The following is a 57,671-nucleotide window of genomic DNA, read 5'->3' as shown; positions in this document are numbered from 1 at the left end:
CAGTTCACCTACAAGCTTGATGTTCCTCTTCAACAACCTACTTTGCCCGAGCAAATCAGCTAAAGGCTTAAGATGCTGCGAGGAACTGTTGAACAATTCCTTGGTATTGACACCTGTAATTTTGCACTGCAGTGTGCCGTCCAGCTCTTCATAATAAAATTTCAATGCTTTCAGAGCATTAACATGATTTTTGTGGATCGCAGTATTGGTTGTCCAGATGAAATATTTGGCAGTTTCTGCATACCCACCTTTCAAGTTGGAAAAATCGGGTGCAATCATCGGTAATTTGAAAACTTTACCAGCTGCAATACCCGCATAATTCAGAGCATCCTGCTTAGTGAATTCCGTTGTCACCAAAATTTTAGAAGCTGACCTCGCGGCATCCAAATATGGTTGATCCGCACCGAACGGAAGTATCGGTACATATCGCTGGAGATAATCATAGATCATAAGTACCGACGGTCGCATTGGTAGTAATGGCGCCTCCAGACGATCGGATACCACGAGCCAAACATCGCAGTCTTGAAGATGATTTATGCCGTCATCGACAACCATATATCGGTTGCTTTTAGGTTCCCAGCCTTCGTGTCCGGAATAACGCATAGCCCTACGAGCCGTTGCTGCATCCAGTGACTTCCAGTTAAATGGGCGTATTTTGATCTCATCTAAAAGATCTGTAAATTCTTCGGCAGGATAGCTCTCGGGCTTATCCAGATGGAGAAAGACGATATCGGTGGGCTCTCCCGCCTGACGACTTCCTCGATATAAAGCATTCGCTAATAGTTTTGCGCCTCGAAGGCTCCCGCCTCTATACTCAACCGGAACAATGACTGCAATTTGCTTACGTCGAACAGGACGATTGATATTATCCTTTTTTACCGATTCAAGCTCTTCAAGTACTTTTTTAAATCCGTTCTGCCAGGCCTCCTCACAGTTTTTTGCTTTCATAGGCTCAAGCAAAATCATTTGTGATTCGCGAATATTTTTTATAAGCCTTTGGTCGCCACTCATAAGTTGCTCTGCCTTAGCTCTCGCCTCCGCAACTGTTTTGCAACGACCAGGTAAACCTATCCCTCCCATTTTATCAAGCATCCCCCCTGCCATAAATAACAAGGGCATGCCCGCGCGAATTGCCTCGAATGGATGATAATGAATATGATTAGGTTCAGTAGAATGATAAAACATCACTCTATGCTGTCTCATATTATATTCATGTTCTTCACCGGACACGAAACCGAGAACATTCTCATCAGAAACAGCAACAGGCTGCGCTCCACCTATCGTATAGCCGATACCCGAAAAATCACGCACGAAGTTTTTATAGATAGTTTCGAAATAGGGGGATGTACCGATTCGAGGACAAACGAAAAGAATCTTCCTAAGTCCGCCCTCCCAGAGTTCAGGAGTAGCATCCCCCTTCAAACCTACGGGAAGAAAACAATCTCGGCTGGCTAAAAAGTTCTGCTCGGAGTCTTTCAGATGCGCATAGCCAGCTCCAAACCAAAAACGCGAGCCGATAGATTTTATATTACGAACCAGTCCCTCACCGGCCTCCTCATAAATCAATTGCGAATAAGAATAGCCTTTCGACAGGCCAAAAACCCGAAGTATAATGGCACCTTTAAAATGTCGCACAGAACTATGAATCTGAAGTGGAAAGAACCCAATGATTGCAACATCAAAGTGGAGGTTAGCGATTTGCCAGGCCTCCTCACTTGGACTGGAATACCAATCCTGCGCATTAAGAATATCCAATTCCGACTTCGGTATCGTTAAACCGGCATCAAAACTAGAGTCAACATTCGCTGAAAGATTCCCTTCATCATAAGGAAAGCTTTTGGGCATGAATATTTCATTCACCCCCAACGCTTTCAGCTGGTCAACTTCGAATTTTCGTAATGTTGTATGGTTTAGCAACCAAAGGACTCTTAGCGTCTTCAAAGTTATTCCAGTCCATTTATAGCTTTATATTCAGCAACTGCCTCATCACACGGCCCATCAAAAACCATGTCACCATGATGAAAAACCAGTCCTCGATTGCATATCGAACGTAATGCGCCGAAATCGTGTGTTGCCAAAACCAGAATTTCCGCTTGTTCAATAAGGCTTGTAATACGCTCCTTGGCCTTGGCCATGAAATTCGCATCACCTGCACCGATCACCTCATCAAGGAGCAGAATATCTCCACCCACCGTGGTAGAGATCGCGAAAGCCAACCTGACCTGCATGCCCGCAGAATAGGTTTTTATCGGGTAGTCTATGAATTCACCCAGTCCTGCGAAATCAACGATTTCGTCTGCCTTTTCACGCATAAATCGGGGGGAAAGGCCCAACAACAATCCGCGGTACAGGATATTTTCTCTGCCCGTCGCGTCAGGCTCAAAGCCGAGACTCAAATCAAATAATGAACGAACCTGGCCCTCGACCTTCAGAAGACCACTCGAAACCGGATAAAGCCCGGCGACGGTCTTCAGAAAGGTACTTTTGCCTGCTCCGTTGTGCCCGAGCAACCCGACGCGCTCACCGCTTTTAATTTCAACACTGATATTTTTCAGTGCATGGATATCTGCAACACTTGAGTTGTTTTTCTCTCTGCTAAACACGTTAGCAATAAGAGACTTTAATGAACGCTCTTTATAGGCAACCGACGCATAATGAAGGTTAACGTTCTCAAGCAAGATTCGGTTATTTTTCATAGGTAAAAAATCACTTTCCGTTCAGCCTTGCTGCCGATAATGATAGCTAATGCGCCAAAGAAAATCGCAGTACCAATACTGAACGCGTAGTTTTGCCACGTTGGCCACTCGCCTTGCAGTAACGGAGCGCGTATCAACTGCAACAGGTGATATATCGGATTGTAATCGACCAAAGCATGAAGCCCGCCATTCTTGAACATCTTGGCTTCGAAATATACCGGAGAGATGAACCATAACGACTGCATCACCAACCCAAGCGCATGCGGGATGTCACGAAACCGAGTACTAACATAAGACAATAATGTAGACACAGGCCAAGCGATGAGCGCGAGAATGGGAAATATGGTAAAAGAGGCCAACCAACTCCAACCAATATTTTGCGGGAGAACTATGGCGACCCAGCCATACAACGAGATACTGGCGAGCATCAGAACAATGGCACTGCCGACAACGGTTCTGAGCGTGTATATTGCCAACGGATGGTTACACTGCTTGATATACGCATCCGCCTGAACAAATGACAATGACCCTGCAACTGTATTGGCGGAAATATATTCCCAAACTATGATCCCGGAGAGAATATATGGTGCGTAGGTAACAATATCTGTATTAAAAAGCTTACTGAACACTAACGTCAGCAGCAAGGTCAAGCCAAGCGGTTGAATAATAGACCAGGTCATCCCAAAAAAAGATCGCCTCCACCTTGATCTAAGATCAGCGAGAGAAAGGTGAATCCAGAAGTACCGGGCAGCCCATACACGCGAAAAATAGGAAAACATCACTTCACCTGAGTAAATATATTAAATTCAAAAATTCAGTTTGAACTTGATTTCTGAATTTCACTTGGCAATCGGGGCTGGATTCCCAACCCCGATTTCCCGCATTTTAGTCGGCGAAATAGCTTCGAATTTCATCCGCTACCTGCTGCACCTGATCGCGGCTCAGGGTCGGATAACTCGGAAGGTTCATTCCTCGCGAGCTAAGGTTCTGCGCTACCGCAAAGGTTTCCTCAGTTTTGCAGTGCGGCATGTTATGAGCAGGAGCGAAAAGAGGGCGTGTCTCAATGCCCTTGTTCTTCAAATGATCCCGCAGTGCTTGACGCTGACTCGGATCATCCAACAGTACTGAACACATCCAGTAGGAGTGACGGGTACCTGGCTGCTCTGCATGCATCTGCAGCGGAAGCCCTTCGAGCGCTTCGCGATACCAATCCGCAACCTGCCGCTTAAGAGTGATGATTTCGTCTGCACGCTCTAGTTGGGCAAGGCCAATGGCTGCGCAGATGTTGGTCATCCGATAGTTGAAGGCCAACTCGTCATGCCAGTACTCGCGAGTTTTGGACACACCTTGACTTTTAAGATGGCAAGCTCTCTCGTGAATATCCTTGTTCTTGGACACTACCATTCCACCTTCGCCGGTGGTAATAGTCTTGTTTCCGAAGAAGCTGAACGTAGCGACATCACCAAAAGTCCCTACATGCTGATCTTTATACAGAGAGCCGAAAGCTTCTGCACAGTCTTCGATCAGCAGCAGATTATGCTCTTTGCACAGAGCAACGACCTCATCCATGTCACATGCCAGACCGTACAAATGCACGACCATGACGGCTTTGGTTTTAGAAGTAATGCGGCTTCGGATGTCAGGGACGCTGACGTTCCATGTATCCGCCAGAGATTCAGCGTAAACGACGCTGGCCCCGGTTTGCATGATGGTGTTGACCGACGCCACATAAGTGAGCGTTGGAACAATCACCTCGTCACCAGGACCAAGCCCCAAAGCCGCCATTGCCAAGTGCAGGGCAACAGTGCCATTGCTCACCGTGGTCGCATGTTCGGCACCAATGTATCGGGCAAATTCGTTTTCAAAGCGGGAGATAAATTCTCCGCGGGAGGAAATCCAGGTCGAATCAAGACACTGGTTTACATATTCCTTTTCGCGTCCGCCCAGAAAGGGCTGATATACCGGTATCATCCCAGCCCCCTTATTCCTGACCCTTGAAATATTTAAAGCCGTGTTCAGCGACCAGCTTGTCGCGTTTGGCTTCACTTAGATCTTCACGCATCATTTCCTCTACCAGCTCAGCGAAGGTAGTACGTGGAACCCAGCCCAATTTTTCTTTGGCTTTGCTTGGGTCACCCAAGAGTGTCTCAACTTCGGCCGGACGGAAATAACGTGGGTCGACGGCAACGATGCACTTGTTGGTTGCGACGTCGTAACCTTTCTCGTCTACGCCCTGGCCTTCCCAGCGAATCTTGATATCGATTTCATTCGCTGCAACTTCAACAAATTCCCGAACGGAATGCTGTTCACCGGTCGCGATCACAAAGTCGTCGGGCGTTTCTTGCTGGAGCATAAGCCATTGCATTTCCACGTAATCACGGGCATGACCCCAGTCACGCAGGGCATCCATGTTACCGAGATACAGGCAGTCTTGCAGGCCGACCTTGATACGTGCCAAGGCGCGTGTGATCTTACGAGTTACGAAGGTTTCGCCGCGGATCGGAGATTCGTGATTAAAGAGAATACCGTTGCAAGCATACATGCCATAAGACTCACGATAGTTCACGGTGATCCAATAGGCGTACATCTTGGCGACGGCATATGGAGAGCGGGGATAGAAAGGCGTGGTTTCTTTCTGGGGAATTTCCTGCACCAGACCATAAAGTTCAGAGGTGGATGCCTGATAGAACTTGGTCTTCTTTTCAAGACCGGCGATTCGGATGGCTTCAAGGATGCGCAGTGTACCCATGGCATCAGTATCAGCAGTATATTCAGGTGATTCGAACGAAACAGCTACGTGGCTTTGCGCCCCGAGATTGTAAACTTCATCTGGCTGTACTTCTTGCACGATGCGAATCAAGCTGCTCGAATCGGTCAGGTCGCCGTAATGCAAATTCAGATCATAGCCTTTCTTATGCGGGTCATGGTAAAGATGATCAATACGGTGAGTATTGAACAACGAAGCACGGCGCTTGATACCGTGTACCGAATAACCTTTCTTAAGCAGGAACTCAGCAAGGTAAGCACCATCTTGACCAGTAATACCCGTAATCAACGCTACTTTCTTGTCGCTCATTTTTTCACCAATTTAAATTAATCAATCGAACAGTATTTCTCTATCAGAGAGCCAACTTATTGCTGACCCTCACCTTCCTTGTGGAAGTGAGAATCGTTTTATCATTCCATATATCTACTGTTCAGCAGCTCCTCGATTTCTTTGACTTTCAACGCCACAAGCGCTGGATCGCCTCTGCTTTCCACATTCAACCTCAACAGAGGTTCTGTGTTCGAACCTCGGAGATTAAATCGCCAGTCGGGAAACTCCAGACCGACGCCATCGGTTTGATCAAGATGAGGCCCTTGAGGCAAATAATGTGCGAGAACCTCCTCTAGCGCCGCAGATACATCATCGACTCGATAATTGATTTCACCGCTGCACGGATAGGCGGCAACGCGCTCATCAACAAGCTGGGCTAGGTTTTTTCCCGACGCAGACATCAATGCGGTTACCAACAGCCAAGGGATCATGCCGCTGTCACAATAGAAGAAATCCCGGAAGTAATGGTGCGCGCTCATCTCACCGCCGTAGATTGCATCCTCCATCCGCATGCGCTCTTTTATGAAGGCATGGCCGGTCTTGCATTGTACTGAAACGCCGCCCGCCAATCGAACCTGATCGATCGTGTTCCAGGTCAACCTCGGGTCATGGATAATCTTCGAGCCGGGGTGTTTCTTGAGCAGCATTTCTGCCAGCAGACCAACCAGGTAATAGCCCTCGATGAAGCGCCCTTCCTGGTCGAAAAAAAAGCATCGATCGAAGTCACCATCCCACGCAACCCCCAAATCACAGCCGTTTTCCAACAACGCTTGGCGTGTCAGCGTACGGTTTTCCGGAAGAAGGGGATTGGGTACACCGTTGGGGAAATGACCGTTTGGCTCGGCGTTGATGATCACCCATTCGAATGGCAATTTTTTGACCAATTCCTGAAGCACGGGGCCGGCAGCGCCATTGCCGGGATCAGCAAGTATTTTCAACGGGCTGAAATCCGCCACATTTACATAACTTAAAAGATGTTCGACGTAGGCTGTCTTATCCAGTTCGAAACGCACTTCGCCCGGAGTTGCAGCCAGGGGGCCCAAATCGCCACTTTCCACACGGGAACGTATGGCATTGAGTCCTGTATCGCCGCTGATCGGTCGAGATTCAGACTTTACAAGCTTCATCCCGTTATAACCCTTGGGATTGTGGCTGGCAGTGATCATCACTCCGCCATCCGCCTTGAACGCGCTGGTTGCAAAGTAGACTTCTTCAGTTCCGCACAACCCGATATCGATGACGTTCGCGCCCGCCTCCAACAGTCCACGCGTCATCGCCTCTGCCAGCATTGGGCTTTCGAGCCGCATATCACGCCCCAGCACGATGCTTTGGCCTTGCAGCTCGATAACCATCGCCCGGCCTATTCGGTAAGCCACATCGGCATTGAGGTCAGATGGCACCTGGCCACGAATGTCATAGGCTTTAAAACACTGGGTATTGATGGGGATATTCATACCGCTCTCTTGCTGAGGTATGTGGAGGCGAGGCCCATTTAACGGCTACGCATGCTCGCCACGATGAAAATGAATCAGAACCAGGCCGAATGCAGAAAAGCCCGGCCGATGGAAACCTCACCGACCTGAATTCCCTATACCGAAATACTGTTAATTATCGACGCGGCCGTAATTATCTTCGAAACGAACGATATCGTCCTCGCCAAGATAGTCACCACTTTGCACCTCAATCATCACCAGGTCTATGACGCCCGGGTTCATCAAACGGTGCTGATGACCAGCACGAATGAACGTGGACTCGTTGGTATTCAACATCAACTCCTGCTGGTCATTGATGACCTTGGCCATCCCGCTGACAACGATCCAGTGTTCACTTCTGTGATGGTGCATCTGCAAGGACAACGACGCCTTGGGTTTCACCACAATGCGTTTGATTTTAAAGCGCTCGCCGTTTTCCAGGGTTGTGTAGGTCCCCCATGGGCGATGAACGGTACGATGGAGCAAATGAACCGTGTGGCTGGCCGCCTTGAGCTGATTGACGATATGTTTTACATCTTGGGCATGATCTTTATGGGCGATCATCACCGCGTCCGGGGTATCGATGACCAGCAAATCTTCAACTCCCACCAGCGCAGTCAGTCGATCTTCACTGTTCACGTAGTTATTGCGGGAATTGTGGGACAACACCTCGCCTTCAAAACGGTTGCCATTTTCATCAGGCTCGGTCAGCTCACTGACAGCGTTCCAGGAACCGATGTCACTCCAACCGATATCACAAGGAATGGTCGCTACTTTGGAGGAGCGCTCCATCAATGCGTAATCGATGGAGATGTCCGGAACCTCTGCGAATGCATCAGCGTCGAGTGCCAGGCAACGATATTTCTCGGAGGTAGTGAGACGCGAACTTTCAATGGTTTTGCTGACAGCTGCCAATACGTCAGGGGCATGCTGAAGAAGCTCTTCCAGCACAGAGCCAACCCGGAAGCAGAACATCCCGGAGTTCCAATAGTAGTTGCCTGCGCTGACGTAGCCTTCAGCAGTTTCAAGGTTGGGCTTTTCGACGAAGCGCGCAACCTTCAGGCCACCTTTCAAAGGTGCATTTTTCTGCGCTTCAATGTACCCAAATCCTGTTTCAGGATAAGTCGGCTGAATACCGAAGGTTACCAGCCAGCCTTCGGCGGCAAGCACTACCGCATTGGCTACTGCCGCAGCGAATGCTGTTTCGTCTTTTATCAGGTGGTCTGCCGCCAGCACCAGCATTTGGGCATCGGGGCCATGAGTGGCTTCCAGTTGAAGCGCTGCGGCAGCAACGGCGGCAGCCGTGTTGCGTCCGAAAGGCTCAAGAATGAAACCCTGCGACTGTTTGAGCGTGCTGACCGCACCATACTCATCTTCAGTCTTGAACAGGAGTTCGCGGTTGGTCACCGTCAGAACTTCCACTACGCCTTCCAGACGCGAAGCACGAAGGAAAGTTTTCTGGATTAGATTCTGACCACCTGGCAGCTCCATGAACGGCTTTGGATGGGCTTCACGAGAGACGGGCCACAACCGGCTGCCCACTCCGCCAGACAAAATTACGGGAATCAGTTCCATGCTCTCAATCCTTAGCCCCCTATCCAGTGGATAATTCCAGAAACGGGTTCAGTTATATTTCCGGTCATTTATGCGTCCTGACTGACGCAAATACTTGCCCTAAGCCGCAAGAAAAAAACAGCCGCTCGGCCTAAATCCAAATCCATACGCAACACCCGGATCCTTGCCGATCAACGATTGGGGCAGGGCTTCTTTTATGAGGCGTACCCAATGAGGCGAAGCTGCCCGCCCACAACCGCGAGCCGCAAGAACCGGTAAGATTGCTGGTCATTCTACAGCTTGTGTCTGGACATTAATAACTCCCTCCCGGCGGAAGGCACAAAAAACGTCTTTAAAATTGAAAGCATTCGAACAAGATCGATATCAAACCAACATCAACCCGGCTCAGCGCAACCACATTCCAATCTCTAAGAGTAATGGCTACTGCGCCAACAATCTCAGCCCTCGCGCACTGCGGAATCCAGAAGCTTCTCCAGGTACTGCCCATAGCCGGTTTTTTTCAAGCGCTCGGCTTGAGCACGCAGTTTCGCCATGTCAATCCAGCCATTACTGTATGCAATCTCCTCAAGGCAGGCGACCTTCAAGCCTTGGCGCTTTTCGATGGTATGCACGAAGTGACTGGCCTCTAGCAGCGAATCATGCGTACCGGTATCAAGCCATGCGAAGCCGCGGCCGAGCATTTCGACCTTAAGGGATTTTTGCTCGAGATAGGCCAGATTGACATCGGTAATTTCGAGCTCGCCGCGCGCGGACGGCTTGATCTTCTTGGCAATTTCGACAACCTGATTATCGTAGAAATAGAGACCTGTCACAGCGTAGCTGGACTTGGGCACTATCGGCTTTTCCTCGATACTCAATGCAGATCCATTAGCGTCAAACTCAACCACACCAAAGCGCTCGGGATCAGAAACGTGATACCCGAAGATCGTGGCACCATGCTCTCGCAGACAGGCGGAACGCAAATTGTCCGAGAAGTGCTGACCGTAGAAAATATTGTCTCCCAGGATCAGACAGCAAGGATCATCACCAATAAACTCCTCACCGATAATGAAAGCCTGAGCCAGCCCGTCCGGGCTCGGCTGCTCGGCATAACACAGCTTGATGCCATATTGGCTACCGTCACCCAACAGCTTTTGGAAGCACGGCAAATCTTCAGGCGTGGAAATAATCAGAATTTCGCGCATCCCCGCCAACATCAGCACAGACAAGGGATAGAAGATCATCGGCTTGTCGTAGATCGGCAGCATCTGCTTGGACACGCCGAGGGTCAGCGGGTGCAAACGAGTACCCGAACCGCCAGCGAGAATGATGCCTTTACGATTTATCGTGGTCATTTATTGAGAATTTCCGTAAGCATTCGGGTTACACCACTGCGCCAATCCGGCAGGTGCAAAGAAAAATTGTCGCGCAGCTTTTCTGTATTCAACCGGGAGTTCAGTGGGCGACAGGCTGGCGTTGGATAGGCAGACGTCTCGATCGCATTGATACTCTTCACACAGAGGTCTTCCCCAAGGGCTTTGGCGAAGTCGATCACGTGAGTTGCATATCCATGCCAAGAGACCTCGCCTGCGGCCGCCAGGTGATAAAGACCTGACAACTCAGGACGCAGGAAAACCTGTCGTAGGGTCAAGGCACTGATGTCCGCAATCAGGTCTGCACCGGTTGGCGCACCCATCTGATCAGCGATGACACTCAGACTTTCGCGCTCTTTTGCCAGACGCAACATGGTTTTGGCGAAATTATTGCCACGAGCGCCATACACCCAGCTTGTGCGAAAGATAAGATGCTTGCAGCCGGATTCGATGATCAATCGCTCTCCCGCAAGCTTGCTGGCACCGTAGTGATTCACCGGAGCCACGGCGTCACTCTCCCGCCATGGTGCAGATCCATGCCCATCGAAAACATAGTCTGTCGAGTAATGAACCAGCCACCCGCCAAGCGCTTTCACCTCTTGCGCCAATACTCCAACAGCATGGGCGTTTACAAGATCCGCCAGCTCAGTCTCGGCCTCGGCCTTGTCGACTGCGGTGCAAGCAGCCCCATTGACAACGATATCTGGCCTGATTGCGCGGAGAGTTGCCCGTAACCCATCAATATTGCTCAGGTCACCGCACAGGCCATCGGTTACTTGACGATCCAGTGCCACCAACTCACCGAGGGGCGCAAGAGATCGCTGCAACTCCCAACCGACCTGGCCGTTTCTTCCCAGAAGAAGGATTTTCATGCCTTGCCCGTACGATCTGCGTAGTTTTGATCAATCCACTGCTGATAGCTGCCGCTCTTCACATGCGCGACCCATTCAGTATTGTTCAGGTACCACTCCACGGTTTTGCGGATACCGCTATCAAACGTCTCTTCCGGCGACCAACCGAGCTCTTGCTGTATCTTGCTTGCATCAATCGCGTAGCGCTGATCATGACCGGGGCGGTCCTGCACGTAAGTGATCAGACTCGCATGGGGGCGATGAGGCGAAGCCGGGCGCAACTCATCAAGCAGCGCGCAGAGAGCATGCACTACTTCGATATTTTGTTTCTCGTTGTGGCCACCAATGTTGTAAGTCTCGCCAATGACGCCATCGCTAACGACTTTGTAGAGCGCGCGGGCGTGATCCTCGACGTAAAGCCAGTCACGGACCTGATCACCTTTGCCATACACAGGCAGAGGCTTGCCCTCCAGTGCATTGAGGATGATCAGCGGAATCAGCTTTTCGGGGAAATGGCACGGACCATAGTTGTTCGAACAATTGGTAACCAGGGTCGGCAGACCATAGGTGCGAGACCACGCGCGAACCAGGTGATCGGAGCTAGCCTTGCTGGCAGAGTAAGGCGAACTTGGCTGGTAGGGGGTGGTTTCGGTAAACAGATCTTCAGGCCCTTCCAGATCGCCGTACACTTCATCAGTAGAGATATGATGAAAGCGAAAAACGGCTTTACGACCTTGCTCCAGGCCGCTCCAGTAATGACGCGCTGATTCCAGAAGCGTGTAGGTGCCAATGATGTTGGTCTGGATGAATTCCGACGGACCCGAAATGGAGCGGTCAACGTGCGACTCTGCCGCCAAATGCATGATCGCGTCAGGCTGGTGCTCACGCAGAACTCGATCCATCTGACCGCGATCACAAATGTCTACGCGCTCAAATGCATAGCGCGAGCTCTGACTCACACCAGCCAGAGACTCCAGATTGCCGGCATAGGTCAGCTTATCGACGTTAACGACAGAATCGCCGGTATTGGAAATGATGTGACGGATAACTGCTGAGCCGATAAACCCGGCGCCGCCGGTTACTAGAATTTTCACGCGGTACCATGCCTTTGAGCTGCTGACAGCGATTCGGGAGCGCTGTCCAATCCACGAATGCAAAAGCTACCAATCGTAGCTTTTATCAAATTCAGTCTGAATGGATGTGAAAACCTCACAACCAAAAGAGGATCGCATTTTACAGCTTCATAGGCGTTTTACTATTGGATATAGCTAAGCCTGGAAGCAAGCATATGAGGCTTTCACTCTGTCAAATGCTTGCGCGCAGCTCTGTTTCTACTCGCGACTCTCGATGAGCGCCCCAAAAACCAGCCTAACACCGGCCCGATCAGCATCCCGACAAGCAAAGCCAAAACCACGATCAACGAAATCGGCAACTGAGGGCCAGACAAACCCAGAAACAATAACGAAACCGACTGCTGATTCTCGAGAACAAACGCCAGAATCACCAAAATCAGTAAAAGAATAAAAACGCCAAGAAGTATGCGCTTGAGGTTACGCATCAGCACCCCCTTGAAAAATAGCGAAGATCAAACCCCCTCCTCCTCTTCCTCATTCACCCGATCACGCAGCTCTTTACCTGGCTTGAAATGCGGAACGAATTTGCCGTCAAGGCTGACCGACTGGCCGGTTTTTGGATTGCGGCCTACGCGCGGGGCACGATAGTGCAATGAGAAGCTGCCAAACCCACGGATCTCTATACGATCACCGGTCGCCAGACATTGGGACATTTGTTCAAGCATGGTCTTGATGGCCAGCTCCACATCCTTGGATGAGAGTAGCCCTTGATGGGTGACAATTCGTTCGATCAACTCCGACTTCGTCATATTTTTCCCTTCTTTTTCAAGCAGCTAGATCAGCGCTTGAAAGGTTTTAGCACGCCCGGAAGATTTTGAACAGCCCAGGGATTGACATATCTTCCTCGGCGCCGAAACGCCCGTTTTCAGGGCATCAAACCCGCAAACACGCTCTACCGGCATATCACCAGCATCGTCCGGGTGACGTAGCCTGCCGGGTTGAAGCCAAAAGGAAACTCCTCCTCATCCCTGGCATCGTCAGATCGCGTGATCACCTTGTATCCAGCCCCCTTGCACTCCTTCGCCGCACGCCGCTGACACTTGTCCCAGCCAGAGCCCAATCCGGAGCAGTCTATCTCTATGCCACTGACACCGCGCACCGCATGGGTCTTGGCGCTGGTGGTACAGCCCGCTAGAACCACAGCAGCCAAGAGGACGATAAACTTGTTCATTCACTTCCTTATGTCAGGCGAAGCCCGACGACTACACGCTTAAGACCTAGCTTAGTCGTGAATAGGCGATTGATCCGATTAAAGAAACAGACCATCAGGGAAATGATTTGGTTTCACCCACAAGCACACTCATAAAACAGGACGGCAAAAATCGGTAAATCGCAGGCACAAAAAAGGGCGACCGAAGTCGCCCTTTTTCATGATCAAGCAGAACTTAGTTCTGTTTGGCCATTGCTTGCTTCAGCAGAGCAGCCATAGTGGTATCGGCTGGAGCTTCCTGAACGGAGTTCAGGCTCTGGATAGCTTCTTTCTCTTCAGCATCGTCTTTCGATTTGATCGACAGCTGAATTACACGGCTCTTACGATCAACGCTGATGATCTTGGCTTCTACTTGCTGGCCTTCTTTCAGAACGTTGCGCGCGTCTTCAACGCGGTCACGGCTGATTTCGGAGGCTTTCAGAGTCGCTTCGATATCGTCGGCCAGAACGATGATGGCGCCTTTGGCGTCAACTTCTTTCACGGTGCCAGTAACGATTGCGCCTTTGTCGTTAACCGAGACGTACTCGGAGAACGGATCGCTTTCCAGTTGCTTGATGCCCAGGGAGATGCGCTCGCGCTCTGGGTCAACCGACAGGATAACGGTGTCCAGCTCGTCGCCCTTCTTGAAACGACGTACGGCTTCTTCGCCCACTTCGTTCCAGGAGATGTCGGACAGGTGAACCAGACCGTCGATGCCGCCGTCCAGACCAATGAAGATACCGAAATCGGTGATCGACTTGATGGTGCCGGAGATCTTGTCGCCCTTGTTGAACTGGCCAGAGAAGTCTTCCCACGGGTTCGACTTGCACTGCTTGATGCCCAGGGAGATACGACGACGCTCTTCGTCGATGTCCAGAACCATGACTTCCACTTCGTCGCCGACTTGTACGACTTTCGAAGGGTGGATGTTCTTGTTGGTCCAGTCCATTTCCGAAACGTGTACCAGACCTTCAACGCCTTCTTCCAGCTCAGCGAAGCAGCCGTAGTCAGTCAGGTTGGTTACACGAGCGGTAACGCGAGTGCTTTCTGGGTAACGGGCTTTGATAGCAACCCATGGATCTTCGCCCAGTTGCTTCAGGCCCAGGGAAACACGGTTGCGTTCGCGATCGTATTTCAGAACCTTAACGTCGATTTCGTCACCAACGTTGACGATCTCGGAAGGATGCTTGATGCGCTTCCAGGCCATGTCGGTGATGTGCAGCAGGCCGTCCACGCCACCCAGATCGACGAATGCGCCGTAATCGGTGAGGTTTTTGACGATACCTTTGACTTGCTGGCCTTCCTGCAGGGATTCCAGCAGAGCTTCACGCTCGGCGGAGTTCTCGGCTTCCAGGACGCTGCGACGGGAAACGACAACGTTGTTGCGCTTCTGGTCCAGCTTGATGACCTTGAATTCCAGCTCTTTGCCTTCCAGGTGCGTGGTGTCGCGCACTGGACGGACGTCAACCAGGGAACCTGGCAGGAACGCACGGATGCCGTTAACGTCGACAGTGAAGCCGCCTTTAACCTTACCGTTGATAACGCCCTTGACCACTTCCTCAGCTGCGAAGGCTGCTTCCAGAACGATCCAGCATTCAGCGCGCTTGGCTTTTTCACGGGACAGCTTGGTTTCACCGAAACCGTCTTCAACCGAGTCCAGCGCAACGTGAACTTCGTCACCGACATTGATAGTCAGATCGCCAGCGTCGTTGTAGAACTGCTCAAGCGGGATGAGTGCTTCAGACTTCAGGCCAGCGTGAACGGTTACCCAGCGAGCTTGGTAATCGATATCAACGATAACACCGGTGATGATGGAGCCTGCCTGAAGGTTCAGGGTTTTTAGGCTTTCTTCAAAGAGTTCCGCAAAGCTTTCGCTCATTTTAATTCCTGTAAATGAGGGCGAAGGATACGCCCATCTCCACACCCCAGACGGTGTGGGTTAGTTTCATATAGAAGAAGCGCCGCAGGACTATGACTGGTCCCCTGCAACCTTCTTGGTCACCCGGCGATATCGCGAATGGCGATCTCGCTCATGATGCGTTCAAGCACCTGATCGATGGACAACTCCGTGGAATCCAGCTGTATCGCGTCGGCCGCCGGTTTGAGCGGGGCCACTGCGCGCTGGGTATCACGCTCGTCGCGTGCACGGATCTCATCTAGCAGACTCGACAGACTAACACCCTCGACTTTGCCCTTCAACTGCAAATATCGACGGCGCGCCCTCTCCTCGGCACTGGCGGTCAGGAAAATCTTCAGCGGTGCATCGGGAAACACCACCGTCCCCATGTCGCGACCATCGGCCACCAGGCCCGGCGCTTCCTGGAAAGCACGCTGGCGCTGCAGCAGCGCCTCGCGTACGGCGGGCAATGCAGCCACTTGCGAAGCGCCGGAACCGACGCTTTCGGTGCGAATGACATCGCTGACTTCATCACCTTCCAGAATGATTCGCTGCAACTGACCTTCGGTCGCCGCAATGAACTGCACATCCAGATGAGCGGCGAGTTTCTTCAGCAGCTCTTCATTGGTCAGATCAACGCCATGGTTATGCGCGGCAAAGGCGAGCAAACGGTAAAGCGCACCGGAATCCAGCAGGTTCCAGCCCAGACGCTTGGCCAGAATCCCGGCTACGGTGCCTTTGCCCGAGCCGCTTGGCCCATCAATGGTGATGACCGGTGCAATGTTTTTCACGACTGAGCCTCTTGTGCCACACGAATGCCGACCTGCCCGCACAATGCGAGGAAGTTGGGGAACGACGTCGCGACGTTGGCGCAATCATGGATGCGGATCGGTGCGGTGGCACGCAGGGAGGCCACACTGAAAGCCATTGCGATACGGTGATCGCCGTGACCATGCACTTCGCCGCCGCCGATCTGGCCGCCGTCGATGATGATGCCGTCCGGAGTCGGCTGGCATTTGACGCCCAGCGCCAACAGGCCGTCCGCCATCACTTGAATACGATCCGATTCCTTGACCCGCAGCTCTTCAGCGCCGGTCAGCACGGTGCGCCCTTCAGCACAGGCTGCAGCCACGAACAGCACCGGGAACTCGTCGATCGCCAACGGGACCAACTCTTCCGGAATCTCGATACCTTTAAGCTTAGCTGCCCGCACGCGCAGGTCAGCCACAGGCTCGCCGCCGACTTCACGCTGGTTTTCCAGAGTGATGTCCGCACCCATCAGACGCAGGATGTCGATAACACCGGTACGAGTCGGGTTGATGCCGACGTGCTCAAGTACCAGCTCCGAACCTTCGGCGATCGACGCTGCCACCAGGAAGAACGCCGACGACGAGATGTCACCCGGCACTTCAATGTGGGTCGCAGTCAACTTGCCACCGGACTCGACCGAAGCCGTCGCACCTTCAACGCTGACCGGGTAGCCGAAACCACGCAGCATGCGCTCGGTGTGATCGCGAGTCGGAGCCGGCTCGGTCACAGTGGTCTTGCCTTCCGCGTACAGGCCGGCGAGCAGCAGGCAGGATTTCACCTGAGCGCTGGCCATCGGCATGGTGTAGGTCAGCCCCTTGAGCTTGTGACCACCGCGAATGGTCATCGGCGGACGACCTTCGGCAGCGGTTTCGATCACGGCGCCCATTTCACGCAGTGGATTGGCCACGCGATTCATCGGACGCTTGGACAGCGACGCATCGCCGGTCAGGGTGCTGTCGAAGTCCTGCGCAGCCAGCAGGCCGGACAGCAGGCGCATCGACGTACCGGAGTTGCCCAGATAGATCGGGCCCGGCGCCGGTTTCAAGCCATGCAGGCCGACACCGTGAATGGTCACGCGACCATGGTGCGGGCCTTCGATGACCACACCCATGTCGCGGAAAGCCTGCAAGGTCGCCAGGGCGTCTTCGCCCTCGAGGAAACCTTCCACTTCAGTCACGCCTTCAGCCAAGGAGCCGAGCATGATCGAGCGGTGGGAAATCGATTTGTCACCCGGTACGCGAATCCGACCGGAAAGGCGGCCACCAGGTTGAGCCAGGAAGATCAGATCGTTGGAATTCATAGCGTCCACATAGGCCCTGCGGGCCAGGATTTTACTGAAATGCTCGCGGGCAACCCGGGCGCGCGTGAAGACGCCCAACAATTGGTGCCCATCCCCTGCATCGACCGCGTCGCGCAAGGCGTCGAGGTCGCTGCGAAATGTATCGAGTGTGCGCAGGACAGCCTCGCGATTGGCGAGGAAGATGTCGTGCCACATCACCGGGTCGCTTCCGGCGATTCTTGTGAAATCGCGGAAACCGCCCGCAGCGTAACGGAAGATCTCAAGATTTTCATTGCGCTTGGCCAACGAGTCGACCAGACCGAAGGCCAGCAGGTGCGGCAGATGACTGGTCGCAGCCAACACTTCATCGTGACGCTCGACCTGCATGTGCTCGACGTCAGCGCCCAATTCGCGCCACAAGCGATCGACCACCGCCAGCGCCGCCGGATCGGTTTGCTCAAGCGGTGTCAGGATCACCTTGTGCCGACGGAACAGTTCAGCGTTGGAAGCTTCCACCCCGCTCTGCTCGGAACCGGCAATCGGATGCCCCGGCACGAAACGCGCCGGCATGCCGCCGAACGCCTCGGTCGCCGCACGCACCACATTGCCCTTGGCACTGCCGACATCAGTCAAAATCGCCGCGCCCAGATCAACGCTCGCCAGACGGGCCAGCACTTTTTCCATGGCCAGGATCGGCACCGCCAGCTGAATCACGTCGGCGCCCTGACACGCGGCAATCAGATCGTCCTCGCAACGATCCACCACCCCCAGCTCGACCGCCAGCTTGCGCGATTGCGGGTCGAGATCGACCCCGACCACTTCGCGACACACGCCGCTTTCACGCAAGCCTTTGGCAAACGAACCACCGATCAACCCCAGACCGACCACCACAAGGCGCCCGATCATAGGTGCAGCAGATTGCAGTGCAGTGACATCACCCACGAGCCAGAACCTTGCGCAGCGCTTCGAGGAAGCGGCTGTTTTCCTCTGGCAGACCAATGGTCACCCGCAGGTGGTTCGGCATGCCGTAGTTGGCCACTGGACGCACGATCACGCCTTCGCGCAGCAGTCCCTGGAACACCGGGGCAGCGACCTGAGCGAGATCGACGCAGATGAAGTTGCCTTTGGATTCGATCCAGCCCAGACCCAGCTCACGGAAACCGGCTTGCAGTTGCTGCATGCCCGACTCGTTGAGCTGACGGCTTTGCGCCAGATACTCATCGTCCTTCAATGCTGCACAGGCTGCCGCGAGGGCGAGGCTGTTGACGTTGAACGGCTGGCGAACGCGGTTCAGCACGTCAGCGACCACCGGAGTCGACAGACCGTAGCCAACGCGCAGTGCCGCCAGACCGTAGGCTTTGGAGAAGGTGCGCGAAACCAGCAGATTCGGATACGCGGCAAGGAAGTCCAGACCGTCCGGCAAATCACTGCCTTCGGCGTACTCGATGTAAGCCTCGTCCAGCACCACCAGAACGTGCTCCGGCACATCCTGCAGGAACTCGTCCAGCGCTTCGGCGCCGAACCAGGTACCGGTCGGGTTGTTCGGGTTGGCGATGAATACCACGCGAGTGTTGGCGTCGATGGCCGCGAGCATGGCCGGCAGGTCATGCCCCCAATCCTTGGCCGGAACCACTTTGGCCTGAGCGCCAACGGCCTGAGTCGCAATCGGATAGACAGCAAACGCATGCTCACTGAACACTGCGTTCAGGCCCGGCGCCAGATAGGCGCGCGCCACCAGCTCGAGAATGTCGTTGGAACCGTTACCCAGAGTGACCTGGCTCAGCTCGACGCGGCACTGCTCGGCCAACAGGGATTTCAGCGCAAAACCGTTGCCGTCCGGATAACGGGTCAGCTCGGCCAGCTCTTCGCGGATCGCCGCCAGCGCTTTCGGACTGGCGCCCAGCGGGTTTTCGTTGCTCGCCAGTTTGACGATTTTCGCCGGATCCAGATCCAGCTCGCGGGCCAGCTCATCCACAGGCTTGCCCGGAACATAAGGCGAAAGTTGTTGCACGCCCGGCTGTGCCAGAGCGAGGAAGTTGCCACTCATTTGCTACCGCCCTTAGAGAACTGCTTTCGGGTAGGAACCCAGCACTTTGAGTGCTACTGCTTCCTGACTGATCTTTTCCAGCACACCCTTGATCAACGGATCACGGTGGTGGCCGACGAAGTCGATGAAGAACACGTAGGTCCATTTGCCGCTGCGCGACGGACGGGTTTCGATCCGGGTCAGGTCGATGCCGTTGTCATGGAACGGCACCAGCAGCTCGTGGAGCGCGCCGGGCTTGTTGCTCATCGAGACGATGATCGAAGTCTTGTCGTCGCCGGTCGGTGGCACTTCCTGGTTACCGATCATCAGGAAGCGCGTCGAGTTGTCCGGACGGTCTTCGATCTTCTCGGCCAGACGCGTCAGGCCATACAGCCCTGCCGCCATGTCGCCGGCAATCGCCGCCGAGTTCCACTCGCCCTTGACCCGCTTCGCCGCTTCGGCGTTGCTGGACACCGCCACGCGCTCGACATTCGGGTAGTGCGCGTCCAGCCACTTGCGGCACTGGGCCAGCGACTGCGCGTGGGAGTAGATGCGACTGATGCTGTCGGTCTTGGTGTTTTCACCAACCAACAAGTGATGGTGAATGCGCAGCTCGACTTCGCCGCAGATCACCATGTCGTGTTCGAGGAAGCTGTCCAGCGTGTGGTTGACCGCGCCCTCGGTGGAGTTCTCCACCGGCACCACGCCAAAATTCACCGCACCTGCTGCCACCTCACGGAACACTTCGTCGATCGCCGCCATCGGCTTGCTGATCACCGCGTGACCGAAGTGTTTCATGGCCGCCGCCTGGGTGAAGGTGCCCTCAGGCCCCAGATAAGCCACTTTCAGCGGCTGCTCCAGCGCCAGGCACGAGGACATGATTTCGCGGAACAACCGCGCCATCTCTTCGTTGCCCAGCGGCCCCTGATTGCGCTCCATCACCCGCTTGAGCACCTGAGCTTCACGCTCGGGACGATAGAACACCGGCACTTCGCCTTCGGCCAGCGAGGCCATCTTTACTCGCGCGACTTCCTGGGCGCAACGCGCACGCTCACTGATCAGCTCGAGGACCTTGGTGTCCAGAGCGTCGATGCGAACGCGCAGTGCCTTGAGTTCTTGCTCGGACATCAGCCGTGTTCCTTCTCGAATTCAGCCATGTACGCCACCAGCGCATTGACGGCGTTGATGTCGACGGCGTTGTAGATGGAGGCGCGCATGCCGCCCACGGAGCGGTGGCCCTTGAGGTTGAGCAGACCACGCGCGTCGGCACCGGCCAGGAACGGCTTGTCCAGACGGTCGTCAGCCAGACGGAACGGCACGTTCATCCACGAGCGGTCGGACTTGTTGATCGGGTTGCTGTAGAGGCCGCTGGCGTCGATGAAATCGTACAGCGTGCGCTGCTTGACGTCGTTGAGTTTGGCGATGGCTTCGACACCGCCCTGCTCTTTCAGCCACTGGAACACCAGGCCGGACAGGTACCAGGCCAGGGTCGGCGGGGTGTTGTACATCGAGCCGTTATCGGCCGCGACCTTGTAGTCGAGCATGGTCGGGCACAGCGAACGGGCCTTGCCCAGCAGATCTTCGCGGATGATGTTGACGACGATGCCGCTCGGGCCGATGTTCTTCTGCGCGCCGGCGTAGATCATGCCGAAACGCGAGATATCGACCGGACGCGAGAGAATGTCCGAAGACATGTCAGCCACCAGCGGCACGTCGCCGGTTTCCGGGATCCACTGAAACTCCAGACCGCCGATGGTTTCATTCGGCGCGTAGTGAACGTAAGCGGCATCTTTCGAAAGCTTCCACTCGTTCTGGCCCGGGATGGCGAAATAGTCGTAAGGCTTGGCGGTAGCGGCAACGTTGACGTGACCGTAGCGCGAGGCTTCTTCGATGGCTTTCTGCGACCAGATACCGGTGTCGATGTAGTCGGCAGAGCCGCCTTCAGGCAACAGGTTCAGTGGAATCTGCGCGAATTGCTGGCTGGCGCCACCTTGCAGAAACAGCACTTTATAGTTCGACGGGATATTCAGCAGGTCACGCAAATCCTGCTCGGCCTGGGTGGCGATGGACACGAACTCATCGCTGCGATGGCTCATTTCCATGACCGACAAACCCTTGCCGTGCCAATCAAGGAGTTCACCCTGGGCACGCTGCAGGACAGCTTCAGGAAGCGCCGCAGGACCGGCGCAGAAGTTATAGGCTCGCTTGCTCACATCCAATCTCGCTCTGATTTGGGTATCACAATAAATCTGCAGATGAAAACGGCTCTGCGTTTTCATACCGGACAAATAACAAGGGGGCGAATTCTCATCCGCCCCCTCGTTTGCCCGCTTATTCTTGCGGTTCTTCGTCTGCTGCGGCGTCGAGTTGCTGGTCTTCGCCAGCATCGTCGCTCACGACGCTGCCTTCGAATTCCTCGCCCTCTTCACCTTCAAGCTCTTCACCTTCGACTTCCGACGGCTCCTGAACCCGCTCCAGACCGACCAGGGTTTCATCCTTGGCCAGCTTGATCAGCGTCACACCTTGCGTGTTACGACCCAGGCTCGACACTTCATCGACACGGGTACGCACCAGGGTGCCCTGATCGGAAATCAGCATGATTTCTTCGCCGTCGAGCACCTGCACCGCACCGACCAGACGGCCGTTACGCTCGTTGCTGACCATGGCGATCACGCCCTGGCCGCCACGCTTGTACTCAGGGAACTCGGTGATCGCGGTGCGCTTGCCATAACCACGCTCGGAAGCGGTGAGGATCTGGCTGCCTTCTTCCGGGATCAGCATCGAAATCAGCTTCTGCCCTTCTGGCAGACGCATGCCGCGCACACCACGGGCGGTACGACCCATCGCACGGACGTCGGACTCTTTGAAGCGGGTGACCTTGCCGCCGTCGGAGAACAGCATCACTTCACGCTCGCCATCGGTGATGGCCGCGGAGATCAGCACGTCGCCTTCATCCAGCTCCAGCGCGATCAGACCGACGCTGCGCTGACGACTGAAGGATTCCAGCGGGGTCTTCTTCACGGTGCCGTTGGCGGTCGCCATGAAGATGTAGTGACCTTCGGTGTATTCCTCGACCGGCAGCATGGTGGTGATGTATTCACCGTCATCCAGCGGCAGCAGGTTGACCAGCGGGCGACCACGGGCGGCGCGCGATGCTTCCGGAATTTCGTAAGTCTTGAGCCAGTACACCTTGCCCTTGCTGGAGAACAGCAGCAGCGTGGTGTGGCTGTTGGCAACCAGCAGGTGAGCGATGTAGTCCTCATCCTTGACGCCGGTCGCCGATTTGCCTTTACCGCCACGACGCTGAGCCTGGTACGCCGCCAATGGCTGGGTCTTGGCGTAGCCACCGTGGGAAATGGTCACGACACGCTCTTCTTCCGGGATCATGTCACCCAGGGTCAGGTCGAGACGGGCATCGAGAATTTCGGTGCGGCGCACGTCGCCGTATTCGGCGCGGATCACTTCCAGCTCTTCGCGGATCACTTCCATCAGGCGCACGGCGCTGTTGAGGATGCGGATCAGCTCGCCGATCTGGTTGAGGATCTCTTGATACTCGGCCAGCAGCTTCTCGTGTTCCAGACCGGTCAGACGGTGCAGACGCAGTTCGAGAATGGCTTGCGCCTGCTCTGGCGACAGGAAGTACTTGCCTTCGCGCAGACCGTATTGCGGATCGAGGTTTTCCGGACGGCACGAGTCCGCACCGGCACGCTCAACCATAGCCACCACCGCCGAGGATTCCCACGGGGTGCTGACCAGCGCTTCCTTCGCTTCCGACGGGGTCGGCGAAGCCTTGATCAGGGCGATGACCGGGTCGATGTTCGACAGAGCAACGGCCTGACCTTCGAGGATGTGACCACGCTCGCGCGCCTTGCGCAGTTCGAACACGGTACGGCGGGTGACCACTTCGCGACGGTGACGGACGAAGGCTTCCAGCAGATCCTTGAGGTTCAGGATGCGCGGGCGGCCGTCGATTAGCGCAACAATGTTGATGCCGAATACCGATTGCAGCTGGGTCTGGGCGTAGAGGTTGTTGAGGATCACCTCAGGCACTTCGCCGCGACGCAGCTCGATCACGACGCGCATACCGTCCTTGTCGGACTCGTCACGCAGCTCAGTGATGCCTTCGAGCTTCTTCTCCTTGACCAGCTCGGCGATCTTCTCGATCAGACGCGCCTTGTTCAACTGGTACGGCAGCTCGGTGATGACGATCTGCTGACGGCCACCGACCTTGTCGATGTCTTCGATGATCGAGCGGGCGCGCATGTAAATACGGCCACGACCGGTACGGTAGGCTTCGATGATGCCGGCGCGACCGTTGATGATCGCGGCGGTCGGGAAGTCCGGACCGGGGATGTATTGCATCAGTTCATCGACGGTCAGCTCAGGGTTGTCGATGAGCGCCAGGCAACCGTCGATGACTTCACCGAGGTTGTGCGGCGGAATGTTGGTCGCCATACCCACGGCGATACCGCTGGAGCCGTTGACCAGCAGGTTGGGGATACGGGTCGGCATGACCGCCGGGATCATTTCGGTGCCGTCGTAGTTCGGCACCCAGTCCACGGTTTCCTTGTGCAGGTCAGCCAGCAGCTCGTGCGCCAGCTTGGTCATGCGCACTTCGGTGTATCGCATGGCCGCAGCGTTATCGCCGTCGACCGAACCGAAGTTGCCCTGACCGTCTACCAGCAGGTAGCGCAGGGAGAAAGGCTGAGCCATACGAACGATGGTGTCGTACACCGCGGTATCACCGTGCGGGTGATACTTACCGATCACGTCGCCGACAACACGGGCAGATTTCTTGTACGGCTTGTTGAAGTCGTTGCCCAGCTCGCTCATCGCGAACAGTACGCGACGGTGCACGGGCTTGAGGCCATCGCGCGCATCCGGCAGTGCACGGCCGACGATTACGCTCATCGCGTAGTCGAGATAGGACTGTTTCAGCTCGTCTTCGATATTGACCGGGAGGATTTCTTTGGCCAGTTCGCCCATGAGAAGCCTGATTCCTTTTTCTGGTGAAACTTCGTCATATCCATGTGGGAGCAACGAAGCTCGTCGGGGCCGGCCGAGTGCCATGCACCGACTTACGACAAATCAACATTGGATCGCGGATTTGCGCAGTGAAGACAGCTCCGTGAAGCTGCCTCGGAAAACGCCGGATGTTATCACAAGAGCCGCCACGCACCTATCCCCCAGATGCGCATGGAGCATAGTTAGTTGACCGGTGACAGGCTTAAAGGGGACCAGAGAAGCTCAGAGCTTCGTTGAATGCAGAATTGAGGCTTGGTTTAGCGATGTTTATTGACTTTTAGGACCTCATCGCTGGCAAGCCAGCTCCCACAGGATCGGCCGCGGGCACAAAACCTGTGGGAGCTGGCTTGCCAGCGATGGCGTCCTTACAGACGCCACAGCCAATCAATGCAGGCGCTTGCGGCACATCAACTGGGCCATTTTCGCCGTATCCGGACGCTCGACGATGCCCTTTTCGGTGACGATTGCATCGATCAGATCCGCCGGGGTCACGTCGAACACCGGGTTGAACGCCTCGACGTCCGCCCCCACGCGCTTGCCACCGACTTCCAGCAACTCGGCGCCATCACGCTCTTCGATCGGAATGTCATCGCCACTGGCCAGAGTCATGTCGATGGTCGAACTCGGCGCCACCACCATGAAACGCACGCCGTGATGCATGGCGTTCACGGCCAGCTGATAGGTGCCGATCTTGTTGGCCACATCACCGTTGGCCGTAATCCGGTCAGCGCCGACGATCACCCAGGTCACGCCTTTGGTTTTCATGATGTGCGCAGCGGCGGAGTCGGCGTTCAACGTGACCGGGATGCCTTCGTTGGCCAGTTCCCAGGCGGTCAGGCGCGAACCCTGCAGCCATGGCCGGGTTTCGTCGGCGTAGACACGCTCGACCATGCCTTCCAGATAAGCGGCGCGTATCACCCCCAGCGCCGTACCGAAACCGCCGGTGGCCAGTGCGCCGGTATTGCAGTGGGTCAGGATCGCCTGCGCATTGCCCTGGTGCTTGCGGATCAGATCGACGCCGAGCTGCGCCATGGTCAGGTTGGCTTCGCGGTCACTCTCATGAATGGCGATAGCTTCGGCTTCCAGCGCGGCCAGTGGATCGGCATGGCCTTTCAGACGATCCAGCCGATCGTGCATGCGACCCAACGCCCAGAACAGATTGACTGCGGTCGGACGAGAATCGGCCAGCAAGGCGAAATCCTCTTCCAGCGCCGCATACCAGTCGCCACCTTCGGCCACGCGGGCACGGGCCGCGAGGACGATGCCATACGCGGCACTGATGCCGATGGCCGGCGCGCCACGCACCACCATCGAACGAATGGCTTCAGCCACGCCCGCGGCACTGGTGTAGGCGATCCAGGTTTCCTCGAATGGCAAAACACGCTGATCCAGCAGGTGGAGCGCGCCGTCTCGCCAAACGATGGCCTTTACTTTCTCCGCAGCCAACAGTCGATCGCGCATCCCTCACCCCGCACTCATGAACAAAAGCCGCCGATTATAGCGATCCCCCCGCGAAGACGCTCGGGTATACTTCGCCATCCTTTACAAAAGCACTGGAACCGACCTCGATGCCGAAACCTGCCATTGCGCTCGACTTATTATTGCTGCCGACCTGGCTGGTACCTGTCGAACCCGCTGGCGTCGTGCTCAAAGAGCATGGCCTGGGGATCCGCGACGGTCGCATCGTATTTATCGGCCCACGCTTCGAAGCACTGAAGTGTAACGCCACTGAAACCCGTGAATTGCCGGACATGCTGCTCGCTCCGGGCCTGATCAACGCTCATGGCCACGCGGCGATGACGCTGTTCCGTGGCCTGGCCGATGATCTGCCGCTGATGACCTGGCTGGAAAACCACATCTGGCCGGCCGAGGCCAAATGGGTCGATGAAGATTTCGTCCGTGACGGCACCGACCTGGCCATCGCCGAGCAGATCAAGGGCGGCATCACCTGTTTCTCTGACATGTATTTCTTCCCGAAGGTCGCCAGCGAGCGCGTGCACAACAGCGGCATTCGTGCGCAGATCGCCATTCCGATCCTCGATTTCCCGATCCCGGGCGCCGGCAGCGCCGATGAAGCCATTCGTCAGGGGGTCGAATTGTTCGGCGATCTGAAGCACCACGAGCGGATCAGGATCACCTTCGGCCCTCATGCACCCTACACCGTCGGCGACGAGAACCTGGAGAAAATCCGCGTGATCGCCGAGGAGCTGGACGCGTCGATTCATATGCACGTGCACGAAACTGCCTTCGAAGTGCAGCAAGCCGTCGAGCAGCGTGGCGAGCGCCCGCTGGCGCGCCTCGGTCGCCTCGGCCTGCTCGGCCCGCGCTTCCAGGCCGTGCACATGACGCAGATCAGCGATGACGACCTGGCGCTGCTGGTAGAAAGCAACACCAGCGTGATCCACTGCCCGGAATCGAACCTGAAACTGGCCAGCGGCTTCTGCCCGGTAGAACGTTTGTGGCAGGCTGGGGTAAATGTCGCGATCGGCACCGACGGTGCAGCGAGCAACAATGATCTCGACCTGCTCAGCGAAACCCGCACCGCGGCCCTGTTGGCCAAAGCCGTCGCCGGTTCGGCCACCGCACTGGACGCTCATCGCGCACTGCGCATGGCCACCCTCAACGGCGCGCGAGCCCTGGGCATCGAAGCGCAAGTCGGTTCGCTGGAGATCGGCAAAGCCGCCGACATCGCCGCCTTTGACCTGTCCGGCTTGGCGCAGCAACCGGTCTACGACCCGGTTTCGCAACTTATTTATGCCACCGGTCGCGACTGCGTGAAGCACCTGTGGGTCGCCGGCAAACAGTTACTCGACGACCGGCGCCTGACGCTTATGGATGAACAACAGCTGGGCGCCACCGCCCGCGCCTGGGGACAGCGCATCAGCGGCCACACCGAATCGTAAACACCCCGGGGCACACTCCGGGACTACAGCCTTTTTCAAGTTTTTCGAGGAATTGATCATGAGCAACGTCGACCACGCCGAAATCGCCAAATTCGAAGCCCTGGCCCACCGCTGGTGGGACCGCGAGAGCGAGTTCAAACCGCTGCACGACATCAACCCGCTGCGGGTCAACTGGATTGACGAACGGGTCAATCTGGCCGGCAAGAAAGTCCTCGACGTCGGCTGCGGCGGCGGCATCCTCAGCGAAGCCATGGCCCAGCGTGGTGCCACTGTCATGGGCATCGACATGGGCGAAGCGCCATTGGCCGTTGCGCAACTGCATCAGCTGGAGTCCGGCGTCAACGTCGAATACCGGCAGATCACCGCCGAAGCCCTGGCCGAAGAAATGCCCGAGCAGTTCGACGTGGTCACCTGCCTGGAGATGCTTGAGCACGTGCCGGATCCATCGTCGGTGATCCGCGCCTGCTTCCGCATGGTCAAGCCCGGCGGCCAGGTATTCTTCTCGACCATCAACCGCAACCCGAAGGCGTACCTGTTCGCCATCATCGGCGCCGAATACATCATGAAGCTGCTGCCACGCGGCACCCACGACTTCAAGAAATTCATCCGCCCGTCCGAGCTCGGCGCCTGGAGTCGCATGGCTGGCCTGACCGTCAAGGACATCATCGGCCTGACCTACAACCCGCTGACCAAGCACTACAAGCTGGCCAACGATGTTGACGTCAACTACATGATCCAGACCCTGCGCGAGGAATAAGCCGATGGCCATCAGAGCAGTTCTTTTCGACATGGACGGCACCCTGCTCGACACGGCGCCGGACTTCATCGCCATCTGCCAGGCCATGCGTACGGACCGCGGCCTGCCGCCGATGAACGACAAGCACATCCGTGACGAAATTTCCGGCGGCGCCAAGGCGATGGTCGCGGTGACGTTTTCGATGGACCCGGAATCGCCGGGCTTCGAGGAGCTGCGCCTTGAGTTCCTCGAACGCTACCTGGTGGGATGCGCCGTGCACAGCAAGCTGTTCGATGGCATGGGCGAACTGCTGGCCGATATCGAAAAAGCCAATCTGATCTGGGGCGTGGTCACCAACAAGCCGCTGCGCTTTGCCGAGCCGATCATGCAGCAACTGGGGCTGGCCGAGCGCTCTGCACTGCTGATCTGCCCGGATCACGTGAAAAACAGCAAGCCGGATCCGGAACCGCTGATCCTCGCGTGCAAAATGCTTGATCTGGATCCATCGACCGTTCTGTTTGTGGGCGATGATCTGCGCGATATCGAGTCAGGGCGCGATGCCGGCACCAAGACCTGCGCAGTGACCTTTGGCTACATCCACCCGGACGACAACCCGCGGCACTGGGGCGCGGACGTAGTGGTGGATCATCCGCTGGAGCTGCGCAAGGTGCTGGACAGCGCACTCTGCAGTTGCTGACCTGACTGTTTGCAGGATGCCTTTATGGCAAGGGGATTTATCCCCGATCGGCGGCGAGCCGCCGTAAAACCTGCACGTCAAATCGAACTGGAAGAATGCTGGGGCTGCTTCGCAACCCATCGGGGATAAATCCCCTCGCCACAAGTGCGAAGCAGGTCTTCATGAATGGATTGTGAGGTTTTTATGTTTGATTACACCGCTCGCCCCGAATTGCTCAAGGATCGGGTCATTCTGGTCACCGGAGCCGGTCGTGGCATCGGCGCAGCTGCCGCGAAAACCTATGCGGCCCACGGCGCTACCGTCCTGCTGCTGGGCAAGACCGAGGCCAATCTGACCCAGGTCTATGACGAAATCGAAGCGGCCGGTCACCCACAACCGGCGGTGATTCCGTTCAACCTCGAGACCGCCCTGCCCCATCAATACGATGAACTGGCGGCGATGATCGAAAACGAATTCGGCCACCTTGACGGCTTGCTGCACAACGCTTCGATCATTGGCCCGCGCACGCCAATCGAACAACTCTCCGGCGACAACTTCATGCGGGTCATGCAGGTCAACGTCAATGCCATGTTCATGCTGACCAGCACCCTGCTGCCGTTGCTCAAGCTGTCGCAGGACGCTTCGGTGGTATTCACCTCCAGCAGCGTCGGCCGCAAGGGCCGGGCTTACTGGGGCGCTTACGGTGTGTCGAAGTTCGCCACCGAAGGCCTGATGCAAACCCTGGCCGACGAAGTCGACGGCGTGGCACCGGTTCGCTCCAACAGCATCAACCCGGGTGGCACCCGTACCAGCATGCGCGCCCAGGCATATCCCGGGGAAAACCCGCTGAACAATCCGACGCCCGAGGAGATCATGCCGGTCTATCTCTACCTGATGGGCCCGGACAGTACGGGTATCAACGGCCAGGCATTCAACGCTCAGTAGTGCCATACGTCGCTTTTGTTGCCGCGGCGGATTCCCGTCGCGGCAGGCTTTTGCCAGCACCGACCGTCACCAGCCAGTCAAAAATCCAGCGCCGCTTTCCTAATCAAGTTCGTAAGCCATTGAATACAAAAGGCTTTAATTAACCTGAACTGAATGGCACGACTTTCGCTCTAAATTCCCTCAAAGCATGCCGTGTGAAGGCAGTGGCGCCGGGGCGATTTCGATAGCTGACTAATCGACATCAGGCAGACTAAACTTACGCCAAATGTCCTACGGGACTGATGGATCAGTATGACGCGCAGCCCATAGCCGCTCTCACCCAGCCTGTAAGACAGACTTACTGCTTAGGGGCTCACGCCATATGAAATCACCCTCCCAGACCAATGCAATTGACTTCGACAGCGCCAAATTGCAACGCCTGGGTTTCGGTCAGCAGCCGCCACTTCTGGAGCGGCCCGCCAGTCTCGCGCAATTGCGCCAGCAACTGAGCCTGCAACTGCAAACCAGCCTCGAACCGCAACGCATCCTCGGTCTGTTTTTCCGCGAAGTTCAGCGCCTCGTGCCGCTGGACGCCTTGCACTATGTGCACAAGGGCAGCGACTTGCGCCTGGAGTTTGGTGCTCGCGGTCATCATTCCGTCAGCTATAGCCTGAGCCATGAAGGCGAGCACATGGGCGAACTGGTGTTCCGCCGCAATCAGCGCTTCAACGATCAGGAGCAAGGGCACCTCGAATCGCTGCTGTCGGTGTTGCTGTACCCGATGCGCAACGCCCTGCTCTACCGCGCCGCGACCCAGAGCGCTCTGCGCGATCCGCTGACCGGTGCCGGCAATCGCATCGCCATGGAGCAGACCCTGCAACGCGAGATCGAAATGTCGCGCCGGCACCTGCAACCATTGTCAGTGCTGATGCTGGATATCGACCACTTCAAAAGGGTCAATGACAGTCACGGCCACAGTGCCGGCGATGATGTGCTCAAAGCCGTGGCCGCCTCGATCAAGGGTCAGTTGCGCAACGTCGATATGGTGTTTCGCTATGGCGGCGAAGAGTTTCTGATTCTGCTGTCGAACACCGGCCGCGAAGCGTCAGCGATGGTCGGCGAGCGACTGCGCTATGCGGCGCAAGCGGCGGAGTATTACGCCGATGGCCAGTTGATCGAACTGACGGTCAGCCTCGGCTGCTCGACGCTGTTGCCCGGCGAATCGGCCGACAGCTTGCTGCGTCGCGCCGACAGTGCGTTGTACGTGGCCAAGCGCGAAGGTCGTAACCGCCTGGCGATGGCGGGCTAAGCCTTTCCAGACACTACAAAACTACTGTAGGCGTGAGCCTGCTCGCGATGACGATCTGACATTCAACACTGATGTTGACCGACAGTCCGCTATCGCGAGCAGGCTCACTCCTACATTTTTACGCGGTGTATCAGCTCTCGACGACTACCCTGCGCTCTCGGTTGACCAGCAAGCGTTCCGACGTCTCCAGTTGCATGCAGCGTTCCAGAAACAGGTACATGTAGTCATAGCTTTTGCACACGGCCTGGCGCAATTCGGCCTGCAACGCCTTGCTCGGGTTCAGGCCGGCCAGCGTGCAGATGATTTCCAGAGCTTCCCAAGGGTGGGCATCGTCGTACTGGGCGTGCATCTTCAGCCACTTCATCGCGCGTTTGCGATCTTCTTCGGGAAACGCCGCCGCGTATACGCCCGTCGAGCAAACCAGCGCCGACCACTCCCCGGTCGCGCCCTCGATGGCGTAGTTGGTAGCGGCGATGGCTACGATCAACGAGTCGGCCGAACTGGTGTGCCAGCACCAGTGACTCAGCGCATGCAGTTCCGGCGGCACTTGCTGGGCCTGAAGATCTTCCAGGCTGACGCCATGCGCCCGACTCCAGTGCACCCAATAGTCGGCATGATTGAGCTCGACGCGGATATTGCGCATCAGCCAGCGGCGCGCCATGTCTTCGCCGGGGTGACGGGCAAATCGGGTTTTGGTGAGATTCTGCGCCATGTACAACGCAAACTGCTCGACCACCGGCCAGCCGCCAATCAAGTACTGACGCATGGTCCTGGCGCTGAGTTTGTTATCACGCATGCGCTGGTAAAGTTCATGTTCGACAACCCGGCGCTTGCTCTCGCTGCAGTCCTGAATGAGCTGTTGTGCCCAGCCGGGATAACTTGCAGCTTCCATGAGTGGTCCGGTTCGGTTGAATGTGTCGATCACTGTTCGGCTCCTTTTGATTTGTGATTGTAAGGATCGGCGAGAGACTTCAACGGAACGTGCCAGGCGCTTTGAATAACAGCGGTTGCGGTCTGGCGGGCCGACTTTGCAAACTGTCGCAGGTAAACAATTGCGGGCGCTCGATGACATAACCCTGAGCGTAATCAACGCCAATTTCAAGCAGTGCCTGCTCGATCTGGGTGGTTTCAACAAACTCGGCAATTGTCTGCTTACCCATGACATGCCCGATGTGATTGATCACTTCGACCATTGCCCGGTTAATCGGGTCGTCCAGCATATCCTTTACGAAACTCCCGTCGATCTTCAGGAAGTCTACAGGCAAATGTTTCAGATAAGCGAACGAAGACATTCCGGCACAAAAGTCATCTAGTGAGAAGTAACAACCTAAGCCTTTGAGCTCATTGATAAATCTAATTGCACTGCCCAAGTTTGAAATTGCACTGGTTTCAGTAATTTCAAAACAAATCATTTCAGGAGGTATAGCGTAGTTAACAAACTGTTCTCGCAGAAAGTGCAAAAACGCGTCATCTCCTATAGTAATGCCTGACAGATTAATCGCACACATTGCTAATGGCCCTTGCTGTTCCTGGGCAATACATTGAGCAATAACCTTAAAAACATTTTGTACGACCCAACGATCCAGCTGACTCATCAAACCATAGCGCTCAGCGGCAGGAATGAAGCTGTCCGGCAGAATCATCCGCCCGGCCTCGTCATGCAGACGCAGCAGGATTTCGATGTGCCCGCCTTTGCCGTCACTGGGCTTGAGCGGAGCGATTTCCTGGGCGTACAGGCAAAAGCGGTTTTCTTCCAGCGCCATGTGCAGGCGTTGCACCCAGGCCATTTCCCCAAAGCGCAGGGACAGTTCGGAATCGTCGGCGTGGTAGACCTGCACGCGGTTACGCCCCTTCTCCTTGGCCATGTAGCAGGCCATGTCTGCCGCCCGCAGGGACGCTTCCAGGGTCGTCGGGGTCTGGGCGACATGCACCAGGCCAATACTGACGGTGGTGAGGAAGGGCCGCCCCTTCCAGACAAAATGCAGGTTCTGCACGGTCTGGCGCAGTGCCTCGGCAATCTTTTCTGCCGCGTCCGGCGCGCAGTTTTCCAGGAGAATGCCGAACTCGTCGCCGCCGAGCCGCGCCAGGGTGTCGCCTTCGCGCAATCCCGACTGCAGCAGGGTGCAGATGTGCCGCAACAGTTCATCCCCCGCCGCATGGCCGCACGTGTCGTTGACCAGCTTGAACTGATCCAGATCGAGGAACATCAGCGCGTGCCGCCCGGCCTGGCGGGTGAGGTTGTGCAGCGCCTGCTCCAGGCGATATTCGAACTCGCGACGGTTGGCCAGACCGGTCAGCGCATCGTGGGTGGCCTGCCACGAAAGGTTGGCGATGTATTGCCGTTCCTGCGTCATGTCGTGCAGCACCAGCACAGTGCCACTGACTTTGCCGGCATTGCGGATCGGTGCGCCGACCAGGGTCACCGACACCGTACTGCCGTCCAGGCGCTGGATCAGTTTCGAATGCTCGCTGCCGCCACTGAGTTTGCCGCTGAGAATGTGCTCGATCAGGGTCAGGCCTTCGGACTGGGCGTTGTCATCGAGCAGATTGAATAACGCCGCCAGCGGCAGGCCCGCCGCCTGTTCGGCCTTCCAGTGGGTCATGGCTTCGGCGGCGGGGTTCATGTAGTCAATGGCGCCGTCGACATCGGTGGTGATCACCCCGTCGCCGATCGAATGCAAGGTAACGTGCGCCCGATCCTTCTCCAGTTGCAACGCCTCGGCAAAGGCATGGCGCTGCTTGAGCAACTTGTGCGTGCGCCACAAGGCCAGCACGATCAGCCCCAGCGCCGTGGCCAGATTGGTTAACAGCAGCAGCCGCAGAATCATCCGCGAGCCTTCGCCCAAGGCATCGCTGAAGGCTTTTGCGGCTGGGGTCACGCCATTGTTGATGGCGAAAATCCGTGCCTTCCAGCGCTGGATATCGGCGCTGCCGGCATTGTTCTGTGAAATGCTGCGGTGCATCTCCTGCGCCACGTTATCCAGCTCGATTAGATAGGCGTCACCGACCGTCCAGCGGTCAATCGCGGTCTCCAGATAACTGAAATGGCGAAAGTTGAGGTACAGCCAGATCAGGCTGGAAACGTCATCCGGGTGGTTGCCACCCTTGAGAATGCCTTCGCGCGCTGCGGCCAGATCCGGCGGCTGATGATCCAGCGCCAGACGCAACTGGTGCCCGCCTTGCGGTACACCGATCGCAGTGCGGTACTTGAGGAAGATCGCCTCGTCACGGCTGTCGGCGTAGAGATTAAGGTAGTAAATCGCGTCTTTCTGGCCCTTGGACCAGAGACTTTCGCCGGCGACGTAACCGCGAACCGCCGAGAGCACGTAAAGACTCACGCCGCCCAATAACGCTTGAAACAACACGACGGCAATAAATGGCCAGACGATGCCCAACAACCGTGGCGTTCCGAGAGTCCGCTTTTGCTTCATGAGATCCCTTGCGCAAGCACTGCCAGATGAACACCGGAAAATCCCGCTCCTGACAGCTCAGCCTAGGCTAATTTTCGCCAAGTCAAAGGGACAGCTTGGCCGTCCTCTAGGTCGATTGTGCAAATGGCGGGACTGTGCGGGCGTTCCGAGTGATTTTACTCAATGCAATTCAAGCACTAAGCACAGAAATCGGCACGAAACTCAAGGGCGCTGGATCTGCTGCAGGTGACCATAAAGCTTGGCATACAGACCGCCGTCGGCAATCAGCTGTTGATGATCGCCATCTTCGGCGACCTGACCACCATCGAACACCAGCACGCGATCGGCCTGCTTCACCGCTGACAAACGATGGGCAATGATCAGCGTGGTGCGGCCATTGAGGAACCGCGCCATGGCCTGGTGAAGGTTGTATTCGGTGGCGGCGTCGAGGGCCGAAGTGGCCTCGTCGAGGATCACCACTTTCGGCTCGGCGAGGATCATCCGCGCGATCGCCAGACGCTGGCGCTGACCGCCGGACAGGCGCACGCCGGAGCGCCCGACGATACTGTCGAGGCCATCCGGCAAGGCGCGGATGGCCGGTTCCAGTTGGGCGATTTCCAGCGCCTGCCAACAGGCTTCGTCGCTGCGGGTGCGGCCCATGGTCAGGTTGGCGCGTACCGTGTCGTTGAACAGCGCCGGGTGCTGCAGCACCACGGCGACGTTCTCCCTGATCAGCTCCAGACCGATTTCCTGCTGGGTCGAACCACCGAAGCGGATGGTACCGGCCAACGGCGTGTACAACCCCAGCAGCAACTGCACGAGGGTACTTTTGCCACCGCCACTGGCACCGACGATCGCAACTTTCTCACCCGGGGCAATGGACAGGTTCATCTGATCCAGCACCAGCTCATCGCCATAACCGAAGCTCAGGCCCTGAACCTCGATGCCGACGGTCTCGCGGCCCTTGAACGGATCGACACCGCCCGGATATTGCGGCTCATCGGCGCGCGCCAGCAGTTCGTTGATCCGCGCCAGCGCGCCGCCGGCGGCGTAGTAGGCGTATTGCAGATTGAGCAGTTGTTCGACCGGGCCGATCATGAACCACAGGTAACTGAACACCGCGAGCATCTGGCCGATCGACAGGTCGGAGAACAACACCGTGAGCATCGCCGCCGCACGGAAGATGTCGATGCCGAACTGGAACAGCAAACCGCTGGCACGGTTGGAAGCGTCGGTTTTCCACTGCGAATTGACCGCGTAGTTGCGCACCTCCTGCGCGCGCAGACCGAGGCGACCCAGAAAGTAACCCTGACGGTTGCCGGCGCGTACTTCTTGAATGGCATCGAGGGTTTCGCTCAGCGCCTGGGTGAAACGCGAGGTGCTGTCGTTCTCGAGTTTCTTCAGATGCTTGACCCGTTTGCCCAACTGCACCGTGGCGTAAATCACCAGCGGGTTGAACAGCAGGATCAATAGCGCGAGTTTCCAGTGCATCCACATCAGGATGCTCGCCGTGCCGACCAGGGTCAGCATCGCCACCAGAAAGCGGCTGAGGGTTTCGCCGACGAACTTGTCGAGGGTGTCCAGATCGGTGACCAGGTGCGTGGTCACTGTGCCGCTGCCGAGGCTCTCGTATTCGCCGAGGGAAATACGCTTGAGGCGCTCGATCAGGCGCACGCGGATTCGATAAACGATGTCCTTGGCCAGTCGCGCAAACAACCGCGACTGCAACACGCCAAAACACAGGGCACTGCAGCGCAGGGTCAGCGTGACCACCAGCATCAGGCCGATGTAACCCGCCGCTTGCTGCCACATACCCGGCAGTACGTGGTTCATGACTTTCAGTGCGGCATCGCCGTGACCGAGCAACACCTCATCCACCAGCAACGGCAGCAGCAACGGAATCGGCACGCTGCACAGCGTCGCCAGCACGGCGACGCCATTGGCGATCCACAAGGATTTTTTGTGATGAAGTGCCAGTCGCCGGACTTCTGCCCAGCTCAGCCGGTCGACACGCTTTACGGCTGACGTGTCATCGGCCAGGTCAGGCACAGGCTGCGCGCTCCAGCCAGCGGCCGAGCAACGGCGACAGCTCGCTGAGCGGTTGATAGCCATTGGTCAGCAACGCCAGTTGGCCATTGCGTTCGGCGAGCAGGGTCGGGAAACCGGCGATGCCCAGATCCTGCACCCAGTTGAAATCCGCCAGAGTGGCTTCGTGCTGTTCGGCGCGGTCAAAGTGTTCGGCAAATTCGATGCGCGGCACGCCCGCCTGTTCGGCCAGATCGACCAACACGCTGGCCTGGGTGACATCGCGACCTTCAGCGTAAAACGCGTGTTGAATCAGGCCGAGCAAGGTCCACGCGCAATCCGGTGCCAGGCTCCGCGCCGTGACGATCGCGCGGCAGGCAGGCTCGGTGTCGTAGACAAATCCGTCCGGCAATGCGCCGTCGAACTTGAATGGCTGACCGGTCGCCTCGGTGACCGCTTGCCAGTGTTCGAGAATGTAACGCCGAGTGGTCGGCTCCAGTGCCGCACCGCTGCCGGTGCGCAAGCCGCCAACCACCAAGTGCAGCTCCACCCCGGCGGCCTGCGCCTGCTCGACCAGTGCCTTGGCCACCGGAGCGAACCCCCAGCACCAGGAACACATCGGATCCATCACATAGAGCAGGCGCGCAGACATGATTAAGCCTCGGTAGATGCTTGCTTATAGTTGTAGCCGATCGGGTGCGGCTGGTTGCGCGCCTTGGCCAGTTCGATCTGTTTTTGCCGATCGATTGCGCTGCGGCGGGTTTTCTCGCTCAGCTTGTCCCAGCAATGCGGGCAACTGATGCCGGCCACGTAGTGCTCGGAAGCGCGATCTTCAACGCTGACCGGTGTGCGGCAGGCATGACATTGATCGTAGTCGCCTTCGCTGAGGTCGTGACGCACGGTCACGCGGTTGTCGAACACGAAGCAGTCGCCCTGCCACTTGGTTTCTTCCTGCGGCACCTCTTCGAGGTACTTCAGGATACCGCCCTTGAGGTGATAGACCTCTTCGAAGCCCTCGCCCAGCATGTAGCTCGAAGCCTTCTCGCAGCGGATACCGCCGGTGCAGAACATCGCGACCTTCTTGTGCACGGCCGGGTCGAAGTGTTCTTTGATGTAGTCGGGGAATTCGCGAAAACTGGTGGTTTTCGGATCAATGGCGCCTTCAAAGGTGCCGATCGACACTTCGTAGTCGTTGCGGGTGTCGATCAGCAACACTTCCGGGTCGCTGATCAAGGCGTTCCAGTCTTGCGGCTCGACGTAGGTGCCGACCTTTTTGTTCGGATCCACGCCTTCGACGCCGAGGGTGACGATCTCTTTCTTCAGTTTGACCTTGGTACGGTAGAACGGCTGCTCGTCGCAGTACGACTCTTTGTGGTCGATGTCGATCATGCGCGGATCGTTCTTCAGCCAGGCGAGCAGGCCATCAATGCCTTCGCGGCTGCCGGACACCGTGCCATTGATGCCTTCTTCGGCGATCAGCAGGGTGCCTTTGATACCGTTGTCGACCATCGCTTGCAGCAGGGGCTCGCGCAGGTTGACGTAATCTTCGAGGGTGACGAACTTATACAGTGCCGCCACGACAATCGGTTGTGTCATGGGTATTTCTCCAGGTGGCTACCCTCGCAAAGGGTGAACCGGATTCAAAAAAAAACGCGCCGGTTGAACGGCGCGTTGCGGATTCTAGCAAAAAAGCAGCTTTAAGCGGCGAGCTTCAAGCGACAAGCTGACAGCGCAGTGCTTTAACTTGCGGCTTGGAGCTCAAAGCTTGCAGCTGCTTTTAGTGCCGTCCTCCTGCACAGGTTGGCGACGCCGGAGCGGCGCCCACCTCTGCCCATTCCTGCGGGGTGTAGGTGTGCAGCGCCAACGCATGGAACTCGCCCATCAGCTCGCCGAGCGTGCCGTAGACTTTCTGGTGGCGCTTGACCCGGTTCAGGCCTTCGAACTGCGCGCTGACCACCACTGCCTTGAAGTGAGTCTGTAACCCGCGACTGTGCATGTGGCTTTCATCCAGCACCTGCAGATGTTCAGGCTGAAGCAGGCCCAGCGTCGATTCGATGCGTTGTTGCATGGTCATCACGAACTCCGCTTACTTCTTCTTGGCCGGCGCAGCGCCTTTCGGTGCCAGCTCGTTGGTCATGTCGTCGAGCAGCTTGTTGACGACAGGCACGGCGCTTTCCAGCTTGGCCTGGGTCATCTGGGCCGATTGCTGGGTCAGCTGCGGCATTTTCTCAAGGACTTTTTTGCCCAGCGGCGACTTGTAGAACGCAACGAGGTCTTTCAGCTCAGATTCGCTGAAATTGCTGGTGTAGAGCTTGACCATGTCCGGCTTCAGCTTGTTCCAGCCAATGGCTTGGTCGAGCGCGGCGTTGGCCTTGGCCTGGTAGGTTTCCAGTACGGCTTTCTTGGATTCCGGGGCTTTGGTCTGCTCAAAGCGTTGAGCAAACATCTGCTGCACTTGCATGTAAACCGGAGTGCCCAGTTTGTCAGCGTGTGCCAGGGTCAGGAAAGCTTCGGCACTGGCGTTGTGGCTGGCGGTATCGGCAAGCACCTGGCCGCTGGCGCAAACCAGTGCGACCGCGGTACAGATGGCACGAAGACGAGTCATCGAGTTTCCTTTTCTAACAGGCGAGGTCAAACCCCAAGGGCGCCCATTCTGCGCCTAAAAAACGCTGTGGCTCAACCCCCGCCCCTTGCCGCGCTTGATTGACCGGGTTTTACCGGTCAACAATCGCCCCGATGGAACCACCTGGGCCTGACCGGGCCTAAACTGCGCAAACAGACCAACAGGAGTGTGCACGATGAGCCGTATCGAAACCGACAGCCTGGGCCAGATCGAAGTCCCGGACGACGCCTACTGGGGTGCTCAGACGCAACGCTCGCTGATCAACTTCGCCATTGGTCAGGAACGCATGCCGCTGCCGGTCCTGCACGCCCTGGCCCTGATCAAGAAAGCCGCCGCACGGGTCAACGATCGCAACGGCGACCTGCCCGCCGACATCGCCCGCCTGATCGAACAGGCCGCGGACGAAGTGCTCGACGGCCAGCACGACGACCAGTTCCCGCTGGTGGTCTGGCAGACCGGCAGCGGCACCCAGAGCAACATGAACGTCAACGAAGTGATCGCCGGTCGCGCCAACGAACTGGCCGGCAACCCGCGCGGAGGCAAGACGCCGGTGCACCCGAACGATCACGTCAACCGCTCGCAAAGCTCCAACGACTGTTTCCCCACCGCCATGAGCATCGCCACCGCGCAAGCGGTGCAAGAGCAACTGCTGCCGGCGATTGCCGAGCTGTCCGGCGGCCTGGCTGAACTCGCCGCACGCCACATGAAACTGGTGAAAACCGGCCGTACACACATGATGGACGCCACACCGATCACCTTCGGTCAGGAACTGTCCGGCTTCATCGCGCAACTGGATTACGCCGAACGGGCGATTCGCGCAGCGCTGCCGGCGGTGTGTGAACTGGCGCAGGGCGGCACGGCGGTCGGTACCGGGTTGAATTCGCCACACGGCTTCGGCGAGGCGATTGCCGCAGAGCTCGCCGCGCTGTCCGGCCTGCCCTTCGTCACCGCACCGAACAAGTTCGCGGCACTGGCCGGCCATGAACCGCTGACCAACCTGTCGGGCGCGCTGAAAACCCTTGCCGTCGCGCTGATGAAAATCGCCAACGACCTGCGTCTGCTCGGTTCCGGCCCACGCGCAGGGTTTGCCGAAGTGAAGCTGCCGGCGAACGAGCCGGGCAGCTCGATCATGCCGGGCAAGGTCAATCCGACCCAGTGCGAAGCGCTGTCGATGCTGGCGTGTCAGGTGTTGGGCAATGACGTGACGATCGGCATCGCCGCGAGCCAGGGTCACTTGCAGTTGAACGTGTTCAAACCGGTGATCATCCATAACGTGCTGCAATCGATCCGCTTGCTCGCCGATGGTTGCAGCAACTTCCAGCAGCACTGCATCGCCGGGCTTGAGCCGGATGCCGACGTCATGGCCAGACACCTGGAGCGCGGATTGATGCTGGTGACGGCGCTGAACCCGCACATCGGTTACGACAAGTCGGCGGAAATCGCCAAGAAGGCTTACAGCGAAGGCCTGACCTTGCGTGAGGCGGCGCTGCAACTGGGGTATCTGAGCGATGAACAGTTCGATGCCTGGGTGCGGCCGGAGAACATGATCGAGGCTGGCGCCAAGGGCTGATTTTGTAGCGCTGCTTAATAAGTCATCGCGAGCAGGCTCACTGCTACAGGGGGGATGCGTTCCCCATGCAGGAGTGAGCCTGCTCGCGATGGCCCTGACGCGGTTAGCCTGCTGCCATCTTCATCCGCCGCGCCTTGAGTCCGGCAATCAACGACGGCCCCAACGCCACCAGCGCCGAGCCCAGCACCACCAGCACCGCCCCGCCATAGCCCAGACCATTGATCTGTTCGGCATGCACATACTCCGGCCACATCCACGCCGCCAGCGCCACCGCACCAAAGGTTACCAATGGCGTGATCGCCAGCGTGGCACTGACCCGCGACGCTTCCCAATGCGCCAGCGCCTCGGCAAATGCGCCATAGGCAATCAGCGTGTTCATGCAGCACGCCAGCAGCAGCCAGCCCTGCAACGGGCTTAGCGCCAGCGCCTCCAGCGGATGCACCCAGGGTGTCAGCAACAGCGCGCAGAACAGGTAGATCACCATCATCACCTGCAACGAATTCCACACCGTCAGCAACTGCTTCTGACCCAGCGCATAGAACGTCCAGACCGTCGAGGCCGACAGCACCAGCAACACGCCGGCGGTGTAGTCCGACAATGAGGTGAGCAATTCAGCCAGACGTTGATTGAAGAACAGCACAAACCCGATCAGCAGCACCGCCAACCCGATCCCCTGGCCAATGCTGAAACGCTCCTTGAACACAAACAGGCTGGCGATCAGCAACATGATCGGGCCCATCTGCACCACCAGTTGCGCGGTGCCGGGGCTGAGCAGATTCAGGCCCATCAGGTACAGCACGTAATTGCCCACCAACCCGAGCACCGCCATCAGCACCAGCCAACCGCCTCTGGGCCCCAGCACTTTACGGCTCGGCAGACGCTTGACCGAGGCCAGATAAATGAACAGGCAGCCGCCCGAGACCATCAGGCGAAACCAGGTCACCGTGATCGGGTCCATCACCTGCAATACCTGCTTGAGTTTGATCGGCAAAATGCCCCACAAAAACGCCGTCAGCAGCGCCAGGAACAGACCGTAAACCCAGCGACCGGATGAAATGTGCATGCGAACCCCAATGCCTGCTGACAAGAGCGGTCATTCTAGGCCCGCATGCAGGCGCAACACAGGGACAGTTCAGGCCAGGCCGCGAATGAAACTGTGCAGGTCGCAGCATTAAATTGACGGATTGCCGTTGATCGTCTGGCCAGGCGCGCCAAGTGCTTCAGGCATAAGCTCATGAGATGCATTCACTGACTTCATATCAAGGAGGCCGATCATGTACGGTATGCGCGCTCAGGACAGCGCCCCCGCGACGCATTTTCGCAGTGAGCGGTTGTGTCGGGTCAATGGCGAGCTGTTCTTCAGCACTCGGGAAAATACCCTGGAGGGGCCGTTTGACAGTGCGCAAAAGGCTGAGCTGGAAATAAAGGCGTATATCGCGCGGATGCAGGTTGTGGATTCCAATCGGTCACCGGGTTGATTCAATCGCGAGCAAGCTCACTCCTACAGGGAACATGTTCCAAAATGTAGGCGTGAGCCTGCTCGCGATAGCAATCTATCAGCCAACTACTTTCTTCCTGATTCAGCGCACCGCCTCAAACAACCCCGCCGCCCCCATCCCGCCGCCCACACACATGGTGACGATGCCGTAACGCAGATGACGCCGCTGCAACTCGCGCACCAGATGCCCGACCTGCCGCGACCCGGTCATGCCGAACGGGTGGCCGATGGAAATCGAGCCGCCATTGACGTTGTACTTCTCGTTATCAATCTCCAGCCGATCGCGGCTGTACAGGCACTGCGACGCGAACGCCTCGTTCAGCTCCCACAAATCAATGTCCGCCACCTGCAAGCCCTTGGCCTTGAGCAGTTTCGGCACCGAAAACACCGGGCCGATGCCCATCTCGTCAGGCTCACAGCCGGCGACGGTGAAGCCGCGGAAAAACGCTTTCGGCTTCAGCCCCAGTTGCAGAGCTTTTTCCAGGCTCATCACCAGCGTCATCGAGGCCCCGTCGGACAGTTGCGAGGAGTTCCCCGCGGTCACCGAACCGTCCTCGGCAAACACCGGCTTGAGCCCCGCCAGACTTTCATAAGTGGTGTCAGGGCGGTTGCAGTCATCGCGCTCGACGACACCGTCGAGTACCTGCACTTCACCGCTGGTTTTGTCCTCGACCCGATACTTCACGGCCATCGGTACGATTTCGTCATCGAACAACCCCGCAGCCTGCGCCTGTGCCGTGCGAATCTGACTTTGCAGTGAATAGCGATCCTGGTCCTCGCGGCTCACGCCATAACGGCGCGCCACCACTTCAGCCGTCTGGCCCATCGTGTAATAGATACCCGGCGTCTGCTGTTTGAGCAGCGGGTTGATCAGGTGATCGGTGTTGACGCTTTTCAGGGTCAGGCTGATCGACTCGACGCCGCCGGCGACGATGATATCGCTGCAACCCGAGGCAATCTGGTTGGCGGCAATGGCGATCGCCTGCAAACCCGAGGAACAAAAACGATTGAGGGTCATGCCGGCCACGTGGGTGCCCAGGCGCGAGAGCACTGCCACGTTGCGGCCGATGTTGTAGCCCTGCGCACCTTCATTGGAACCGGCGCCGACGATGCAGTCTTCGACGCTGGCCGGGTCGATGTCATTGCGCGTCAGCAGCGCGTTGACGCAATGGGCCGCCATGTCATCGGGGCGGGTCTGGTTGAACTTGCCGCGAAAGGACTTGGCCAGGCCGGTCCGCACGCTGTCGACGATCACCACTTCACGCATGGCATACCTCATTGTTGTTGTCGGTTGAGAGTGGACCGAGCATAAGTCCACCTCATCGCCGACCGCGACAATCATTCACCCCGCGTATGCGTGCCCATCGGCTCAGTCCTTGTGCTTTTTCGTGCGTTTGTCGGACTTCTCGAACGCCTCTTCCAGCGCACGGTTGATGGTGCGCAGCACCTTGACCCGTGCCCAGCGTTTGTCATTGGCCTCGACCAGCGTCCACGGCGATATTTCGGTGCTGGTACGGTCAACCATATCGCCCACGGCAGCGCGGTAGGCGTCCCACTTGTCGCGGTTGCGCCAGTCGTCTTCGGTGATCTTGAAGCGCTTGAACGGAATCTGCTCCCGCGCCTGAAAGCGCTCCATCTGCGTGTCCTTGTCGATCGCCAGCCAGAACTTGACGACGATGACCCCGGCGTCGGCGATCTGTTCTTCGAAGTCATTGATCTCGCTGTAGGCACGCAGCCAGTCGGCCGGGCTGCAAAAGCCCTCGACCCGCTCCACCAGCACCCGGCCATACCAGGAGCGGTCGAACACGGTGAACTTGCCCCGCGCCGGCAGGTGCCGCCAGAACCGCCACAAGTACGGTTGCGCACGTTCCTCTTCAGTCGGCGCGGCGATCGGCACGATGCTGTACTGACGCGGATCGAGCGCCGCCGCCACCCGCCGGATCGCCCCGCCCTTGCCCGCCGCATCGTTGCCTTCGAATACCGCCACCAGAGCGTGGCGGCGCATGCGTTTGTCGCGCATCAGCCCGGACAACCGGGCCTGCTCGGTGATCAGTTGTTCTTCGTAGTCTTTCTTTTCCAACTGCTGGTTGAGGTCGAGGCTGTCGAGCAGGTTCAGTTGATCGACCGCCGTGCCCAGCGGTGCCGCGTTGACTTCTTCGGTGTGCACCTGCTGGCGCTTGAGCGCATTTTGCAGACCTTCGAGCAGAATCTTGCCGACCGCCAGACTGCGGTAATTGGCGTCCATGCCTTCGATGATGTGCCACGGCGCGTAGTCGCGGCTGGTACGGCGCAACACGCGCTCGCCGTATTTGACGAACTTGTCGTAGGTCTGCGATTGCTGCCAGTCCAGCGGGCTGATGCGCCAGCTGTGCAGCGGGTCATCGGCCAGGGCTTTGAGCCGCGCCTTCATCTGCTTCTTCGACAAGTGAAACCAGAACTTGAAGATCAGCGCACCTTCGTCGCAGAGCATCTTTTCCAGACGCTCGGCGGCGTTGATCGCCTGATCCAGGCGCGGATCCTTGAACAGACCGTGAACCCGCCCCTGAAGCATCTGGCTGTACCAGTTACCGAAGAACACCCCCATCCGCCCCTTCGCCGGGAGCATCCGCCAGTAACGCCAGGCCGGTGGTCGCGCCAGCTCTTCATCGGTCTGCTGATCGAAGGTGCGCACCTCGATCAGACGCGGGTCCATCCACTCGTTGAGCAACTTGACGGTCTCGCCCTTGCCGGCCCCTTCAATGCCGTTGATCAAAATGATCACCGGGAAGCGTTTCTGCTGCTGCAACTCGAACTGCGCTTCCAGCAAAGCTTCACGCAGCGCAGGCACCGCCTCGTCGTACGTTTCTTTGTCGATGGCGTGACCGATTTCAGCGGATTCAAACATGGGACGGCTCCTTCCAGAATGCAGCAAGACTAGCGGATTGGGCACGGCGATGGCGGAGAAATTCCTCCGCCAAGGTGAGTTAAATGAATGAATAACGGTGGCGAGGGCGCTTGCTCGCGCTTGGCTGCGCAGCGGTCGCAAGACCTGCCACCACGGTCCTCCAGACACATCGCGTTCACCGGTTTTGGGGCTGCTGTGCACCCCGGCGGGAGCAAGCGCCTTCGCCACAAAAGCCGCTGATGATCCTGCATTCGACCCTGGGCCCCCTTGCCATGGATCAAGCACCCGGCGCCCGATCGGCTAGAATGGCCGCCTTGTGATTGCCGAGCCTGCCATGAAACCCGTATTGCCCCACGCCCAGCTCGACTGGGATGACCAGGGACGCCCGCGTTCGCGGGTGTTCGATGACGTGTATTTTTCCGATCAGTCAGGTCTGGAAGAAACCCGTTATGTATTCCTCGAACAGAACCGTCTGGCCGAACGTTTTGCCGCGTTGCCGGCGCACGGGCGACTGGTGATCGGCGAAACCGGATTCGGCACCGGGCTGAATTTTCTCTGCGCCTGGCAGCTGTTCGAGCAACATGCGGTGGCCGGGGCGCGCCTGCATTTCGTCAGCGTCGAAAAGTACCCGCTGAGCCCTGCGGACTTGCAGCGGGCCTTGGCCTTGTGGCCGCAATTGAAGTCGCTGGCCGATCAGTTGCTGACCCATTACGTGGCGATCCATCAGGGTTTTCAGCGGGTCATTCTGGGCAATGGCCGGGTCACGCTGACGCTGTTGATCGGCGATGCCCTGGAGCAATTGCCGCAGCTCGATGCGCAGATCGACGCGTGGTTTCTCGACGGCTTCGCCCCGGCGAAAAACCCGGACATGTGGACCGCCGAGCTGTTCGTCGAACTGGCCCGCCTGGCCGCGCCCGGCTCGACTATCAGCACCTTTACCAGCACCGGTTGGGTGCGGCGCTTGCTCAATGCCGCCGGGTTCAAGATGAAACGCACGCCGGGCATCGGCCACAAGTGGGAAATCCTGCGCGGTGAATTTGTCGGCTGGCCGCAGGACGTTGCGCCACCCGCGCCAGACAAACCGTGGTTCGCCCGCCCTGCCCCGCTGACCGGTGAGCGCCGGGCATTGGTGATCGGCGCCGGGCTGGCCGGGTGCGCCAGCGCCGCCAGTCTCGCGGCGCGGGGCTGGCAGGTCAGCCTGCTGGAACGGCATGCCGACGTGGCGCAGGAAGCATCGGGCAATCCACAGGGCGTGCTGTACCTGAAGCTGTCGGCCCACGGCACCGCGTTGTCGCAACTGATCGTCAGCGGGTTCGGCTACACCCGCCGCCTGCTGGAAACCCTGCAACGCGGCTCGGATTGGGACGATTGCGGCGTGCTGCAATTGGCATTCAATACCAAGGAAGCCGAGCGCCATGCACAACTGGCGGCGGCGTTCCCGGAAGATCTGGTGCACTGGCTCGACCAGCCGCAGGCCGAGATTCAGGCCGGGGTCGGACTGAGCCACGGCGGCTTGTATTACCCCGAAGGCGGCTGGGTGCATCCGCCCGCGCTGTGCCAGGCACAGGCCGCGCAAGCGAACATCGAATTGCTCAAGCATCACGAGGCGCTGGAACTGCGCAAGGTCGAGGGTCAGTGGCAAGCCCTTGCCGGCGACCGTGTGCTCGCCAGCGCACCGGTGGTGGTATTGGCCGGCGCTGCGGAAATCAAACGCTTTGCACACAGTGCCGAGCTGCCGCTCAAACGCATTCGCGGGCAGATCACGCGCCTGCCGCAAACCACGGAAAGCCAGACGCTACGCACCGTGGTCTGCGCCGAAGGTTATGTCGCCCCGGCACGCCTGGGCGAACACACGCTGGGCGCCAGTTTCGATTTCACCAGCGATGACCTGACACCGACGACCGCCGAACACCTGGGCAATCTGGCGATGCTGGAGGAGATCTCCGGCGATCTGGTGGCGCGTCTGCACATCAATGACCTGCCTGCAGAAACGCTGGAGGGCCGCGCCGCCTTTCGCTGCACCAGCCCCGATTATCTACCGATTGTCGGCCCGCTGGCCGACCGCGAAGCGTTCGCTCAGGTCTACGCGGCGTTAAGCAAGGATGCGCGACAAGTGCCGGACATTGCCTGCCCGTGGCTCGACGGCTTGTATGTCAACAGCGGCCACGGCTCACGCGGGCTGATCACCGCACCGCTGTCCGGCGAACTGCTGGCGGCGTGGCTGGACAACGAGCCGCTGCCCCTGCCCAGAAGCGTCGCCGAAGCCTGCCATCCCAACCGTTTTGCCTTGCGCACGTTGATTCGCGGCAAATGAAAAAGAGCGACTGGCCGCCGGTCAGTCGCCGCCCCTTATAACTCATCGTTCTAAAACTCCCACAACTGCACCGGGTCAGTTTCTGAGTAACGGCCATTTTGGCCTGACTGAGAATCACCCTCCCCAACGGAAAAACCGGTAAGGATTTTATGTGCGGATTAGCTGGCGAGTTACGTTTTGATCAACACCCTGCAGACCTTGCAGCCATCGAGCGAATCACCCATCACCTGGCGCCTCGCGGCCCCGACGCGTGGGGCTTCCATGCTCAAGGGCCGATTGCCCTGGGCCACCGTCGCCTGAAAATCATGGACCTGTCGGACGGCTCGGCGCAGCCGATGATCGACAGTCAACTGGGCTTGTCCCTGGCCTTCAACGGCGCGATCTACAACTTCCCGGAACTGCGCGCCGAACTCGAAGCGCTCGGTTACGCGTTCTATTCCGGTGGCGACACCGAGGTGCTGCTCAAGGGTTACCACGCCTGGGGCGAAGCAATGCTGCCGAAACTCAACGGCATGTTTGCCTTCGCCATCTGGGAGCGCGACGCCCAGCGCCTGTTCATCGCTCGCGACCGTCTCGGCGTGAAGCCGTTGTACCTGTCGCGCACCGGTCAGCGTTTGCGTTTCGCCTCGGCCCTGCCGGCGCTGCTCAAGGGCGGCGACATCAACCCGATCCTTGACCCGGTGGCGCTCAATCACTATCTGAATTTCCACGCGGTGGTCCCGGCCCCGCGCACCTTGCTGGCCGGCATCGAAAAGCTGCCGCCCGCCACGTGGATGCGCGTTGAAGCCGATGGCACCACCGAACAGAAAACCTGGTGGACCCTGCCCTACGGCCCACACGAGGATGAGAAAAACCTGACGCTGGAAGACTGGGTCGACCGCGTGCTCGACAGCACCCGCGAAGCCGTGGCGATCCGCCAACGTGCGGCGGTGGATGTGGGTGTGCTGCTGTCCGGCGGTGTCGATTCGAGCATGCTCGTCGGTCTGCTGCGGGAAGTCGGCGTGGAAAACCTGTCGACCTTTTCCATCGGTTTCCAGGACGCTGGCGGCGAGCGCGGTGACGAGTTCCAGTATTCGGACCTGATCGCCAAACACTACGGCACGCAGCACCATCAGTTGCGCATCGACGAAAAGGAGATCATCGAGCAACTGCCTGCCGCGTTCCGTGCGATGAGCGAGCCGATGGTCAGCCATGACTGCATCGCGTTCTACCTGTTGTCTCGCGAAGTGGCCAAACACTGCAAGGTAGTGCAAAGCGGCCAGGGCGCCGACGAGTTGTTCGCCGGTTATCACTGGTACCCGCAAGTGGACGGTGCGGCGGATCCGTACGCGGCCTATCGCGCGGCATTCTTCGACCGCAGCTACGACGACTACGCTGCCACCGTGCAGCCGAAATGGCTGACGGCCAATGACGCTGCCGGCGACTTCGTGAAGGAACATTTCGCCCAACCGGGCGCCGATGCCGCCGTGGACAAAGCCCTGCGCCTGGACAGCACGGTGATGCTGGTGGATGACCCGGTCAAACGTGTCGACAACATGACCATGGCCTGGGGCCTGGAAGCTCGCACGCCGTTTCTCGACTATCGCCTGGTCGAACTGTCGGCTCGTGTGCCTGGTCGCTTCAAGCTGCCTGACGGCGGCAAACAGGTGCTCAAAGAGGCGGCGCGACGGGTCATTCCGAGTGAAGTGATTGATCGCAAAAAAGGCTACTTCCCGGTGCCCGGCCTCAAGCATTTGCAAGGCGACACGCTGAACTGGGTGCGCGAACTGCTGCTTGATTCGAGTCAGGATCGCGGCCTGTTCAACCCGGCGATGCTCGACAAACTGCTGACCGATCCGCAAGGCCAACTGACCCCGTTACGCGGCTCGAAACTGTGGCAACTGGCGGCCTTGAACCTGTGGCTCAGTGAACAAGGAATCTGATTGATGAAACCCCACGCCACGGCTATCAGCCAACGCCTGCTGCGCGGTCAGACCCCGTCGTATGAACGCTTGCAGGCGCGTCTGGCCGAAGACGGCAGCGAACTCGGCGCCGACCCTATCGCCGTGCATTGCGGTTGGGGCCGGCTGCTGATCGGCCACACCTTTCCTGACCCGGCGACGCTGGCGCAGGAATTGCTCAACGAGCAACCCGGCGAGCGCGACATCGCGCTGTACGTCGCCGCGCCGCAGCAGATTCTCGGTCTTGAACCGACCCAGTTGTTCCTCGATCCGTCCGACACCTTGCGCGTTTGGTTCAGCGATTACCGTCAGGCGACGCGGGTGTTTCGCGGCTTCCGCATTCGTCGCGCGCAGAGCGAGGCGGACTGGCAGGCGATCAATGTGCTGTATCAGGCGCGCGGCATGTTGCCGATCGACGCCACGCGGCTCACCCCGCATCATCAGGGCGGCCCGGTGTACTGGATCGCTGAAGATGAAGACAGCGGCGCGGTGATCGGCAGCGTCATGGGCCTGAATCATCACAAAGCGTTCAACGACCCGGAGCACGGCAGCAGCCTGTGGTGCCTGGCGGTCGATCCGCAATGCTCGCGGCCCGGTGTCGGTGAAGTGCTGGTCCGTCATCTGATCGAGCACTTCATGAGTCGCGGCTTGAGCTATCTCGACCTGTCGGTGTTGCACGACAACCGTCAAGCCAAGAATCTCTACGCCAAGCTCGGTTTTCGCAACCTGTCGACGTTTGCCATCAAGCGCAAGAACGGCATCAACCAGCCGTTGTTCCTCGGCCCGGGACCGGAGGCGCAGTTCAATCCCTATGCGCGAATCATCGTCGAAGAAGCCCATCGACGCGGCATCGACGTTCAGGTCGATGACGCCGACGCCGGGCTGTTCACCCTCAGCCATGGCGGGCGCCGGGTGCGCTGCCGGGAATCGTTGAGCGACCTGACCAGCGCGATCAGCATGAGCCTGTGCCAGGACAAAAGCCTGACCCACAAGGTGCTGAAAGCCGCCGGCCTCAACCTGCCGTCGCAACAGTTGGCCGGCAATGCCGACGACAACCTGGCGTTTCTCGACGAGCATCAGCGGGTGGTGGTCAAGCCGCTCGACGGTGAACAGGGCCAGGGCGTGGCGGTGGATTTGCAGAGCATCGAAGAGGTGCAGCGTGCCATCGAAACCGCAAAACAATTCGATAGCCGGGTGCTGCTGGAAAGCTTCCACGAAGGCCTCGATCTGCGGATTCTGGTGATTGGCTTTGACGTCGTGGCGGCGGCGATTCGCAAGCCTGCGGAAGTGGTCGGTGACGGGCACCATTCGATTGGTGCGTTGATCGAAGCGCAGAGCCGGCGCCGTCAGGCGGCGACCGGTGGCGAGAGCAAGATCCCGCTGGATCACGAAACCCAACGCACCCTGCACGCGGCCGGTTATGACTACAGCAGCATCCTGCCGGCCGGTGAGCATCTGTTCGTGCGGCGCACCGCCAATCTGCACACCGGCGGCACACTGGAAGATGTCACGGCGATCCTGCACCCGACCCTTGTCGATGCCGCCGTGCGCGCAGCACGGGCGCTGGACATTCCGATGGTTGGCCTCGATTTGATGGTGCCGGCGGCGGATCAACCGGAGTACGTGTTTATCGAAGCCAACGAACGGGCCGGGCTGGCCAACCATGAACCGCAGCCAACGGCGGAGCGGTTTGTCGATCTGCTGTTTCCGCACAGTCAGCCGGCTGTTTCTTGATCACGCAGCGCGTCCACTGACGCCTTCGCGAGCAAGCTCGCTCCCACAGGGGAACGCATTCCAAATGTGGGAGCGAGCTTGCTCGCGAAGGGGCCGCAACAGACACCACAAATTTTTCCCTCATCGAAACCATCGATGCGCCTCAACTCATCAGGAGTTTCCATGACCACACAAATCCCTGAACCGGATCTGAATTACCTGCAAAAAGTCCTGCTGGAAATGCTCGCCATTCCCAGCCCGACCGGGTTCACCGACACCATCGTGCGTTACGTCGCCGAGCGTCTGGAAGAACTTGGCATTCCCTTCGAGATGACCCGTCGCGGCACGATCCGCGCCACCCTCAAGGGCAAGAAAAACAGCCCCGACCGCGCGGTCTCGGCGCACCTCGACACCATCGGTGCGGCCGTGCGCGCCGTGAAAGACAACGGGCGTTTGACCCTGGCCCCGGTCGGCTGCTGGTCGAGCCGGTTTGCCGAGGGCAGCCGCGTCAGCCTGTTCACCGACAATGGCGTGATTCGCGGCAGCGTGTTGCCATTGATGGCGTCCGGACACGCGTTCAACACCGCGGTGGACGAAATGCCGATCAGTTGGGATCACGTCGAGCTACGTCTGGATGCCTACTGCGCAACCAAGGCCGATTGCGATTCGCTGGGCATCAGTGTCGGTGACGTGGTGGCGTTCGATCCGTTGCCGGAGTTCACCGAAAGCGGTCACATCAGCGCCCGTCACCTGGATGACAAGGCCGGGGTTGCAGCACTGCTCGCCTCGCTCAAGGCGATCGTCGACAGCGGTCAGGAATTGATGATCGACTGCCACCCGCTGTTCACCATCACCGAAGAAACCGGCAGCGGCGCGGCGGCAGCATTGCCGTGGGACGTCAGTGAATTCGTCGGTATCGACATTGCACCGGTCGCCCCCGGCCAGCATTCCAGCGAACACGCGGTGAGCGTGGCGATGCAGGATTCCGGCGGGCCGTACGACTATCACCTGTCACGGCATTTGCTGCGCCTGGCCAGTGAAAACGAGTTGCCGGTGCGACGCGACCTGTTTCGCTATTACTTCAGCGATGCCCACTCGGCGGTGACCGCCGGCCACGACATCCGCACCGCCCTGCTCGCCTTTGGCTGCGACGCCACCCACGGTTATGAGCGCACGCACATCGACAGCCTGGCGGCGCTCAGTCGCTTGCTCGGGGCCTATATTCTGAGTCCGCCAGTGTTTGCCAGCGACGCGGCGCCGGCCAATGCGTCGCTCGACCGGTTCAGTCATCAGATCGAGCATGACACACAGATGGAAAGTGATACGCGGGTGCCGTCGGTGGACAGTCTGGTGGGGCAGCGTTCCGACAGTTGATTCGGTTAGTGTAGCGGCTGGACTGCCCGCATCGCCGGCACGCCAACTCCCACAGGGTTTGTGCGGTTCACAGGCCCTGTGGTCCAACCAAAAACTGTAGGGGCTGGCTTGCCAGTGATGAGGCCGGTACACCCCACACAAAACTGGCAGGCAACCGACAATCGCCGTAGCATCCTGACCTTGATTGAACCGAGGTGCCCATGCTGATTCCCCACGACCAACTTGAAGTCGACACCCTCACCCGCCTGATCGAGGACTTCGTCACCCGCGACGGCACCGACAACGGCGATGACACGCCGCTGGAAACCCGTGTCCTGCGCGTACGCCAGGCCCTGACCAAAGGCCAGGCGCTGATCGTCTTCGACCCGGAAAGCGAGCAATGCCAATTGATGCTCAAGCACGACGTGCCCAAGCACCTGTTCGACTGAGCCCGTCAGCGGGCCTTTTCAGAGGCCTGCTTGCGCTGGATCCGTTCATAGACTTCGGCGCGATGCACGTTGACTTTCTGGGGCGCCTCGACGCCGAAACGCACACTGGAACCGTTCACTGACAGAACGCGCAGGGAAATGTCGTCGCCGATTGAAATCAATTCACCGACGACGCGGCTGAGTACAAGCATGGGATTGGTCCTTCCGGGTTAACGAACCCTGAAGATGCGCGGCTTGCCGGTGCGACACAATGCGCGGCCGGCAAATCAGTCTTGCCTTACACCCACCCCGCCGACAGGCCGTCAGACGTTTCGTACAAAACCGTCGATTCAAGCAACTGAGAAGCGCGGACCGAACAGAATCACGCTGGCGCCGATTACACACAACGCCACGCCGATCCAGTCCGAGCTCAACGGGCGAACGCGCTCGACCACGGCCAGCCAGCCAATCGACGCGACAATGTAAATCCCGCCATACGCGGCATAGGCGCGACCGGCGTAGGCCGCTTCAACGCGGGTCAGCAACAGGGCGAACAGGGTCAGGCTGAGTAACGCAGGAATCACCCACAGGGCACTTTTGCCCTGACGCAGCCACATGAAGAAAGCGAAACAACCGGCGATTTCAAACAGCGCCGCAAGGAAAAACCACAAGTAATTGAGCATCGAAGCGTCTCGTCAGGGTGACCATTGCGGCCACCCTAACCACGCGACACCCGCCGGGCAAGCTCAGCCGTTGTTCTGTTTGGCCTTGGCGCGCATTTTTTCCGCCATCGCGGTCATTTCGTTGTAGAGCAGTTGCGGGTTCTTCTGCTTGATGGCCCAGGCCATGCGGCCCTGCTCATGGGGCAGGATCATGAACTCGCCGGCGGCGACTTGCTGATAGATATAGTCGGCGATGTCTGCTGCGCTGATCGGCGAACTTTCCAGCAACTTGCCGACCTGCGCTTTCATTGCCGGGGTCGGCCCACGGAACGAATCGAGCAAGTTGGTCTGGAAGAATGACGGGCACACCACATGCACGCCGACTTCCTGTTGCGCCAGTTCGATCAGCAGGCTTTCCGACAGCGCTACGACACCGGCCTTGGCGACGTTGTAGTTGCTCATGGCCGGGCCTTGCATCAATGCCGCCATGGACGCGATGTTGATGATCTTGCCTTTGCTTTGCTCCAGCAGCGGCAGGAATGCCTTGCAGCCCTTGACCACGCCCATCAGGTTGATCGCGATCTGCCAGTCCCAGTCTTCCAGCGACAACTCACTGAAGAACCCGCCCGATGCTACACCGGCGTTGTTGACGATGATGTCGATGCCGCCAAGCTTCTCTTCGCAGGCCTGGGCGAACGCCGTGAGCTGACTGTAATCACGCACATCGCAGCGCTGAATAAAACCGTCGCCACCGGCTTCGCGCACCATTTTCAGGGTTTCCTGCAGACCGGGCTCGCTGACGTCGGACAAGGCCAGTTGCCAGCCTTCACGCGCCCAGCGCAGCGCGATTTCCCGACCTAAACCCGAGCCCGCGCCAGTGATCATCATGCGATTTTGCATAGCAGACAGCCTTGTTGTTCCGGGGAAGATGCGCGGAGTGTAGCGAAGGATCCTTAGCCCTCCACGCTCCATCAGACTGCTGAATACAGGATCAAAAGATCGCAGCCTTCGGCAGCGCCTACAAGATTCGTGCAGGCGCGGCCGAGAGGAACCAGGCCGCGATTTTTTTGTTTCAAAGGAAATAAGGGAGCGATCCAAATACATTAAAAAAACATTGAATTTTTTTTCATGCACAACAGTCGGAATTTGTAAGCCGTCTGGATTTAGTTAATTACCAGCCGCCCCTGAACATCAAGACTTCTCGAATACTATCAACAAGGAAAATCGACATGGGCACAATTCTTATCATTATCCTGATCCTGTTGCTGATCGGTGGTCTGCCGGTCTTCCCGCACTCCAGAAGTTGGGGTTATGGCCCGTCGGGCATTATTGGCGTGGTATTGGTAGTGCTGCTGGTCTTGCTGTTACTCGGCAGGATATAAAACGCAGGACAAAAAAAGAGGCCCTCAGGGGCCTCTTTTTTATGCAGCGTTTTTTATCAGTCCGGCTTGCCGTTAATCACGCCGGCGGTATTGTCCATCAGGCTCTTGGTCGCCGTTTGCAGGAACGATTCGAGCTTGAGTTTCAATTCAGCGGTACGCGGTGCATCCTGCACGACCTCGGCATGCGGATTGGCGCCCAACTGGTACTGCCAGATCTTCGGTGCCATTTCTTTATCCTTTGGCAGCACGAGAATCTGGTCAGCGGTGACGATGGCAGTGGTCTGCTCGCTGCCCGACGGCTTGATCACACCGAAGCCGGTGTCGCCTTCCGGCAGGTTGAGCAGGTCACGGCCCCAGCACTGATGAAGTACTTCGCCACCCAGACGGCCCATGATGGTCGGCACGATGTCGATTTGCGTGCCCACGGTGTGGTCACGGGTACCGAACTTTTCCTGGATGCCCGGCGCAATCATCAGCATCGGTACGTTGAAGCGGCCCAGGTCCATTTCGGTGATCTGACGCTCGTTGCCGAAACCGTGGTCGCCGACGATGACAAACAGGGTTTCCTTGAAGTACGGCTCTTTACGCGCCTTCTCGAAGAACTGACCCAACGCCCAGTCGGCATAACGCATGGCGGTCAAGTGCTCGTTGAGGCTGCCACGATCGGTCACGGGCTCGACCGGCAAGGGTGTCGGCAAAGCGTATGGCGTGTGGTTGGACAGGGTTTGCAGCAGCGCATAGAACGGCTTGCCGTTTTCCCGCGCCTTCAGTTCGATCAGACCGCGGTCGAACATGTCCTGGTCGGACACGCCCCAGGTCGGGTCGGAGAACACCGGGTTGACGAAGTCGTTACGACCCACGAAGTTGGTCATGCCCTGGTTGCTGAAGAAGCCCGACTGGTTGTCCCAGGCGAAGTCACCGTTGTAGACGTAGACGTCGTCATACTTGCGCGCGCTGAGCAGTTGCGGCAGGCCGGAGAGCTTGTGGCTGCCTTCCGGGGTCTGCATCAGGTATTCGAAACCCGGCAGGTTCGGGAAACATGCCATGGTCGCGAACATGCCCTGGTGGGTGTGCGTGCCGTTGGAGAAGAAGCGGTCGAACAGCAGGCCTTCCTTCGACAGTTTGTCGAGGTACGGGGTGATGTTGCCCGGCGCGCCCAAAGCACCCACCGAGTGACCGGCCATGCTTTCCATCAGGATCACAACGACGTTCTTGATCGGCAAGGTCTTGTCGGCGGGCGGCGTGTATTCACGGCGCACGGCGGCGATGTCGGCATCGACCAGTTTGTCGTCAGGCATCAGCAACATGTCGCGCACGACTTTCTGCGCCTTTTCCTGTGGCAGGGTGGCTTTCCAGATGTTGTTGCGATCTTCGCCCATGCGGTCCTTGGCGGCAGCGATCAGCGACAGCGTACCGTTGAGACCCAGTTGGTTGGCGAAGTTCGACTCGGTGGTGTACACGTCACCCCAGCGCAGCGGCGGGCCCTGACGCAGGGTGCCACGAGCAGCGGTGACGCAGATCAGCAGGCAGACCACGAACACCGCCAGGCGGGTGTACCACGGCGCCACCTGACGGGTGCCGACGTTGCCGCCACTGAAGGGGCCGCGTGGACGGGTCGCACGGTCGGCGCCTTTGAACGCCAGGGTCAGGATGACGGTGCCGATCGCCCACGCCAGCAGGTAACGGACCACCGGGAAACCGTACCAGAGCATGCTCATAACGGTTTTCGGGTCTTCTTTCACGTACTGGAAGACCAGGCCGTTGAGGCGCTGGTGGAATTCGCGATAGAAATCCATCTCCATCAGGCCGAGGAACAGCGCGATGCTCGAAGCGATCGTCAGCCACAGACGGAAGAAACCACGCACGGCCATGGCGCGGGCACTGAACAGCGCCAGCACCAGCGGAATGCAAATGTACACCACCAGGCGCAGGTCGAAACGCAGGCCGTTGGCGAACGCTTCAATGAAGGTCGAAGCCGGGGTGTCGAGGATCATCTCGCGGTTGTAGACCAGCAGCGCGAGGCGCAGCACGGAAAACATCACCATCATGACCAGTGCACAAAGCAGCGTGTAGGCCAGATGCGATTTGACGGTCGGTTGCAGCAGGCGAGCAGAAGATCGCTGCTGATTCAGGGCGTCCGGGTTTGCCATGTCGTTTTAGGACCCATTGGAAGTTAAAGTTGCAAAAATACAGCGGCGCCATGCCCTCTATTGGCCATTCCAGACCCCGGGGCTTGCGCGGTGCGCAAATGTTGCACGATCACCCGCACCATTACCATTGATTACTGCCTCGGTGCCGGACACTTTCATTTAATGCCACGGCAGCGCGGCCGCGTGCCAACGGCGCGGGCGAATTGTCTTGAACACGTTGTGAAAATTTCGTTCAACGCATATCTGGAAACACAATATAGCGACAAAACAAAAACGCCCCGATTGATCGGGGCGTTTTGCTCAACCGGCGGCGATTACTTCTCGGCGCGTTCTTTCAACGCTTTAAGCGTGTTGAACGGCGCATCGACGACAAACTTGTTGGCCACCATCGCCGGCACACTGCCACCCGGCTCAGTATGGACTTGATAGGTCACTTCGACCTGATCGCCCTTGGGCACGAACTTCCAGAAACCCTTGACCTGGGCAACGCGCACGAAGCCTTTCTCTTCCGGCACGTACTTCGGCACGCCTTCAAGGTTGCGGGTCAGGCTGCCATCGGCGCCTTCGACGGTGGTGATGTGCAGCACCGAATCGCGCGGAGTGACTGGCCATGGCGTGTTGAACTGGGTGTAGGTCCAGCTCTGATCGCCTTCGTGCTTGAGCAGTTTCTGGGTCTTGCATTCGTGAATCCAGGCACAGGCGCCGGAAACGTCTTCCTGCAGTGCGCGCAGTTTGGCGATGGTGGTCTTCATCAAGACCACGCCCTGAT

At 58.1% G+C, this 57,671-nt stretch carries 49 protein-coding genes (2 of these 49 running past the window's edge); 13 read left to right on the top strand and 36 right to left on the bottom strand.

The features are described from left to right. The 21 genes from PseuLF5_RS15840 to mtnA all read right to left on the bottom strand — a co-directional run. Window positions 1–1,941, bottom strand: the 5' portion of a protein-coding gene (locus PseuLF5_RS15840) for a glycosytransferase (protein ID WP_340133974.1). It extends 339 nt beyond the left edge of the window; only the first 1,941 of its 2,280 coding nucleotides appear in the window; the start codon lies at window positions 1,939–1,941; the stop codon falls past the left edge of the window. Window positions 1,942–1,943: 2 nt separating this feature from the next. Beyond that, window positions 1,944–2,696: an ABC transporter ATP-binding protein gene (locus PseuLF5_RS15835; RefSeq protein ID WP_340133972.1), complete on the bottom strand. Its 753-nt coding sequence runs from the start codon at window positions 2,694–2,696 to the stop codon at window positions 1,944–1,946. Next, on the bottom strand, window positions 2,693–3,475 hold the full coding sequence (locus PseuLF5_RS15830) for an ABC transporter permease (RefSeq protein WP_125926367.1): 783 nt from the start codon (window positions 3,473–3,475) through the stop codon (window positions 2,693–2,695). Before PseuLF5_RS15830 ends, PseuLF5_RS15835 begins: the two co-directional genes overlap by 4 nt. A gap of 106 nt (window positions 3,476–3,581) precedes the next feature. Then, window positions 3,582–4,667 carry a DegT/DnrJ/EryC1/StrS family aminotransferase gene (locus PseuLF5_RS15825; protein WP_340133971.1) on the bottom strand — a complete coding sequence of 362 codons (1,086 nt, stop codon included), beginning with the start codon at window positions 4,665–4,667 and terminating at the stop codon, window positions 3,582–3,584. 10 nt (window positions 4,668–4,677) lie between these two features. Then, window positions 4,678–5,772: a GDP-mannose 4,6-dehydratase gene (gene gmd / locus PseuLF5_RS15820; protein WP_340133970.1), complete on the bottom strand. Its 1,095-nt coding sequence runs from the start codon at window positions 5,770–5,772 to the stop codon at window positions 4,678–4,680. A 101-nt stretch (window positions 5,773–5,873) separates the two neighbouring features. Next, on the bottom strand, window positions 5,874–7,247 hold the full coding sequence (locus PseuLF5_RS15815; RefSeq protein WP_340133969.1) for a phosphomannomutase: 1,374 nt from the start codon (window positions 7,245–7,247) through the stop codon (window positions 5,874–5,876). Window positions 7,248–7,397: 150 nt separating this feature from the next. Beyond that, window positions 7,398–8,840 (bottom strand): mannose-1-phosphate guanylyltransferase/mannose-6-phosphate isomerase, encoded by a 1,443-nt coding sequence (locus PseuLF5_RS15810; RefSeq protein WP_340133968.1) that lies wholly within the window; start codon window positions 8,838–8,840, stop codon window positions 7,398–7,400. Window positions 8,841–9,277: 437 nt separating this feature from the next. Then, window positions 9,278–10,174 carry a glucose-1-phosphate thymidylyltransferase RfbA gene (rfbA, locus tag PseuLF5_RS15805; RefSeq protein WP_340133967.1) on the bottom strand — a complete coding sequence of 299 codons (897 nt, stop codon included), beginning with the start codon at window positions 10,172–10,174 and terminating at the stop codon, window positions 9,278–9,280. Next, a complete protein-coding gene (gene rfbD / locus PseuLF5_RS15800) occupies window positions 10,171–11,064 on the bottom strand; it encodes a dTDP-4-dehydrorhamnose reductase (RefSeq protein ID WP_340133966.1) in 894 nt (297 codons plus the stop codon). Before rfbD ends, rfbA begins: the two co-directional genes overlap by 4 nt. Then, a complete protein-coding gene (rfbB, locus tag PseuLF5_RS15795; RefSeq protein WP_340133965.1) occupies window positions 11,061–12,137 on the bottom strand; it encodes a dTDP-glucose 4,6-dehydratase in 1,077 nt (358 codons plus the stop codon). The genes rfbD and rfbB overlap by 4 nt, the downstream gene beginning before the upstream one ends. 203 nt (window positions 12,138–12,340) lie before the next feature. Then, window positions 12,341–12,601, bottom strand: a complete 261-nt coding sequence (locus PseuLF5_RS15790; protein ID WP_095125174.1) for a lipopolysaccharide assembly protein LapA domain-containing protein — start codon at window positions 12,599–12,601, stop codon at window positions 12,341–12,343. Window positions 12,602–12,628: 27 nt separating this feature from the next. After that, a complete protein-coding gene (ihfB, locus tag PseuLF5_RS15785) occupies window positions 12,629–12,925 on the bottom strand; it encodes an integration host factor subunit beta (RefSeq protein ID WP_003189779.1) in 297 nt (98 codons plus the stop codon). A 143-nt stretch (window positions 12,926–13,068) separates the two neighbouring features. Further along, the gene (locus tag PseuLF5_RS15780) at window positions 13,069–13,347 is read right to left on the bottom strand and encodes a hypothetical protein (protein WP_123466655.1); all 279 of its coding nucleotides are present in this window, start codon (window positions 13,345–13,347) and stop codon (window positions 13,069–13,071) included. Window positions 13,348–13,561: 214 nt separating this feature from the next. Further along, complete coding sequence (gene rpsA / locus PseuLF5_RS15775; RefSeq protein WP_025113090.1) at window positions 13,562–15,244, bottom strand: 30S ribosomal protein S1; 1,683 nt, start codon at window positions 15,242–15,244, stop codon at window positions 13,562–13,564. A gap of 119 nt (window positions 15,245–15,363) precedes the next feature. Next, the gene (gene cmk, locus PseuLF5_RS15770; protein WP_064391442.1) at window positions 15,364–16,053 is read right to left on the bottom strand and encodes a (d)CMP kinase; all 690 of its coding nucleotides are present in this window, start codon (window positions 16,051–16,053) and stop codon (window positions 15,364–15,366) included. Continuing rightward, window positions 16,050–18,257, bottom strand: a complete 2,208-nt coding sequence (locus PseuLF5_RS15765; RefSeq protein ID WP_264082482.1) for a bifunctional prephenate dehydrogenase/3-phosphoshikimate 1-carboxyvinyltransferase — start codon at window positions 18,255–18,257, stop codon at window positions 16,050–16,052. Before PseuLF5_RS15765 ends, cmk begins: the two co-directional genes overlap by 4 nt. Window positions 18,258–18,285: 28 nt before the next feature. Beyond that, window positions 18,286–19,398 carry a histidinol-phosphate transaminase gene (gene hisC, locus PseuLF5_RS15760; RefSeq protein ID WP_340133961.1) on the bottom strand — a complete coding sequence of 371 codons (1,113 nt, stop codon included), beginning with the start codon at window positions 19,396–19,398 and terminating at the stop codon, window positions 18,286–18,288. Between the two features lie 12 nt (window positions 19,399–19,410). Further along, window positions 19,411–20,505, bottom strand: coding sequence for a prephenate dehydratase (gene pheA, locus PseuLF5_RS15755; protein ID WP_016770924.1), 1,095 nt, complete (start codon window positions 20,503–20,505; stop codon window positions 19,411–19,413). After that, window positions 20,505–21,590 (bottom strand): 3-phosphoserine/phosphohydroxythreonine transaminase, encoded by a 1,086-nt coding sequence (gene serC, locus PseuLF5_RS15750; protein WP_222018724.1) that lies wholly within the window; start codon window positions 21,588–21,590, stop codon window positions 20,505–20,507. Before serC ends, pheA begins: the two co-directional genes overlap by 1 nt. 118 nt (window positions 21,591–21,708) lie before the next feature. Further along, window positions 21,709–24,363 (bottom strand): DNA gyrase subunit A, encoded by a 2,655-nt coding sequence (gyrA, locus tag PseuLF5_RS15745; protein WP_123466661.1) that lies wholly within the window; start codon window positions 24,361–24,363, stop codon window positions 21,709–21,711. Window positions 24,364–24,786: 423 nt separating this feature from the next. After that, the gene (gene mtnA / locus PseuLF5_RS15740) at window positions 24,787–25,863 is read right to left on the bottom strand and encodes an S-methyl-5-thioribose-1-phosphate isomerase (RefSeq protein WP_322375751.1); all 1,077 of its coding nucleotides are present in this window, start codon (window positions 25,861–25,863) and stop codon (window positions 24,787–24,789) included. 107 nt (window positions 25,864–25,970) lie between these two features. Here mtnA and PseuLF5_RS15735 point away from each other — a divergent pair, with 107 nt between their 5' ends. The 5 genes from PseuLF5_RS15735 (at window position 25,971) to PseuLF5_RS15715 (ending at window position 30,950) form a co-directional block, all read left to right on the top strand. Then, a complete protein-coding gene (locus PseuLF5_RS15735) occupies window positions 25,971–27,305 on the top strand; it encodes a TRZ/ATZ family hydrolase (protein ID WP_340133959.1) in 1,335 nt (444 codons plus the stop codon). A gap of 58 nt (window positions 27,306–27,363) precedes the next feature. Further along, window positions 27,364–28,062 (top strand): bifunctional 2-polyprenyl-6-hydroxyphenol methylase/3-demethylubiquinol 3-O-methyltransferase UbiG, encoded by a 699-nt coding sequence (gene ubiG / locus PseuLF5_RS15730; RefSeq protein ID WP_123466668.1) that lies wholly within the window; start codon window positions 27,364–27,366, stop codon window positions 28,060–28,062. A 4-nt stretch (window positions 28,063–28,066) separates the two neighbouring features. Next, window positions 28,067–28,738, top strand: coding sequence for an N-acetylmuramic acid 6-phosphate phosphatase MupP (mupP, locus tag PseuLF5_RS15725; RefSeq protein WP_123466670.1), 672 nt, complete (start codon window positions 28,067–28,069; stop codon window positions 28,736–28,738). Window positions 28,739–28,921: 183 nt separating this feature from the next. Further along, window positions 28,922–29,662, top strand: coding sequence for a YciK family oxidoreductase (locus PseuLF5_RS15720; RefSeq protein ID WP_123466672.1), 741 nt, complete (start codon window positions 28,922–28,924; stop codon window positions 29,660–29,662). A 361-nt stretch (window positions 29,663–30,023) separates the two neighbouring features. Beyond that, window positions 30,024–30,950 carry a GGDEF domain-containing protein gene (locus PseuLF5_RS15715; protein WP_123466674.1) on the top strand — a complete coding sequence of 309 codons (927 nt, stop codon included), beginning with the start codon at window positions 30,024–30,026 and terminating at the stop codon, window positions 30,948–30,950. A 130-nt stretch (window positions 30,951–31,080) separates the two neighbouring features. Here PseuLF5_RS15715 and PseuLF5_RS15710 read toward each other — a convergent pair whose 3' ends face one another. From PseuLF5_RS15710 to PseuLF5_RS15680, 7 genes are all read right to left on the bottom strand, one after another. Next, window positions 31,081–31,842, bottom strand: a complete 762-nt coding sequence (locus tag PseuLF5_RS15710; RefSeq protein ID WP_189655776.1) for a TenA family transcriptional regulator — start codon at window positions 31,840–31,842, stop codon at window positions 31,081–31,083. A 79-nt stretch (window positions 31,843–31,921) separates the two neighbouring features. Continuing rightward, window positions 31,922–34,381 carry an EAL domain-containing protein gene (locus PseuLF5_RS15705; RefSeq protein ID WP_340133957.1) on the bottom strand — a complete coding sequence of 820 codons (2,460 nt, stop codon included), beginning with the start codon at window positions 34,379–34,381 and terminating at the stop codon, window positions 31,922–31,924. A 201-nt stretch (window positions 34,382–34,582) separates the two neighbouring features. After that, window positions 34,583–36,409: an ABC transporter ATP-binding protein gene (locus PseuLF5_RS15700; RefSeq protein WP_340133956.1), complete on the bottom strand. Its 1,827-nt coding sequence runs from the start codon at window positions 36,407–36,409 to the stop codon at window positions 34,583–34,585. After that, window positions 36,402–37,004, bottom strand: a complete 603-nt coding sequence (locus PseuLF5_RS15695) for a DsbA family protein (protein WP_177490506.1) — start codon at window positions 37,002–37,004, stop codon at window positions 36,402–36,404. The genes PseuLF5_RS15700 and PseuLF5_RS15695 overlap by 8 nt, the downstream gene beginning before the upstream one ends. Before the next feature lie 35 nt (window positions 37,005–37,039). Continuing rightward, the gene (gene trhO / locus PseuLF5_RS15690) at window positions 37,040–37,981 is read right to left on the bottom strand and encodes an oxygen-dependent tRNA uridine(34) hydroxylase TrhO (RefSeq protein ID WP_123466686.1); all 942 of its coding nucleotides are present in this window, start codon (window positions 37,979–37,981) and stop codon (window positions 37,040–37,042) included. 181 nt (window positions 37,982–38,162) lie between these two features. Beyond that, window positions 38,163–38,459 carry a BolA family protein gene (locus tag PseuLF5_RS15685; protein WP_340133955.1) on the bottom strand — a complete coding sequence of 99 codons (297 nt, stop codon included), beginning with the start codon at window positions 38,457–38,459 and terminating at the stop codon, window positions 38,163–38,165. 12 nt (window positions 38,460–38,471) lie between these two features. Further along, window positions 38,472–38,990, bottom strand: coding sequence for a DUF2059 domain-containing protein (locus PseuLF5_RS15680; RefSeq protein WP_322375760.1), 519 nt, complete (start codon window positions 38,988–38,990; stop codon window positions 38,472–38,474). A 193-nt stretch (window positions 38,991–39,183) separates the two neighbouring features. Here PseuLF5_RS15680 and PseuLF5_RS15675 point away from each other — a divergent pair, with 193 nt between their 5' ends. Next, window positions 39,184–40,578, top strand: coding sequence for a class II fumarate hydratase (locus PseuLF5_RS15675; protein ID WP_123466690.1), 1,395 nt, complete (start codon window positions 39,184–39,186; stop codon window positions 40,576–40,578). Window positions 40,579–40,681: 103 nt separating this feature from the next. Here the strand turns inward: PseuLF5_RS15675 and PseuLF5_RS15670 are convergent, their stop codons facing one another. Then, window positions 40,682–41,641 carry a DMT family transporter gene (locus tag PseuLF5_RS15670; RefSeq protein ID WP_222832319.1) on the bottom strand — a complete coding sequence of 320 codons (960 nt, stop codon included), beginning with the start codon at window positions 41,639–41,641 and terminating at the stop codon, window positions 40,682–40,684. A 211-nt stretch (window positions 41,642–41,852) separates the two neighbouring features. On the opposite strand from PseuLF5_RS15670, the gene PseuLF5_RS15665 reads away from it, so the two are divergent. Continuing rightward, the gene (locus tag PseuLF5_RS15665) at window positions 41,853–42,056 is read left to right on the top strand and encodes a DUF6316 family protein (RefSeq protein ID WP_267802934.1); all 204 of its coding nucleotides are present in this window, start codon (window positions 41,853–41,855) and stop codon (window positions 42,054–42,056) included. A gap of 102 nt (window positions 42,057–42,158) precedes the next feature. Here PseuLF5_RS15665 and PseuLF5_RS15660 read toward each other — a convergent pair whose 3' ends face one another. After that, a complete protein-coding gene (locus PseuLF5_RS15660; RefSeq protein ID WP_322375763.1) occupies window positions 42,159–43,343 on the bottom strand; it encodes a thiolase family protein in 1,185 nt (394 codons plus the stop codon). Window positions 43,344–43,445: 102 nt separating this feature from the next. Beyond that, complete coding sequence (pap, locus tag PseuLF5_RS15655; RefSeq protein WP_267802930.1) at window positions 43,446–44,960, bottom strand: polyphosphate:AMP phosphotransferase; 1,515 nt, start codon at window positions 44,958–44,960, stop codon at window positions 43,446–43,448. Between the two features lie 334 nt (window positions 44,961–45,294). On the opposite strand from pap, the gene mnmC reads away from it, so the two are divergent. The 5 genes from mnmC (at window position 45,295) to PseuLF5_RS15630 (ending at window position 52,729) form a co-directional block, all read left to right on the top strand. Next, window positions 45,295–47,274, top strand: coding sequence for a bifunctional tRNA (5-methylaminomethyl-2-thiouridine)(34)-methyltransferase MnmD/FAD-dependent 5-carboxymethylaminomethyl-2-thiouridine(34) oxidoreductase MnmC (gene mnmC / locus PseuLF5_RS15650; protein ID WP_340133954.1), 1,980 nt, complete (start codon window positions 45,295–45,297; stop codon window positions 47,272–47,274). Between the two features lie 149 nt (window positions 47,275–47,423). Continuing rightward, window positions 47,424–49,196, top strand: a complete 1,773-nt coding sequence (locus PseuLF5_RS15645; RefSeq protein WP_340133953.1) for an N-acetylglutaminylglutamine amidotransferase — start codon at window positions 47,424–47,426, stop codon at window positions 49,194–49,196. A 3-nt stretch (window positions 49,197–49,199) separates the two neighbouring features. Beyond that, a complete protein-coding gene (gene ngg / locus PseuLF5_RS15640; RefSeq protein ID WP_222832314.1) occupies window positions 49,200–50,948 on the top strand; it encodes an N-acetylglutaminylglutamine synthetase in 1,749 nt (582 codons plus the stop codon). A gap of 162 nt (window positions 50,949–51,110) precedes the next feature. Beyond that, window positions 51,111–52,301, top strand: coding sequence for an osmoprotectant NAGGN system M42 family peptidase (locus PseuLF5_RS15635; protein ID WP_105705262.1), 1,191 nt, complete (start codon window positions 51,111–51,113; stop codon window positions 52,299–52,301). Window positions 52,302–52,501: 200 nt separating this feature from the next. Continuing rightward, on the top strand, window positions 52,502–52,729 hold the full coding sequence (locus PseuLF5_RS15630; RefSeq protein ID WP_003199186.1) for a YheU family protein: 228 nt from the start codon (window positions 52,502–52,504) through the stop codon (window positions 52,727–52,729). A 5-nt stretch (window positions 52,730–52,734) separates the two neighbouring features. Here the strand turns inward: PseuLF5_RS15630 and csrA are convergent, their stop codons facing one another. The 3 genes from csrA to PseuLF5_RS15615 all read right to left on the bottom strand — a co-directional run bounded on the left by csrA (window position 52,735) and on the right by PseuLF5_RS15615 (window position 54,270). Next, window positions 52,735–52,920, bottom strand: coding sequence for a carbon storage regulator CsrA (gene csrA, locus PseuLF5_RS15625; protein WP_123466706.1), 186 nt, complete (start codon window positions 52,918–52,920; stop codon window positions 52,735–52,737). A 138-nt stretch (window positions 52,921–53,058) separates the two neighbouring features. Further along, entirely contained in the window at window positions 53,059–53,391 is a 333-nt protein-coding gene (locus PseuLF5_RS15620) for a YnfA family protein (RefSeq protein WP_123466708.1), read from the bottom strand. Window positions 53,392–53,454: 63 nt separating this feature from the next. Then, window positions 53,455–54,270, bottom strand: a complete 816-nt coding sequence (locus PseuLF5_RS15615; RefSeq protein WP_128615059.1) for an SDR family oxidoreductase — start codon at window positions 54,268–54,270, stop codon at window positions 53,455–53,457. Window positions 54,271–54,593: 323 nt separating this feature from the next. Between PseuLF5_RS15615 and PseuLF5_RS15610 the strand changes: the two genes are divergently transcribed. Continuing rightward, entirely contained in the window at window positions 54,594–54,752 is a 159-nt protein-coding gene (locus PseuLF5_RS15610; protein WP_169432680.1) for a DUF3309 family protein, read from the top strand. A gap of 56 nt (window positions 54,753–54,808) precedes the next feature. Here the strand turns inward: PseuLF5_RS15610 and PseuLF5_RS15605 are convergent, their stop codons facing one another. Together PseuLF5_RS15605 and PseuLF5_RS15600 are read right to left on the bottom strand one after the other, a co-directional pair. Next, window positions 54,809–56,902, bottom strand: coding sequence for an LTA synthase family protein (locus tag PseuLF5_RS15605; RefSeq protein ID WP_340133949.1), 2,094 nt, complete (start codon window positions 56,900–56,902; stop codon window positions 54,809–54,811). 314 nt (window positions 56,903–57,216) lie between these two features. Next, on the bottom strand, window positions 57,217–57,671 hold the 3' portion of the coding sequence (locus PseuLF5_RS15600; RefSeq protein ID WP_123466714.1) for an START domain-containing protein. The gene runs 151 nt beyond the window's last position; the window shows 455 of its 606 coding nt (coding positions 152–606); its start codon lies beyond the right edge, outside the window; it ends in the stop codon at window positions 57,217–57,219.

The organism is Pseudomonas sp. LF-5 (genome assembly GCF_037626295.1).
Taxonomy (GTDB): domain Bacteria; phylum Pseudomonadota; class Gammaproteobacteria; order Pseudomonadales; family Pseudomonadaceae; genus Aquipseudomonas; species Aquipseudomonas monsensis.
Note: the sequence above shows the minus strand (reverse complement) of the source record. Positions and strands in the feature narration are given on the sequence as shown.

Excerpts from the sequence above, each read along its gene's own strand:
- PseuLF5_RS15835 (WP_340133972.1), bottom strand. The coding sequence starts at position 2,696 with ATGAAAAATAACCGAATCTTGCTTGAGAACGTTAACCTTCATTATGCG.
- PseuLF5_RS15830 (WP_125926367.1), bottom strand. The coding sequence starts at position 3,475 with ATGTTTTCCTATTTTTCGCGTGTATGGGCTGCCCGGTACTTCTGGATT.
- PseuLF5_RS15825 (WP_340133971.1), bottom strand. The coding sequence starts at position 4,667 with ATGATACCGGTATATCAGCCCTTTCTGGGCGGACGCGAAAAGGAATAT.
- gmd (WP_340133970.1), bottom strand. The coding sequence starts at position 5,772 with ATGAGCGACAAGAAAGTAGCGTTGATTACGGGTATTACTGGTCAAGAT.
- PseuLF5_RS15815 (WP_340133969.1), bottom strand. The coding sequence starts at position 7,247 with ATGAATATCCCCATCAATACCCAGTGTTTTAAAGCCTATGACATTCGT.
- PseuLF5_RS15810 (WP_340133968.1), bottom strand. The coding sequence starts at position 8,840 with ATGGAACTGATTCCCGTAATTTTGTCTGGCGGAGTGGGCAGCCGGTTG.
- rfbA (WP_340133967.1), bottom strand. The coding sequence starts at position 10,174 with ATGACCACGATAAATCGTAAAGGCATCATTCTCGCTGGCGGTTCGGGT.
- rfbD (WP_340133966.1), bottom strand. The coding sequence starts at position 11,064 with ATGAAAATCCTTCTTCTGGGAAGAAACGGCCAGGTCGGTTGGGAGTTG.
- PseuLF5_RS15790 (WP_095125174.1), bottom strand. The coding sequence starts at position 12,601 with ATGCGTAACCTCAAGCGCATACTTCTTGGCGTTTTTATTCTTTTACTG.
- ihfB (WP_003189779.1), bottom strand. The coding sequence starts at position 12,925 with ATGACGAAGTCGGAGTTGATCGAACGAATTGTCACCCATCAAGGGCTA.
- PseuLF5_RS15780 (WP_123466655.1), bottom strand. The coding sequence starts at position 13,347 with ATGAACAAGTTTATCGTCCTCTTGGCTGCTGTGGTTCTAGCGGGCTGT.
- rpsA (WP_025113090.1), bottom strand. The coding sequence starts at position 15,244 with ATGAGCGAAAGCTTTGCGGAACTCTTTGAAGAAAGCCTAAAAACCCTG.
- PseuLF5_RS15765 (WP_264082482.1), bottom strand. The coding sequence starts at position 18,257 with ATGATCGGGCGCCTTGTGGTGGTCGGTCTGGGGTTGATCGGTGGTTCG.
- hisC (WP_340133961.1), bottom strand. The coding sequence starts at position 19,398 with ATGAGTGGCAACTTCCTCGCTCTGGCACAGCCGGGCGTGCAACAACTT.
- pheA (WP_016770924.1), bottom strand. The coding sequence starts at position 20,505 with ATGTCCGAGCAAGAACTCAAGGCACTGCGCGTTCGCATCGACGCTCTG.
- gyrA (WP_123466661.1), bottom strand. The coding sequence starts at position 24,363 with ATGGGCGAACTGGCCAAAGAAATCCTCCCGGTCAATATCGAAGACGAG.
- mtnA (WP_322375751.1), bottom strand. The coding sequence starts at position 25,863 with ATGCGCGATCGACTGTTGGCTGCGGAGAAAGTAAAGGCCATCGTTTGG.
- PseuLF5_RS15735 (WP_340133959.1), top strand. The coding sequence starts at position 25,971 with ATGCCGAAACCTGCCATTGCGCTCGACTTATTATTGCTGCCGACCTGG.
- ubiG (WP_123466668.1), top strand. The coding sequence starts at position 27,364 with ATGAGCAACGTCGACCACGCCGAAATCGCCAAATTCGAAGCCCTGGCC.
- mupP (WP_123466670.1), top strand. The coding sequence starts at position 28,067 with ATGGCCATCAGAGCAGTTCTTTTCGACATGGACGGCACCCTGCTCGAC.
- PseuLF5_RS15720 (WP_123466672.1), top strand. The coding sequence starts at position 28,922 with ATGTTTGATTACACCGCTCGCCCCGAATTGCTCAAGGATCGGGTCATT.
- PseuLF5_RS15715 (WP_123466674.1), top strand. The coding sequence starts at position 30,024 with ATGAAATCACCCTCCCAGACCAATGCAATTGACTTCGACAGCGCCAAA.
- PseuLF5_RS15710 (WP_189655776.1), bottom strand. The coding sequence starts at position 31,842 with ATGGAAGCTGCAAGTTATCCCGGCTGGGCACAACAGCTCATTCAGGAC.
- PseuLF5_RS15705 (WP_340133957.1), bottom strand. The coding sequence starts at position 34,381 with ATGAAGCAAAAGCGGACTCTCGGAACGCCACGGTTGTTGGGCATCGTC.
- PseuLF5_RS15695 (WP_177490506.1), bottom strand. The coding sequence starts at position 37,004 with ATGTGTTCCTGGTGCTGGGGGTTCGCTCCGGTGGCCAAGGCACTGGTC.
- trhO (WP_123466686.1), bottom strand. The coding sequence starts at position 37,981 with ATGACACAACCGATTGTCGTGGCGGCACTGTATAAGTTCGTCACCCTC.
- PseuLF5_RS15685 (WP_340133955.1), bottom strand. The coding sequence starts at position 38,459 with ATGACCATGCAACAACGCATCGAATCGACGCTGGGCCTGCTTCAGCCT.
- PseuLF5_RS15680 (WP_322375760.1), bottom strand. The coding sequence starts at position 38,990 with ATGACTCGTCTTCGTGCCATCTGTACCGCGGTCGCACTGGTTTGCGCC.
- PseuLF5_RS15675 (WP_123466690.1), top strand. The coding sequence starts at position 39,184 with ATGAGCCGTATCGAAACCGACAGCCTGGGCCAGATCGAAGTCCCGGAC.
- PseuLF5_RS15670 (WP_222832319.1), bottom strand. The coding sequence starts at position 41,641 with ATGCACATTTCATCCGGTCGCTGGGTTTACGGTCTGTTCCTGGCGCTG.
- PseuLF5_RS15665 (WP_267802934.1), top strand. The coding sequence starts at position 41,853 with ATGTACGGTATGCGCGCTCAGGACAGCGCCCCCGCGACGCATTTTCGC.
- PseuLF5_RS15660 (WP_322375763.1), bottom strand. The coding sequence starts at position 43,343 with ATGCGTGAAGTGGTGATCGTCGACAGCGTGCGGACCGGCCTGGCCAAG.
- pap (WP_267802930.1), bottom strand. The coding sequence starts at position 44,960 with ATGTTTGAATCCGCTGAAATCGGTCACGCCATCGACAAAGAAACGTAC.
- mnmC (WP_340133954.1), top strand. The coding sequence starts at position 45,295 with ATGAAACCCGTATTGCCCCACGCCCAGCTCGACTGGGATGACCAGGGA.
- PseuLF5_RS15645 (WP_340133953.1), top strand. The coding sequence starts at position 47,424 with ATGTGCGGATTAGCTGGCGAGTTACGTTTTGATCAACACCCTGCAGAC.
- ngg (WP_222832314.1), top strand. The coding sequence starts at position 49,200 with ATGAAACCCCACGCCACGGCTATCAGCCAACGCCTGCTGCGCGGTCAG.
- PseuLF5_RS15635 (WP_105705262.1), top strand. The coding sequence starts at position 51,111 with ATGACCACACAAATCCCTGAACCGGATCTGAATTACCTGCAAAAAGTC.
- PseuLF5_RS15630 (WP_003199186.1), top strand. The coding sequence starts at position 52,502 with ATGCTGATTCCCCACGACCAACTTGAAGTCGACACCCTCACCCGCCTG.
- csrA (WP_123466706.1), bottom strand. The coding sequence starts at position 52,920 with ATGCTTGTACTCAGCCGCGTCGTCGGTGAATTGATTTCAATCGGCGAC.
- PseuLF5_RS15620 (WP_123466708.1), bottom strand. The coding sequence starts at position 53,391 with ATGCTCAATTACTTGTGGTTTTTCCTTGCGGCGCTGTTTGAAATCGCC.
- PseuLF5_RS15615 (WP_128615059.1), bottom strand. The coding sequence starts at position 54,270 with ATGCAAAATCGCATGATGATCACTGGCGCGGGCTCGGGTTTAGGTCGG.
- PseuLF5_RS15605 (WP_340133949.1), bottom strand. The coding sequence starts at position 56,902 with ATGGCAAACCCGGACGCCCTGAATCAGCAGCGATCTTCTGCTCGCCTG.